This window comes from Lichenibacterium minor (assembly GCF_004137685.1).
GTDB lineage: Bacteria > Pseudomonadota > Alphaproteobacteria > Rhizobiales > Beijerinckiaceae > Lichenihabitans > Lichenihabitans minor.
This window is the reverse complement of the sequence record NZ_QYBB01000017.1, coordinates 1-55,349: the sequence shown is the minus strand read 5'-3', so window position 1 is coordinate 55,349 and position 55,349 is coordinate 1. Positions and strand designations below refer to the sequence as shown.

At 72.7% G+C, this 55,349-nt stretch carries 54 protein-coding genes (1 of these 54 running past the window's edge); 24 read left to right on the top strand and 30 right to left on the bottom strand.

What is annotated here, in order from left to right; translation table 11 throughout:
* The 6 genes from D3273_RS15430 to D3273_RS15405 all read right to left on the bottom strand — a co-directional run.
* Positions 1-729: the 5' portion of a CoA transferase subunit A gene (locus D3273_RS15430; RefSeq protein WP_129227781.1), read on the bottom strand. 9 nt of this gene lie to the left of the window's left edge; the window shows 729 of its 738 coding nt (coding positions 1-729); the start codon lies at positions 727-729; its stop codon lies beyond the left edge, outside the window.
* 102 nt (positions 730-831) lie between these two features.
* On the bottom strand, positions 832-1,851 hold the full coding sequence (locus D3273_RS15425) for a DMT family transporter (RefSeq protein WP_129227780.1): 1,020 nt from the start codon (positions 1,849-1,851) through the stop codon (positions 832-834).
* Positions 1,852-1,963: 112 nt separating this feature from the next.
* Positions 1,964-3,148: an acyltransferase family protein gene (locus tag D3273_RS15420; RefSeq protein ID WP_165359514.1), complete on the bottom strand. Its 1,185-nt coding sequence runs from the start codon at positions 3,146-3,148 to the stop codon at positions 1,964-1,966.
* A 117-nt stretch (positions 3,149-3,265) separates the two neighbouring features.
* Entirely contained in the window at positions 3,266-4,693 is a 1,428-nt protein-coding gene (locus D3273_RS15415) for a DUF2142 domain-containing protein (protein ID WP_165359513.1), read from the bottom strand.
* 59 nt (positions 4,694-4,752) lie between these two features.
* Positions 4,753-5,466 (bottom strand): TVP38/TMEM64 family protein, encoded by a 714-nt coding sequence (locus tag D3273_RS15410; protein ID WP_165359512.1) that lies wholly within the window; start codon positions 5,464-5,466, stop codon positions 4,753-4,755.
* Positions 5,463-6,245 carry a glycosyltransferase family 2 protein gene (locus D3273_RS15405; RefSeq protein ID WP_129227776.1) on the bottom strand — a complete coding sequence of 261 codons (783 nt, stop codon included), beginning with the start codon at positions 6,243-6,245 and terminating at the stop codon, positions 5,463-5,465. Before D3273_RS15405 ends, D3273_RS15410 begins: the two co-directional genes overlap by 4 nt.
* Before the next feature lie 232 nt (positions 6,246-6,477).
* Between D3273_RS15405 and D3273_RS15400 the strand changes: the two genes are divergently transcribed.
* The 3 genes from D3273_RS15400 (at position 6,478) to D3273_RS15390 (ending at position 10,028) form a co-directional block, all read left to right on the top strand.
* Positions 6,478-7,413: an aminotransferase class IV gene (locus D3273_RS15400; RefSeq protein ID WP_129227775.1), complete on the top strand. Its 936-nt coding sequence runs from the start codon at positions 6,478-6,480 to the stop codon at positions 7,411-7,413.
* Positions 7,410-8,150, top strand: coding sequence for a sulfotransferase-like domain-containing protein (locus tag D3273_RS15395; RefSeq protein ID WP_129227774.1), 741 nt, complete (start codon positions 7,410-7,412; stop codon positions 8,148-8,150). Before D3273_RS15400 ends, D3273_RS15395 begins: the two co-directional genes overlap by 4 nt.
* Before the next feature lie 291 nt (positions 8,151-8,441).
* The gene (locus tag D3273_RS15390; RefSeq protein ID WP_165359511.1) at positions 8,442-10,028 is read left to right on the top strand and encodes a gamma-glutamyltransferase; all 1,587 of its coding nucleotides are present in this window, start codon (positions 8,442-8,444) and stop codon (positions 10,026-10,028) included.
* 12 nt (positions 10,029-10,040) lie between these two features.
* On the opposite strand, the gene pucL is transcribed toward D3273_RS15390, so the two are convergent.
* The gene (gene pucL, locus D3273_RS15385; protein ID WP_129227772.1) at positions 10,041-10,877 is read right to left on the bottom strand and encodes a factor-independent urate hydroxylase; all 837 of its coding nucleotides are present in this window, start codon (positions 10,875-10,877) and stop codon (positions 10,041-10,043) included.
* Between the two features lie 105 nt (positions 10,878-10,982).
* On the opposite strand from pucL, the gene D3273_RS15380 reads away from it, so the two are divergent.
* Positions 10,983-11,222, top strand: coding sequence for a hypothetical protein (locus D3273_RS15380; RefSeq protein WP_129227771.1), 240 nt, complete (start codon positions 10,983-10,985; stop codon positions 11,220-11,222).
* A 1-nt stretch (position 11,223) separates the two neighbouring features.
* On the opposite strand, the gene D3273_RS15375 is transcribed toward D3273_RS15380, so the two are convergent.
* The 5 genes from D3273_RS15375 to mutT form a co-directional block, all read right to left on the bottom strand.
* Entirely contained in the window at positions 11,224-12,030 is an 807-nt protein-coding gene (locus tag D3273_RS15375; RefSeq protein ID WP_129227770.1) for an HpcH/HpaI aldolase/citrate lyase family protein, read from the bottom strand.
* Positions 12,031-12,133: 103 nt separating this feature from the next.
* Positions 12,134-13,765 carry a DEAD/DEAH box helicase gene (locus D3273_RS15370; protein WP_129227769.1) on the bottom strand — a complete coding sequence of 544 codons (1,632 nt, stop codon included), beginning with the start codon at positions 13,763-13,765 and terminating at the stop codon, positions 12,134-12,136.
* 11 nt (positions 13,766-13,776) lie between these two features.
* Positions 13,777-15,075 (bottom strand): leucine-rich repeat-containing protein kinase family protein, encoded by a 1,299-nt coding sequence (locus tag D3273_RS29195; RefSeq protein ID WP_245501190.1) that lies wholly within the window; start codon positions 15,073-15,075, stop codon positions 13,777-13,779.
* Positions 15,072-16,793 carry a hypothetical protein gene (locus D3273_RS29190; protein WP_245501189.1) on the bottom strand — a complete coding sequence of 574 codons (1,722 nt, stop codon included), beginning with the start codon at positions 16,791-16,793 and terminating at the stop codon, positions 15,072-15,074. Before D3273_RS29190 ends, D3273_RS29195 begins: the two co-directional genes overlap by 4 nt.
* A 155-nt stretch (positions 16,794-16,948) precedes the next feature.
* Positions 16,949-17,353, bottom strand: coding sequence for an 8-oxo-dGTP diphosphatase MutT (gene mutT, locus D3273_RS15360; protein WP_129227817.1), 405 nt, complete (start codon positions 17,351-17,353; stop codon positions 16,949-16,951).
* Positions 17,354-17,506: 153 nt separating this feature from the next.
* Here mutT and fabA point away from each other — a divergent pair, with 153 nt between their 5' ends.
* The 7 genes from fabA to D3273_RS15325 all read left to right on the top strand — a co-directional run bounded on the left by fabA (position 17,507) and on the right by D3273_RS15325 (position 22,794).
* On the top strand, positions 17,507-18,022 hold the full coding sequence (fabA, locus tag D3273_RS15355) for a 3-hydroxyacyl-[acyl-carrier-protein] dehydratase FabA (protein WP_129227816.1): 516 nt from the start codon (positions 17,507-17,509) through the stop codon (positions 18,020-18,022).
* Positions 18,023-18,048: 26 nt separating this feature from the next.
* On the top strand, positions 18,049-19,272 hold the full coding sequence (gene fabB, locus D3273_RS15350; RefSeq protein ID WP_129227768.1) for a beta-ketoacyl-ACP synthase I: 1,224 nt from the start codon (positions 18,049-18,051) through the stop codon (positions 19,270-19,272).
* A gap of 2 nt (positions 19,273-19,274) precedes the next feature.
* Positions 19,275-20,129 (top strand): enoyl-ACP reductase FabI, encoded by an 855-nt coding sequence (fabI, locus tag D3273_RS15345; RefSeq protein ID WP_129227767.1) that lies wholly within the window; start codon positions 19,275-19,277, stop codon positions 20,127-20,129.
* A gap of 11 nt (positions 20,130-20,140) precedes the next feature.
* Positions 20,141-20,860: an NAD-dependent deacylase gene (locus D3273_RS15340; RefSeq protein WP_129227766.1), complete on the top strand. Its 720-nt coding sequence runs from the start codon at positions 20,141-20,143 to the stop codon at positions 20,858-20,860.
* On the top strand, positions 20,860-21,408 hold the full coding sequence (locus tag D3273_RS15335; protein ID WP_129227815.1) for a GNAT family N-acetyltransferase: 549 nt from the start codon (positions 20,860-20,862) through the stop codon (positions 21,406-21,408). The genes D3273_RS15340 and D3273_RS15335 overlap by 1 nt, the downstream gene beginning before the upstream one ends.
* 129 nt (positions 21,409-21,537) lie before the next feature.
* Entirely contained in the window at positions 21,538-22,377 is an 840-nt protein-coding gene (locus D3273_RS15330) for an SDR family oxidoreductase (protein ID WP_129227765.1), read from the top strand.
* 144 nt (positions 22,378-22,521) lie between these two features.
* The gene (locus tag D3273_RS15325) at positions 22,522-22,794 is read left to right on the top strand and encodes a hypothetical protein (RefSeq protein WP_129227764.1); all 273 of its coding nucleotides are present in this window, start codon (positions 22,522-22,524) and stop codon (positions 22,792-22,794) included.
* 47 nt (positions 22,795-22,841) lie between these two features.
* Here the strand turns inward: D3273_RS15325 and D3273_RS15320 are convergent, their stop codons facing one another.
* The 4 genes from D3273_RS15320 to D3273_RS15305 are packed head-to-tail and all read right to left on the bottom strand — an operon-like array spanning position 22,842 to position 26,856.
* On the bottom strand, positions 22,842-23,903 hold the full coding sequence (locus D3273_RS15320) for a YcjF family protein (RefSeq protein WP_129227763.1): 1,062 nt from the start codon (positions 23,901-23,903) through the stop codon (positions 22,842-22,844).
* The gene (locus tag D3273_RS15315) at positions 23,900-25,342 is read right to left on the bottom strand and encodes a YcjX family GTP-binding protein (RefSeq protein WP_129227762.1); all 1,443 of its coding nucleotides are present in this window, start codon (positions 25,340-25,342) and stop codon (positions 23,900-23,902) included. The genes D3273_RS15320 and D3273_RS15315 overlap by 4 nt, the downstream gene beginning before the upstream one ends.
* Positions 25,339-26,322, bottom strand: coding sequence for a hypothetical protein (locus D3273_RS15310; RefSeq protein ID WP_129227761.1), 984 nt, complete (start codon positions 26,320-26,322; stop codon positions 25,339-25,341). The genes D3273_RS15315 and D3273_RS15310 overlap by 4 nt, the downstream gene beginning before the upstream one ends.
* A gap of 21 nt (positions 26,323-26,343) precedes the next feature.
* Complete coding sequence (locus tag D3273_RS15305) at positions 26,344-26,856, bottom strand: SixA phosphatase family protein (protein ID WP_129227760.1); 513 nt, start codon at positions 26,854-26,856, stop codon at positions 26,344-26,346.
* 220 nt (positions 26,857-27,076) lie between these two features.
* Here D3273_RS15305 and dksA point away from each other — a divergent pair, with 220 nt between their 5' ends.
* Together dksA and D3273_RS15295 are read left to right on the top strand one after the other, a co-directional pair.
* Positions 27,077-27,499 (top strand): RNA polymerase-binding protein DksA, encoded by a 423-nt coding sequence (gene dksA, locus D3273_RS15300; RefSeq protein WP_129227759.1) that lies wholly within the window; start codon positions 27,077-27,079, stop codon positions 27,497-27,499.
* Positions 27,500-27,618: 119 nt separating this feature from the next.
* Complete coding sequence (locus tag D3273_RS15295) at positions 27,619-28,764, top strand: patatin-like phospholipase family protein (protein ID WP_129227758.1); 1,146 nt, start codon at positions 27,619-27,621, stop codon at positions 28,762-28,764.
* 35 nt (positions 28,765-28,799) lie between these two features.
* Here the strand turns inward: D3273_RS15295 and D3273_RS28275 are convergent, their stop codons facing one another.
* From D3273_RS28275 to D3273_RS29185, 3 genes are all read right to left on the bottom strand, one after another.
* On the bottom strand, positions 28,800-28,973 hold the full coding sequence (locus D3273_RS28275; RefSeq protein ID WP_165359510.1) for a hypothetical protein: 174 nt from the start codon (positions 28,971-28,973) through the stop codon (positions 28,800-28,802).
* 59 nt (positions 28,974-29,032) lie between these two features.
* Positions 29,033-30,088, bottom strand: coding sequence for an aldo/keto reductase (locus D3273_RS15290; RefSeq protein WP_129227757.1), 1,056 nt, complete (start codon positions 30,086-30,088; stop codon positions 29,033-29,035).
* A 78-nt stretch (positions 30,089-30,166) separates the two neighbouring features.
* A complete protein-coding gene (locus D3273_RS29185) occupies positions 30,167-31,393 on the bottom strand; it encodes a tlde1 domain-containing protein (RefSeq protein WP_245501188.1) in 1,227 nt (408 codons plus the stop codon).
* Between the two features lie 354 nt (positions 31,394-31,747).
* Here D3273_RS29185 and yghU point away from each other — a divergent pair, with 354 nt between their 5' ends.
* Positions 31,748-32,632, top strand: a complete 885-nt coding sequence (gene yghU, locus D3273_RS15280; protein WP_129227756.1) for a glutathione-dependent disulfide-bond oxidoreductase — start codon at positions 31,748-31,750, stop codon at positions 32,630-32,632.
* Positions 32,633-32,873: 241 nt separating this feature from the next.
* On the opposite strand, the gene D3273_RS15275 is transcribed toward yghU, so the two are convergent.
* Together D3273_RS15275 and D3273_RS15270 are read right to left on the bottom strand one after the other, a co-directional pair.
* Positions 32,874-33,335, bottom strand: a complete 462-nt coding sequence (locus D3273_RS15275) for a hypothetical protein (protein WP_129227755.1) — start codon at positions 33,333-33,335, stop codon at positions 32,874-32,876.
* A 328-nt stretch (positions 33,336-33,663) separates the two neighbouring features.
* A complete protein-coding gene (locus D3273_RS15270) occupies positions 33,664-35,772 on the bottom strand; it encodes an ATP-dependent helicase (RefSeq protein ID WP_165359509.1) in 2,109 nt (702 codons plus the stop codon).
* 116 nt (positions 35,773-35,888) lie between these two features.
* Here D3273_RS15270 and D3273_RS15265 point away from each other — a divergent pair, with 116 nt between their 5' ends.
* Positions 35,889-36,452 (top strand): metallophosphoesterase, encoded by a 564-nt coding sequence (locus D3273_RS15265; protein ID WP_129227753.1) that lies wholly within the window; start codon positions 35,889-35,891, stop codon positions 36,450-36,452.
* 30 nt (positions 36,453-36,482) lie between these two features.
* On the opposite strand, the gene D3273_RS15260 is transcribed toward D3273_RS15265, so the two are convergent.
* From D3273_RS15260 to D3273_RS15230, 7 genes are all read right to left on the bottom strand, one after another.
* The gene (locus D3273_RS15260; protein WP_129227752.1) at positions 36,483-37,730 is read right to left on the bottom strand and encodes an amidase family protein; all 1,248 of its coding nucleotides are present in this window, start codon (positions 37,728-37,730) and stop codon (positions 36,483-36,485) included.
* Between the two features lie 92 nt (positions 37,731-37,822).
* Positions 37,823-38,482 carry a bifunctional 4-hydroxy-2-oxoglutarate aldolase/2-dehydro-3-deoxy-phosphogluconate aldolase gene (gene eda / locus D3273_RS15255; protein WP_129227751.1) on the bottom strand — a complete coding sequence of 220 codons (660 nt, stop codon included), beginning with the start codon at positions 38,480-38,482 and terminating at the stop codon, positions 37,823-37,825.
* Between the two features lie 872 nt (positions 38,483-39,354).
* Positions 39,355-40,788: a dihydropyrimidinase gene (gene hydA / locus D3273_RS15250; protein WP_281011298.1), complete on the bottom strand. Its 1,434-nt coding sequence runs from the start codon at positions 40,786-40,788 to the stop codon at positions 39,355-39,357.
* A gap of 8 nt (positions 40,789-40,796) precedes the next feature.
* Positions 40,797-42,011 (bottom strand): cysteine desulfurase-like protein, encoded by a 1,215-nt coding sequence (locus D3273_RS15245; RefSeq protein WP_129227749.1) that lies wholly within the window; start codon positions 42,009-42,011, stop codon positions 40,797-40,799.
* 19 nt (positions 42,012-42,030) lie between these two features.
* Positions 42,031-42,522, bottom strand: coding sequence for an ureidoglycolate lyase (locus tag D3273_RS15240; protein WP_129227748.1), 492 nt, complete (start codon positions 42,520-42,522; stop codon positions 42,031-42,033).
* Positions 42,523-42,544: 22 nt separating this feature from the next.
* Positions 42,545-43,216, bottom strand: coding sequence for an amino acid ABC transporter permease (locus D3273_RS15235; RefSeq protein ID WP_129227747.1), 672 nt, complete (start codon positions 43,214-43,216; stop codon positions 42,545-42,547).
* Positions 43,217-43,242: 26 nt separating this feature from the next.
* Complete coding sequence (locus tag D3273_RS15230; RefSeq protein ID WP_129227746.1) at positions 43,243-44,052, bottom strand: transporter substrate-binding domain-containing protein; 810 nt, start codon at positions 44,050-44,052, stop codon at positions 43,243-43,245.
* A 204-nt stretch (positions 44,053-44,256) separates the two neighbouring features.
* On the opposite strand from D3273_RS15230, the gene D3273_RS15225 reads away from it, so the two are divergent.
* From D3273_RS15225 to D3273_RS15215, 3 genes are all read left to right on the top strand, one after another.
* Positions 44,257-44,961: a FadR/GntR family transcriptional regulator gene (locus D3273_RS15225; protein ID WP_165359508.1), complete on the top strand. Its 705-nt coding sequence runs from the start codon at positions 44,257-44,259 to the stop codon at positions 44,959-44,961.
* A gap of 505 nt (positions 44,962-45,466) precedes the next feature.
* Positions 45,467-45,856: a RidA family protein gene (locus D3273_RS15220; protein ID WP_129227813.1), complete on the top strand. Its 390-nt coding sequence runs from the start codon at positions 45,467-45,469 to the stop codon at positions 45,854-45,856.
* An 8-nt stretch (positions 45,857-45,864) separates the two neighbouring features.
* A complete protein-coding gene (locus D3273_RS15215) occupies positions 45,865-46,692 on the top strand; it encodes a creatininase family protein (protein WP_129227744.1) in 828 nt (275 codons plus the stop codon).
* Here the strand turns inward: D3273_RS15215 and D3273_RS15210 are convergent.
* Positions 46,677-48,002, bottom strand: coding sequence for a cytosine deaminase (locus tag D3273_RS15210; protein ID WP_428977783.1), 1,326 nt, complete (start codon positions 48,000-48,002; stop codon positions 46,677-46,679). The two genes, D3273_RS15215 and D3273_RS15210, sit on opposite strands and share 16 nt — an antisense overlap.
* Positions 48,003-48,135: 133 nt before the next feature.
* Positions 48,136-49,038, bottom strand: a complete 903-nt coding sequence (locus D3273_RS15205; RefSeq protein ID WP_129227742.1) for a LysR family transcriptional regulator — start codon at positions 49,036-49,038, stop codon at positions 48,136-48,138.
* A gap of 163 nt (positions 49,039-49,201) precedes the next feature.
* Between D3273_RS15205 and D3273_RS15200 the strand changes: the two genes are divergently transcribed.
* From D3273_RS15200 to D3273_RS15175, 6 genes are all read left to right on the top strand, one after another.
* Entirely contained in the window at positions 49,202-50,182 is a 981-nt protein-coding gene (locus tag D3273_RS15200; RefSeq protein ID WP_129227741.1) for an ABC transporter substrate-binding protein, read from the top strand.
* Between the two features lie 2 nt (positions 50,183-50,184).
* Complete coding sequence (locus D3273_RS15195) at positions 50,185-51,030, top strand: ABC transporter ATP-binding protein (protein WP_129227740.1); 846 nt, start codon at positions 50,185-50,187, stop codon at positions 51,028-51,030.
* Complete coding sequence (locus D3273_RS15190) at positions 51,027-51,827, top strand: ABC transporter permease (RefSeq protein ID WP_129227739.1); 801 nt, start codon at positions 51,027-51,029, stop codon at positions 51,825-51,827. The genes D3273_RS15195 and D3273_RS15190 overlap by 4 nt, the downstream gene beginning before the upstream one ends.
* Before the next feature lie 77 nt (positions 51,828-51,904).
* Positions 51,905-52,987: an aromatic ring-hydroxylating dioxygenase subunit alpha gene (locus D3273_RS15185; protein WP_129227738.1), complete on the top strand. Its 1,083-nt coding sequence runs from the start codon at positions 51,905-51,907 to the stop codon at positions 52,985-52,987.
* Positions 52,984-54,345 (top strand): FAD-binding oxidoreductase, encoded by a 1,362-nt coding sequence (locus D3273_RS15180; RefSeq protein ID WP_129227737.1) that lies wholly within the window; start codon positions 52,984-52,986, stop codon positions 54,343-54,345. The genes D3273_RS15185 and D3273_RS15180 overlap by 4 nt, the downstream gene beginning before the upstream one ends.
* A complete protein-coding gene (locus D3273_RS15175; RefSeq protein ID WP_129227736.1) occupies positions 54,345-54,926 on the top strand; it encodes an NAD(P)H-dependent oxidoreductase in 582 nt (193 codons plus the stop codon). The genes D3273_RS15180 and D3273_RS15175 overlap by 1 nt, the downstream gene beginning before the upstream one ends.
* The last annotated feature ends 423 nt before the right edge of the window (positions 54,927-55,349 follow it).

Genomic DNA, 55,349 nt, shown 5'->3' with positions numbered 1-55,349 from the left:
CTCCCCCGCCGCCGCCGGCACCGCAGGGGCGGCGCGCTTGCGCGTGGTGCGCTGCTCGATCTTCTTCTCGTGGTTCGGCACGTGGACGATGCGCTTCACGTAGATGCCGGGCGTGACGATCATGTCGGGGTCGAGCTCGCCGGGCTCGACGAGGTGCTCGACCTCGGCGATGGTCATGCGAGACGCCGTCGCCATCATGGGGTTGAAGTTGCGCGCCGTCTTTCGGTACACGAGGTTGCCCTCGGTATCGCCCTTCCAGGCGTGGACCAGCGCGATGTCGCCGAAGATGCCGCGCTCCATGACGTAGTTCTCGCCGTCGAACGCGCGGATCTCCTTGCCCTCGGCGACCTGGGTACCCACGCCCGTCTTGGTGAAGAAGGCCGGGATGCCGGCACCGCCGGCCCGGCACCGCTCGGCCAGCGTGCCCTGCGGCGTGAACTCGACCGCGAGCTTGCCGGCCAGGAACTGCTGGGCGAAGAGCTTGTTCTCGCCGACGTAGGACGAGATCATCTTCGAGATCTGCTGCGTTTCGAGCAGCAGGCCCAGCCCTTCGCCGTCGATGCCGGCGTTGTTCGACACGCAGGTGAGGTCGGTCGCGCCCGTGTCGCGCAGGGCCCGGATGAGGCTCGACGGGATGCCGCAGAGCCCGAAGCCCCCCGCGAGAACCGTCATCCCGTCCTTCACCAGGCCGGCCAGGGCCGCGTGGGCGTCCTCGTAGACTTTCTTCATCGTTGTGCCCGAAGCTCGTCGATCGCTGGTGACGTCACCATGCCCCAGGGCAGCCGCATTTGGGAAGGGCCGGGGGACGGGTTTCCCGCCTCCCGCCCCGGATCAGGCCGGCCGGGCTTCCCTGGCCCGCACGGTTTCGCGCCAGGCCGTGTAGACGCCGCTCGCCGCGATGATGGCCGCCCCGCACAACATGGACGGGCCCGGGACGGTGCCGAAGGCGAGGAACCCCAGGCCCGCCGCCCACATCAACTGCGTGTAGGTGAAGGGCGCCAGCAGCGAGGCCGGCGCGTGGCGGTAGGCGAAGACCTGCATCAGGCTCGCCACGGTGGCGAAGAAGCCCGAAATGCAGCCGACCGCGACCTCGTTCCAGCTCGGCACGTGGAAGTCGAAGGCCGTCAGCGCCGTCACGACCAGGAAGCCCACGACGGCCTGGAACAGCATGGTGGTTTCGGGCCGCTCGTCCTTGGCCAAGCGGGTGCCGATCACCGCGGTGGCCGACGCGATGCTGCCGCACAGCGGCACGAGGCTCGCCAGCGTGAAGGAGCCGCCGCCCGGCTGCACGATCACCATCACGCCCGCGAGGCCGACGAGCGCCGCCGCCCACCGGCGCAGCCCCACCTTCTCGCGCAGGAACAGCGCCGCCATCGCGGTCACCACCACGGGCGCCAGGAACCCGATGGCGGTGGCCTCGGCGACCGGCATCATCCCGAAGGCCACGATGAACAGGGCCGTCGACAGCGCGCTCGCCACCGCCCGGCCGGCGAGCAACCCCGGTCGGGCGGTGCGGATCAGCGACGGATCCCGCAACAGCAGCGGCACCGTCATCACCACGAAGACGAGGTAGCGCATCCAGGCCACTTCGATGCCGGGCAGCGTCGCGGTGAGCATCTTGGACGCGACGTCCGACACCGGGAACAGGGCCGTCGAGGCGAGCAGCGCCAGGATGCCGACCGTCGTGCGCTCGGGCTTCGCCGCCCCGGCTTCCACGGCCTGCGCCGCGCCGCGCTGCACCGCTCCGCGATGGCGGGCGCGCGAGGCTTCCGGGCGCAGCGCTTCGGGGCGCGAGGGTTCGGGATACGTGCGGCGGGCGCCGGGCGACGTTTGGCGGAGGGCGAGGGCCAAGGCCGTTTCCTCTACGGGATGATAATTGTCAGACGTTGGTTAGACCATCACGGTCAACGGTTCCTTAAGGAAGCCGACCCGCAAACCTGCCTTGAAGCCAGCGCATGGCGGTTCATGGCGCCGCCAGCGTCTGGACCCCGTCGATCGGCACGATCCGCCGCCCGAGCCGTAGCAGGGGGCGTTCCACCGCAAGGTGGATGACGACGCTCAGGGCGACGACGCCCGCGGCGGCGATCAGCATCAGCGACAGGAGCCGCCCCTGAGAATGCGCGCCCTGCATCGCGTCCGGCATGAGCAGGGTGAACAGCACGAAGAGCACGATGCCGTGCAACATGTAGACGTCGTAGCTCACCTCGCCGAGGAACACGACGGCGCGCAGGCGCAACAGCCCGAAGATCGAGTTTCCGGCCGCGACGGGCACGAAGAAGGCGAACAGCACCACGTTGGCGCTGACCGAATACGCTGTCTCGAATGCCGCGAAGAGCGTGGCCGCTGCCGCCAGGGACAGGCCGGCGCCCCATGCGCTCCGGGCGAGGCGCCTCACCATGGCGAGTCGGACGACCTCGCTCGCCAAGCCGCCCAACAAGAAGGGGGCGAACAGCCCCGCGCTGAGCCCGAAATACGGAACGACCTGACCGTTCCGCTCGAAGTAGAGCGCCAACATCGCCCCGAGGGCCAACACCCAGGGACGCAGGTTCAGCTTGAGCCAAAGGAAAGCGATGGCGGGGATCGAAAAATAGAAAACCCATTCGTAGGCCAAGGTCCACACAACGCCCGCGTTGATGAGGGGCGAGAATGGATAGCCGTTGATCGGTGCCGCGGTGAAAAAGATCCAGCTGTCGAGGCTCGCGGCGAGCGGCGGGTCGAGGTGGGCGCCGGTGACGACGAGTGTCGACAGGTAGACGAGGGCGACCGACACCGCGTAGACCGGCACGATGCGGAAAACGCGCCCAATAAAGAAGCGATCGAGGTCGAGTGCCCCGCGGACGGCCTTGATCTTGCCGAAGAACAAAAAGCCGGTGATCATGAAAAACGTCGTGACACCGGCGGTGCCGAAGATGTTGTAGATCGGCGATCGCGGCCCCACCCACTGTCCCGTCAGCTTGTAATGGTGGGTGATGGAAAAGTGATGGAAGAAGACCGCGATCGCCAGCAGGCCGCGCAGACCGTCGATCGAGGCGAGCCGGCCGCTCCCGGTCGCCGCCAGCGCCGGCAACCTTGAAAGCTGGACGAAGGCGAGGCAGGCCAGGACCGTGATCACGGCGAGCCAAGGTGAGGGCGAGTCGATCATCGGCATGTCCGGTCCGTCCCAGATGCTGGATGCGCAGGCCGGCCACGGCAGGCCCATGCGGTCCCGTTGGGTCCGGAGAACGCCGCCGCGGTTCGGGTGAACCCGCGAGCGCCGCGCTCCGGCTCAATGCATGTAGAAATAGCGGATGACGACGCCCGGTACGGCGAAGAGGTCGGCGGCACAGGCCAGAAGTGGCATGGCCGTCAAGGCGGCGCCCAGCGCCGTCGGCCGCCACAGGCTCGGCAAGGCGAAGGCCACGGCGGGGAACAAGGGCAGCCAGTAGCGTCCCTGCGGCCCGACGATGTGCCGGTCGCCGACCGTGGTCCACGACAGGTACTGGGCGAGGTAGATGGCGATGAGGGCGGTCAGGGCGCAGAGGAGCGGTATCGGCGCCTGCCAGACCGGCAGCACTTCGGCATCGTCCCGGCGTTCGACCGTGTCCGCCGCTGCGGCCGACACAAGCGCGACCTTCCAAACGGCGTACAGCCAGGCCGGGAGGAACAGGCTGAGGTAGGCGAGCACGCCGATGGCTTCCTCGAGCATGAAATCGTCGTGCCGGATCGACTCCCAGGGCAGCGTCAGGAAGCGGACGGGCTTGGCCATCAGCACGCTCATCTGTGCCGCCATGTCGGTGCCTGGAAATTCGGCGGGGCGCGGCCCCGGCCATAGAGGACCGGCCATCTCCGGCGGACGTACGACCGGCGTCGCGACGAAATGGACCGTAACCCAGGTCCACCCCACGGCCGCCACCGCGACGAGCGCCACGAGGGCAATTCGGCCCGCCCAGCTCGATCCATCAGCAAGGCGGGGCAGCGGCAACAGCAGCAGGCCTGCCAGCGGGAGGTAGGGCGGCTTTGCCAGGGCCACGGCGACGAGGAGCAGGGCAGCCCCGATCCGCGCGCCCTCACGCCGGACGAATGACGGCCCTGACGCTCGTGGCCGCGTGAGCAGCGCGATCCCGAGGGCGCTGGCGGCGATCACCAGACCGTCCTGGTTGACCGACGCGCCGAGAGACAAAGCCATCGGCATGCTCAAGCTGCAGAACAGCAGAGCCCGAGCGCGCCGCGCCATCGCCAGAGCCGCCGTCGCCATCGCGAGATAGACGACGAGGTTCGCCACGCGGGCGCTGAGAAAGGCGTAAAGCGGCGACGCGCCGGCGGCCTTGGCCAGCCCGAGCGCCAGGGCCGCCGGGACGTAGAAACCCGGCCAATAGCCGGCGATGGTTCCGATGGCCAGGAACGCCCTCTTCCCCCACGGGATCGCGCCGAGGGCGTTCCAATGCTCCGTCGTCACGAGCGCCGGCGAAGGCTCGCTGGCGACGACCATCACGCCGGGCTCGGCGTCGACGCCCTGCTGGAGGCGTTTGCCGGCGCTCGTATCGATCGTTTCGCGGCGGCCGAGCCACTGGCCATCGAGGACGCTCTGGGCCTTGGCGATGTGTCCGATCTCGTCGGCGATTTGACCGGGGGAGGTTTCGACGGCGAGGAAGATGCCGAGCGGTGCGCAGAGCGCGAGGAAGGCGAAAGGCAGGACCCACTGCGCCGTCCACAAGCGCGCGAGTCCATCGAATCCGCGCCTCGCCTGCGCCGTGGGCGGATGTCTTGCGTCCGTCACGCTTCCGCGCCGGTGGGCTCGTCGAGCGCCAGTTTGATGAGCCGGCCCACGCGGGCCGTGAGGAGCGCCGTGGCGGCGAAGCCGACCGCGAGCAGCGTCCAGCGGAACGGGCCCGCCCCGGCTTGGCCGGCCTGGAGGCCGGCCTGGGCGATGCTGCCCAGCACGACGTAGCCCAGGAGCGCTGGCATGGCGGCCAGCGACCCCGCCATGTAGGCGCCGGGCGACACCGACGATAGGCCGAGCGTGTAGCTCGTCACGGCGAAGGGCATCACCGGCGACACGCGCAACAGGCACACCAGCCGCCACGTTTCCCGGCCGAGCCGGGCATCGAGGTTCCGCAGCCTCGGCCTGTCCGCCAGCAGCCGCTCGACCCGTCCACGGAACAGCGACCGCGCCAGGTGGAAGGCGATCCAGGCGCCCGCCAGGGTGCCGGTCGCCGACAGGGCGAAGCCGCCGCCGACGCCGTAGACGGCCCCGGCCGCCATGCCGAGCAGCGACGCCGGCAGGATTCCGCTGACCGCGATGCCGACCTGCAGGAGGACGAACAGCGCCGTGCCCCAGGGACCCATCGCGCCCGCGACAGCCACGCTCCGGTCGATGAGGCCCGTGGCGGCGCCCGGCGCCATCGCGTTCAGCGCCGCCGCCGACGCCAGGACGACGGCCAGCCCCAGGGCGGCGATGGCGAGGCGCGACGGCGCGCGCACGCTCACGGGCGCGGCCCCGCCGCCGGCATCAGCACGCCGGTCCCGTCGCCGGGAAACAGCGGCGACGGCCGGATGCCCCATCGGTGCAGCCTGAAGTCGACGGCGGTCTTCAACACGCCGAGGCCGTAGACGACGCTGCGCCGGAAGTTGATCGAGGACGCTTCCTCGAAATATTTCGTCGGGCAGGAGATCTCGCCGATTCGGAAATTCTGTTGCACGGCCTGCGCCAGCATCTGGTTGTCGAACACGAAGTCGTCCGAGCACAGCCGCAGGGGGAGCTTCTGCAGCACGGTCCGGCTCCAGGCCCGGTAGCCGGAGTGATACTCGCTCAGCTTCTGGCCGAGGAGCAGGTTCTCGACGGCCGTGAGGCCCCGGTTGGCCACGTACTTGTAGAGCGGCATCCCGCCCTCGAGCGCGCCGTTGCCGAGGATCCGCGACGCCATCACGGCGTCGTAGTGCCCGGACGCGATCATCCCCGCCATCGCGGGGATCAGCCGGGGCGTGTACTGGTAGTCCGGGTGGAGCATCACCACGATGTCGGCCCCGCGCGCGAGGGCGGCGGCGTAGCAGGTCTTCTGGTTTCCGCCGTAGCCGCGGTTCCGGTCGTGCTGGATCGTGTGGAGGCCCATCGCGCGGGCGAGGTCCGCGGTGCCGTCCCGGCTGGCGTCGTCCGTCAGGATCACGTCGTCGACGATGTCGCGCGGGATCTCCTCCACCGTCCGCTTCAGCGTCAGCGCCGCATTGTAGGCGGGCAGCACGATGGCGACGCGATTTCCGGCCAGCATTGGGAGCATCTCTGTGGGTCGACGACTGCCGGTCGCAATTAGGCGACCCCGGTCGTCAGCGGCAACCCCGACCCGACCTGCTGGCCGCAATCGTCGGGTGCTGTGTCGGGGCGGCCACACCGGGGTGGGGGGTGCCGGTCGCGGGTGGGCTTGGCGGCCGACCCGTCGCGGGCATCGACAGCTTCGACCGGATGGCCCACCCTGCCGCGGAACATCGAGGGGAGCCGACCGCATGAGCACGGGAACGCAGGACTACGTGGGCGACGCCCGCAACGACGACGTCCTGGTGTCGGTCGACGGCGAACTGGTGCACCGCGACCGCGCGACCGTGTCGGTGTTCGATTCCGGCTTCGTGCTCGGGGACGGCGTGTGGGAGGGCCTGCGGCTGATCGAGAACAGGATCGCCTTCCTCGACGCCCATCTCGACCGCCTCTACGACGGCGCCCGCATGCTGATGATCGACATCGGCATGAGCCGCGACGCGCTGGCGGCGCGCCTCTTCGACTGCCTCGACGCCAACGGCATGGCGGACGGCGTGCACATCCGCCTGATGGTGACGCGGGGCCGGAAGCGCTCGCCCTACCAGGACCCGCGCCTGACGATCGGGCCCGCCACGGTCGTCATCGTGCCGGAATGGAAACAGCCGAAGCCCGACGTGTACCGCCGCGGCATCACGCTGTTCACCGCGCACGTCCGCCGCACCGGCCCGGCCGACCAGGACCCGAAGCTCAACTCGCATTCCAAAATCAACGACATCCTGGCCTGCATCCAGGCCACGGCGGCCGGCGCCGACGAGGCGTTGATGCTCGACGACCGCGGCTTCGTGGCGACCTGCAACTCGACCCATTTCTTCATCGTGCGGAAGGGCGAACTGTGGACCTCGGGGGGCGGCTTCTGCCTGAGCGGCATCACGCGCGACGCCGTGATCCGCGCCGCCCGCGCCGCCGGCGTGCCGGTCTTCGAGCGCGACTTCTCGCTCTTCGACGTCTACTCGGCCGACGAGGCCTTCGTCACCGGCACTTTCGCGGGGCTGACCCCGGTGTCGACGGTCGACGGCCGCGGCTTGCCGGCGCTGGGCGGCGCCGACGACCTGTCGGGGCCTGTCACGCGCCGCCTCCGCGAGCATTACTTCGCGCTGCGCGACGCCGAAGCGCGGGGGCGTGCATGACCGGGGCCCCCCTCCGCATCGCCATGTGGTCCGGCCCGCGCAACATCTCGACCGCGATGATGCGCGCTTTCGAGGCCCGCCCCGACTGCGCCGTGTCGGACGAGCCCTTCTACGCCGCCTACCTGGCCGCGACGGGCCTGATCCACCCGCAGAACGACGAGATCCTCGCGTCCCAGTCGAACGACCCCGGCGCGGTCGCGGCCGAGGTCGCCGGGCCGGTGCCGGGCGGGCGGGCGCTCTGGTACCAGAAGCACATGACCCACCACATGCTGCCCGGCTTCGACCGCGGCTGGATCGACGGCATGGCCAACGCCTTCCTGATCCGGGCGCCCGAAGCGGTGCTGCTGTCCTACGTCGAGAAGCGCGCCGACGTGACGCTGGACGAGATCGGCCTGCCCCAGCAGGTCGAGCTCTTCGATCGGGCGGCGGACCGGCTCGGCCGCGCCCCGCCGGTGATCGAGTCGCGCGACGTGCTGGTGGACCCGCGCGGGACGCTGTCGGCCCTGTGCCGCGGGCTCGGCATCGGCTTCGACGAGGCCATGCTGTCCTGGGCGCCCGGCCGGCGCGCCACGGACGGCGTGTGGGCGCCGTCCTGGTACGACGGCGTCGAGCGCTCGACGGGCTTCGCGCCGCCGAAGCCGGAGCGCGCCTTCGACGACCTCCCGGACGGCTTGAAGCCGCTGGCGGAGGCGGGGCGGCCCCTCTACGAAAGGTTGGCGCGGCACAAATTGGCGTGATCGAAGGGTTCGAGCCCTGATCCCGCGGCCGGACAGGCTTTCCAGCCAGCTCCCGGCCTCGCCGATCTTTCTCGTCCCGAAAGCGAAGGGAGGCGATGCCTGCCTGAGCGCCGCTCGGTGCAGCGGCTCATCGTCGGTGAGCAGCACCGCACCTTCCGTACACGGCGCGGGTCGCGCCGCGTCGGTGAGACCGGGAGCGGCGTGGTCCGATCGCGAACCGAGCTCGTTGCAAGCTTGCGGCCCGCTGCGGCGCGAAACGCCGTAGAAGCGTGGGTCATGGGGGACCGCCGGATGGACGACCACGACACCTTTTCCGCCGCCGCGCTCGCGGCGCCGCACCCGCTCGCCGCCGCGGCGGGGCGCGACGTGCTGGTGGAAGGCGGCACCGTCGTCGAGGCGGCGCTCGCCGCCGCCATGGTGTCGGCCGTCGTGGTGCCGGACCGCGCGGGCCTGGGCGGCGACGCGCTGTGGATGATCCGGGAGCCCGGTCCCCGCGGCCGCGTGCGGGTGCTCGACGCGCGGGGCACGGTCGCCGCGGCGGCGCGCCTGTCGTTCTTCCGCGGAAGAGACCGTGACTCCATCCCGGTCCACGGGCCCGAAGCGGTGCTGGTCGTCCCCGGGGCCGTGGCGGGCTGGATCGAGGTCCATGCCCTGTCGGCCGCGAGCGGCGGCCGCATGCCGGTGGCGCGGCTGCTCGCGCCCGCGATCGCGGCGGCACGGGGCGGCTGGGACCTGTCCGTGCCGGGCGCCGAAGCCCTCGCCCGGGCGGCGCCCGCGCTGTCCGCCGTGCCGGGCTTCGCGGCGGCCTTCCTGGACGGGGGCGAGCCGCCGCGGGCCGGCGACCGCCGCCGGGCCGCCGCCCTGGCGGCCACGCTCGACCACCTCGCCGACGCGGGCCTCGACGACGCCTACCGCGGCGACGTCGCCCGCGAACTCGCCGCCGACCTCGACGCGCTCGCCTGCCCGCTGGGGCGCACCGACCTGCGGCGCGCGGAAGCGCGCTGGCGCGAGCCGCACGCGCTCGACCTCGGCCGCCACGCGCTGGCGGTGCCGCCGACCCGCTCCGGCCTGCGCGCCGCCGCCGCGCTGGGCCTCGTCGACGGGCTCGCGGCGGCGGGCTTCGACATGGGCGGGGCAGACGGCTTCGCGCGGTGGCACGGGCTGATCGAGGCCTGCCGCGCCGCCGACGCGATCGTCGCCGATGCCGATGCGGCCGGGCGCGACCCCGCCGACATCGTCGACCCCGCGCGCCTGGCCCGGTTCAGCCTGACGCTCGACCGCGGGCGGGCGCGCCCCGCCGCGGCGCCGCCCGCGCCCCTGCTGGCGGAAGCGGCGGCCTGGATCGGGGCCGTCGACCGCGACGGGGCCGCAGTGTCGGTCGTGCTGACGGCGGGGGGCCCGTTCGGGTCCGGCGTGGTGTCGGGGCGCACGGGGATCCTCATGGGCAACCGCGGCGCCGCCCTGGCGGTCGACCCCGACTTCGGGCCCGTGCTGCGCCCCGGCCGCCGGGTGCCGCTCGCGAGCCTGCCCGTTCTGCTGGGCAACGCCCGCGACGGCCGCGTGGCGGCGCTCGGCTCCGTCGGGGACCACGCGCCCGCCGTCGCGGCGCAGCTGGCGGACCGCGTCATGCGCGGCCGGCCGGCGGGCGACGCATCGGCGGCGGCCCGCTTCGCCCTGGGAGCGACGCCCGACGGGCGCGAAGGCGCGGTGCTGGTCGAGCGGGACCGGGAACCCGGCCCGGTGGCGCCGCTGCGCTCGGCGGGGCACCAGGTCGTCGAAGCGGGAGGCTCGCCGGTCGGGCTCGCGGGTGTGGCGCTGCGCGACGGCGCCGGACGGATCGCGGCCGCGGCGGACGGCGGCACGGTGTCGGGCCTTTGAGGCCTTCGCCCGTCAGCGCCCGATCGTGCACTCGATCTGGCCGTGCGGCTCGTCGGTGGCGACGAAGACGCGGTTGGGGTTGTCCATCCCGAACGGCGCGAGGTTGACCGGCAGGTAGTGCTTGTTGGGGCAGGCGAGGCTGATCGTGTCGATCTCCGGCACGGCCGCCAGCGCCGCCTCGCCCATGCGGTACAGGCTGTCCTGCACGCTGTGGGAATAGGTGGTGGCGAAGACGCGCAGCATGGCGTCGAGCACGCGGGCGTTGGCCTGCGCGAAGTCGGCGGGATCGCGCTCCCAGCCCCAGCTCGCCTCCATGGCGGTCGCGGCGATGCGGTCGTGCGTTTCGGGGATCGTCGTGTAGGGATCCTTGACGTAGCCGGCCCAGCCCGACGCGGTCGCTTTCAGGAAGGTGAAGCCCGACAGGCCCGACGACATCCGCCCGCCCGAGCGGTCCGTCACGGCTTCCGCGGTGCCGACGCCGTTGCCGTCGCGCGTGAAGGCGTGGGGGTGGGGGGCGCCGTCGATCCCCATGCGGTTCCAGCGCGTTTCGCGGGCCGACACGGTGGCGGAGCGCATGCCGGGATAGCGGTCGAGCAGGCGCGCCGCGACGGCGCGGCAGAACACCTCGGCGCCGGCGTCCAGCTCCTCGCGGGCGACGATGTTGACCACGTTCTTGATCGTGTCGGTCGACACCGTCGTGGAATTGTCGGCCTCGGTGAAGGCGCGGTCGATGTCGCCGGTCAGCATGGCGCGGACCTCGAGTTCGCGCACGTCCCGGTGCTCGCCGTCGCCCGCCAGCCGCATGACGCGGACGCGGCCCTTGCCGTAGGTGCTGCTCAGAAGCGTCATGGCGGGGCTCTCGCGACGTGAAGGGGCGACGCGGAAGATACAGGACGCGGGCCGCGCTGTGAAACCGCCCGTGCGGGACGGGGCCGGGACCTGTAGGGTGGCGGGATGGATGTCGAGAAGTGGGGTGCCGTGAAGGGGATCCTGTTCGCCGGGCTGGCGGTGATCGCCGCGCTGGTGGGCGGCACGGTCTGTTTCGTCTTCGACCAGGCGCGCCGGACCCACGAGGCCGCGGTCGACCGCTGCCACGACGCCGGAGGCGCCTGGGTGGCGTCGGGGGAGCGCAGCTATTCCGGCACGTGCCTCCGCACGCCGGAAACGCCGCCCTGGCCGCCGGCGAAACCGTGATCTAGCCCGCCCTCGCCACGATGCGCTCGGCGCGCAGCCGCACCGGCGCGTCCACCATGGCGCCGTCGACCGCGACGGCGCGCCCGTCCGCCGCCGCCGCGAGGACGCGCTTCGCCCAGGCGACCTCGGCGTCGGACGGCGCGAAGCCGGCGCGCGCCGGGGCGATCTGGGCCGGGTGGATGAGGAGCTTGCCGCCGAAGCCGAGCCGCGCCGCGTAGCGCGCGTCGTCCTCCACCGGCGCGCCGTCCCGGTAGCCCGGTGTCACGCCGTCGAGCGGGGCCGGGCGTCCGGCGAGGCGGCTCGCCAGCACGATCTCGGCGCGGGCGAAGAGCAGCGCGTCGCGCTCCTCCGCGCAGCCGAGGTCGGCGGCGAGGTCGATCGCGCCGAAGAGCAGCCGCTCCGCCGCGTCCGCGACCTCGCGCGCGCCGGCCACGCCCCGCGCGCTTTCGATCAAGGCCAGCACCGGCGCGCCCGCGCCGCGCCGCGCCGCCGCCACGGCGCTCGCCGCCTCGGCCTTGGGCAGCACGAGGGCCGCCAGCGGCAGCGATGCCGCGGCGGCGAGGTCCTCCTCGTGCCAGGGCGTGCCGGGCGCGTTGACGCGCACCAGCACCGGGCAGCCCGCCGCCGCGATTGCGTCCCGCGCCGCGAGCAGCGCCGCCCGCGCGTCCGCCTTCCGCCCCGGCGCGACCGCGTCCTCGAGGTCGAGGATGACGGCGTCGGCCCCGGCCGCGAAGGCCTTGGCGAAGCGCTCCGGCCTGTCGGCCGGGACGAACAAGGGCAGCGTGACGGCGTCGAGGGTCGAGGTCATGGGGGATCCGGGCGGAAACGCCCGGTCTCGATGCCACCGGGCCGGGCCGGCCGCCAATCACATTCGGCTCTGGCGGCGATGCCGGAGCCGCCGCGGCGCGGCTTCATCCCGGCCGCCGCACGTCGGAAAAGACCCGCCCGTCCGGCATCCGGCACTCGACCTGCTCGGACAGGCCCGCGGCGCGCACCCGCACGGCGCTCGGCCGCACGAGCTCGTCCCGGCGCTCGACGAGCTCCGCCGCCGTCATCGGCGCGTCGGGGCCGCCGCCGAGGCCGCGCCACCAGCCCACCGCCTTCTGGCGCAGGTAGCCGCTTTCTTCCGGGTGGAGCCGCACCCGCACGGAGCCGCCGTCGCAGGCGAGGACGAGGTCCAGCCCGCGCGGCCCGGCCCCCGGCGGCGCGAACTCGAAGCGCCAGTCCGGCACCGGGTGCCAGGTGGGGCGCCGGTCGGGCGGAAGCTGGTCCGACAGGATCGGCAGCGCGTCCTCGGCTTCCGGGTCGTGGGGCGGGTCGCCGGGCTCCGGCTCGACCCAGCAGCGCTCGCAGGTCGAAGCGTTGAGCGGGATCAGCACGCCGCAGTCCGGGCAGGGCTTGGCCCTGACCTCGTCCTCGCGGCCCCGCACCGCCGCGGCCGTGCGCGCCGTGACGATGTCGACGGGGCCGTGCATGCGGACCAGCCCCGCATAGTCGAGCACCAGCGCGTCCGCTTTGCCGGGCGCGCGGCGCAGCGCGCGGCCGACCTGCTGCACGTAGAGGCCCGTGCTCTGCGTGGGGCGCAGGAGCGCGATGAGGTCGACCTCCGGCACGTTGAAGCCGGTCGCCAGCACGCCCACCGAGGTCAGGCAGCGGGTCTTCCCGGCGCGGAACGCCGCCACGATCCGGGTCCGCTCGCGCTTGGGCGTGTCGCCCGACACGGTTTCGCAGGTGAAACCCTGGGCCCGCACGGCGTCGCGCACCGCGTCCGCATGGGCCACGCCGGCGCAGAAGGCCAGCCAGGCGCGGCGCTCGCGCCCGTAGGCGACGAGCTCGGCCACGGCGGCCTGCGTGATGCCGTCCCGGTTCACCGCGGCTTCGAGCAGGGCCGGCACGTAGTCGCCGCCGCGCTTCGGCACGTCGGCCACGTCCAGCGCCGTCAGGGTCGCCTTGCACACGAGCGGCGACAGCCATCCGCGGTGGATGAGGTCGCCGACGTTGGCTTCGTAGACGATGCGGGTGAAGAGGCGTCCCGGCCCCTCGTCGAGCCGCCCGCTGTCGAGCCTGTAGGGCGTCGCCGTGAAGCCCGCGACGCGCATCTCCGGGCGCAGGGCCCGCAACCCGGCGAGGAGGCGGCCGTAGCGCGTTTCGGACGAGCGGGGGATGAGGTGGGCCTCGTCGACCACCACGAGGTCGCGCGGCCCCACGGCATCGAGCTTGTCCCACACCGACTGCACGCCGCACACCAGCACCTGCGCGTCGGCGTCGCGCCGCCCGAGGCCGGCCGAATAGACACCGGCCGGCGCTTCGGGCCAAAGGCGGGTCAGCTCGGCGTGGTTCTGGGCGATCAGCTCGCGGCTGTGCGTCACCACGGCGACGCGGGCGTCCGGCGCCCGCGCCAGCGTTTCGGCCGCCAGCGCGGCGATGACCAGGGATTTCCCCGCCCCCGTCGGCAGCACGACGAGGCTGCCGTCCTCGCCGGCCCGCCACGCGTCGGCGAGCGCGTCGAGGCTCCTGCGCTGGTAGTCCCGGAGTTCGAGCATGCGGGCCGCCGTCAGGCTCCGGCCGCCGCGAGGGCGCGCGACACGTCGGCCAGGGCGGGCCGCGCCCGCGGGTCTGGCGCCGTGCAGGCGCGCTCCAGGTCGCGCAGCGCCGCGAGCCCGTCGCAGCGGTCGAGCACTTCGCCGAGCAGGATGCCGAAGGCGCGGACCTCGATGCGGGCCCAGCCGGCGCCCGCGTCCCCGGGGGGCAGCGCCGAGGCGGCGCCGAAGTCGCTCAGGACCGCTTCGCCCGCCGCGCCGTCCCACAGCACGTTGTGGGCGTAAAGGTCGCCGTGGCTGAGCCCCCGCGCGTGGAGGTGCGCGGCCGCCGATGCGATGCCGCGCGCGATGCGCAGGGCGACCTCCGGCGCGAAGCGCAGGCCGGGGTCGTAGACGTCGCGGCTGCAGGACGCGAGGCTCGGCGGACCCGCGAGGGGGCGCCAGCCCGGCGGCAGCAGCGGCATCACGAGCGCGTCGGCGCCGCCCGGGTGGCCGACGACACGGCCGAGCGCGCCGGCCAGGTGCGGGTGCGCGCCGGCGGCGAGGCAGGCCGCCATCTCGCGCTCGGGCAGCCCGTCGCTGGTCACCGCGCCCTTGAACAGCTTCACCGCCACGGGCCGGTTCTCGCCCCCGTCCCGCCACACGGCGGCGTGGATGCGGCCCGACGCGCCTTCGCCGAGCGGCGCGCCGATCTCCAGCCCCGCCCAGGGCACCGCGGCGGCGGCGGGCGGGGCCGCGCCGGCCTCGCACGGGTTGCCGCCCCAGGCCGCCCAGGCCAGGCACGGCAGCTCCGGCAGCCAGGGCGGCAGGGCGTCGAAGCGGTTGGCGGCGAGGCGGATCAGTTCCAGCCTCGGCGCGCCCGCGAGCGTGGGGGGCAGGGCTGCGAGGCGGTTGCCCGCCAGCATCAGCTTCTGCAGCGCGGGCCGTTCCCCCAGGGCTGCCGGCAGGGCCGCGATGGCATTGTCGGTGAGGGTGAGCCATCGCAGCCGCGGCGGCAGGGCTTCGGCCGGCACCTCGGCCATGCCGCAGCCGCGGAACCCGACCTGTTCGAGGCCCGCGCAGCCGCCGAGCGCGGGCGGCAGCCGCGCGAACGGGTTGCCGGAACAGAACAGGGCGCGGAGCCGGCTCAGCCGGCCCATGTCGTCGGGCAGGGCGGACAGGCCCGTGCCGCCGAGGTCCAGCAGTTCCAGCGTGTCGGCGAGGGCGAAGACGTCGCGCGGGAAGGCGTCGAGCGGCTCGTCGATCCGCAGTTCGCGCGCCCCGGCGAGGTCGCCGCGGCGCAGCGCGGCGAGCGTGGAACCCCGTCCCGTCACGGGGCGCCGACGACCAGATGCGCGACGGCGTAGCCGGGCAGCGTCATGGGGCCCTGCACGGCGGCATGCGCCACCGCCACGGGCTGGGCCGAGGCCGTGTTGACCTGGCCCGGGTCGCCGTTCGTCGGCGCCAGCACGTCCACCTGCAGCGGCGCCGACACGGCCTGCCCGTCGACCACGAGCCGGACGAGCTTGGCATCCGCACCCTTGTTGGTGACGATGACGTGGGTGCTTCCGTCGCGGCCCCGGTATCCCTGCGCGAACACCGCGGGCAGGGTGGCGCTGCGGGTCGGCACCGAGCCGGTCGCTCCCGTGACGGTCGTGCCGAGGACGCGGTCGCTGGCATTGACGGCCGCGTCGGCGAGGCTCAGGCCCAGGATCTGGGCGGTGTAGAACAGCCCGCGGATGCGCCCGGTGGTGTCGAGCACCTGCCCGGCCTGGCCGGCTGCCGCGAGCTCGGCTTTCCAGTCCCCCGCGCCGTCGATGGCGGTGGACGGCACGCCGACGCCGTCCCTGGACGAGAACAGCTCGTGCAGCATCACGTCGGCGGTTTCGGGGAAGCGCGACATGCGGGCCACGTATTCGGCGCTGAACACGCCCGCGTAGACGCTGCCCTCGATGGTGCGGTCGTTCAGCGTGACGTTGAACTCCGTGAGGAGCAGCGGCTTGCCGGCGCTCCAGTTCATCGCGCGATAGCTCGCGACGAAGGGGTCGGTGCCGGTCGCCAGGCCGTCGTTGGCGTAGGTCATCTTGGTCGCGAAGTCGTCGGCCTTGGATTCCGGCGGGTAGAAGTGGAACGCCACCGCGTCCCACCAGGCGCCGTGCGCGCTCGTGTAGGCGGCGAGGTCGGCCATCCATGTCCGGTTGCGGCTGGACGTGTCGCCCGCGTAGCCGCCGCCGATCGCCACGAGGGCGCGGCCGGGGTCGACCCCGGCCGACACGAAGGCGCGCTTGATGGCGTCGCGGTAGGGCTTCATCTTCGCGAGGTAGTCGCCGCCGTCCGCGAAGGCGCCGCTCACGCGGAGGGCGCCCGGCGGCAGGGCGATGGGACCGTCCGAAGCCGGGACCTGGAGGAAGTACGGCTCGTTGACGAGCTCGAACCCCACCACGGGCAGCCCGCGCCGGGCCACGGCGAAAGCCAGGCGCTCCGCCGCTTCCGCGGTGTCGGTCGTGGCGTTGACCACCACGACGAAGCGCGCCCCGAGCGCGGTGGCGAAGCCGGCGAACCCGTGCTCGCGGTCGCCGAGCGGGTTGCCGCCCTTGCCGTCGAGGATCGGCTGCAGCTCGTCGGTCGCCCGCGCCACCTCCCTGTTGAAGCCGATCGCGGGGTAGGGCGAGAAGACCGCCCTGGCGATGTCGATCGGGGTCGGCACGCCCGGCCGCGTCCTCGACGTCGCCGAGCCCGCCGGCGCCGGGATGCGGCCGGTGTTCCACACGAAGAAGTCGTTCACCGTGCCGCCGGGCCAGCGCAGCACCCCGGGCTGGAGCGGCTTGACGAAGGCGCGCACGGCGGGGTCGCCGAACGCCACGGGGGTGTCGGGCGAGGAAATGTTGGCCCCGCCGAAGTTCGACGCCAGCGCGGTGAAGCTCGTCCGGTCGACCGAAACCGTCACCGACTGCGCGCGGGCCGCGCCGGCGCAGAGCAGGGATGCCGCGACCGCGGCGGCGAAGGCCAGGCGCCGGGGGGTGCCGGGTCCGGCGCCGATGCGTCGTGTCATGGTGGCGGCTCGTCCCTCGTGGCGGGGCGCGGCTCCCCCCGGCGTCCGACCCTGGCCGGCGGGCGTGGCGCGCGTGTCGGGACGGCGCACTTCTGCCACGAGGCGCCGCGCGGCCGCAATGCGGCAGGAGCGGCCTCCGGCCACCGCGCCTGCCGTCAAACCCCGAGCAGGTCGATCAGCGGCGGGATCAGCGGTTCGTCGGCGGGGGGCATCGGGTAGTCCCGCAGCTTGCCGGCCCGCACCCACTTCAGCGCCTGCCCTTCGCGCGGCGCCACGGTGCCCTCCCAGCGGCGGCACACCCAAAGCGGCATCAGCAGGTGGAAATCCGGGTAGGCATGGCTGGCGAAGGTCAGGGGCGCCAGGCAGGCCTCCTTCACGGCGATGCCGAGCTCCTCGTCGAGCTCCCGGATCAGCGCGGCTTCGGGCCGCTCGCCCGGGTCGAGCTTGCCGCCGGGGAACTCCCAAAGCCCGGCCAGGGCCTTGCCTGCCGGCCGCTGGGCGATCAGCACCCGCCCGTCGGCGTCCACCAGGGCGACCGCCACGACGGTCAGGATCTTCAGGGTCACGGGCGGTCTCGCTGGCCGGAGGCACGGATCCGCCCGGTCGGTGCTCCGGCCCGACGAGGCTTCCGGCCCGCCTTATGCCGTGATACGGGACGCGGTCAAAGACCCGTGCCGATCCCCGTTGCGCGGCTGAAGAAGGTTCTCGTCTTCATGGGCGACAAGCGCTCGAGCTTCGATCACGGCGATCTCCTGGCCTGCGGGCGGGGCGAACTCTTCGGACCCGGCAACGCGCAGCTTCCCCTGCCGCCCATGCTGATGTTCGACCGCATCGCCGAGATCGCCGAAGAAGGCGGCGCCAACGGCAAGGGCGTCATCCGCGCCGAGCTCGACGTGAACCCGGACCTGTGGTTCTTCGGCTGCCACTTCCAGGGCGACCCCGTCATGCCGGGGTGCCTGGGGCTCGACGCCCTGTGGCAGCTCGTCGGCTTCTACCTCGGCTGGCTCGGCCTGCCGGGCAAGGGCCGCGCGCTCGGCGTGGGCGAGGTGAAGTTCACCGATCAGGTGCTGCCGGGCGTGAAGCGCGTGGTCTACGGCATCGACATCAAGCGCGTGTTCAAGGGCCGGCTCGTGCTCGGCATCGCGGATGGCTGGCTCGAAGCCGACGGTCGCCGCATCTACGACGCCAAGGACCTGCGCGTCGGCCTGTTCAAGCCCGAAGCCGCCTGAACCGCGCCGCCCTGGAGAGATCAAGCATGCGTCGCGTCGTCGTCACCGGGATGGGCATCGTCTCGTCCATCGGCAACACCTCCGCCGAAGTCCTGGATTCGCTGCGGAACGCCCGCTCGGGCATCGTGCGCGCGGAGCGCTACGCCGAGCTCGGCTTCCGCTCCCAGGTCCAGGGCGCCCCGACCCTCGACCCCGAAACCGTGCTCGACCGGCGCGCCCTGCGGTTCCACGGCGGCGGCAGCGCCTGGGCGCAGGTCGCCATGGAACAGGCGATCGCCCAGTCGGGGCTGCAGCCCGAGGAGGTGTCGAACCCGCGCACCGGCATCATCGTCGGCTCGGGCGGCCCGTCCACCCGCACGGTGGTGGAATCGGCCGACATCGCCCGCACCAAGGGGCCGAAGAAGGTCGGGCCCTTCGCGGTGCCGAAGGCCATGTCGTCGACGGGCTCCGCCACCCTCGCCACCTGGTTCAAGATCAAGGGCATCAACTATTCGATCGCGTCGGCCTGCGCGACCTCGAACCATTGCATCGGCAACGCCTACGAGGCCATCAAGTACGGCAAGCAGGACGTGATGTTCGCGGGCGGCTGCGAGGAACTCGACTGGACGCTGTCGGTGCTGTTCGACGCGATGGGCGCCATGTCGTCGAACTTCAACGACCGCCCCGCCGTGGCGTCCCGCGCCTTCGATCGGGACCGCGACGGCTTCGTCATCTCGGGCGGCGCCGGCATCCTGACCCTGGAAGACCGCGACCACGCGGTGGCGCGGGGCGCCAAGATCCTCGGCGAGATCGTCGGCTACGGCCTGGCCAGCGACGGGCACGACATGGTGGCGCCGTCGGGCGAGGGCGCGCGGCGCTGCATGCGCATGGCGCTGGAGGGCGTGAAGGCGCCGGTCGACTACATCAACCCCCACGCCACATCGACCCCCAAGGGCGACGAGGCGGAGATCGACGCGCTGCGCGACGTGTTCGGCAGCGGCGACAAGTGCCCCCCCATCGCCGCCACCAAGAGCCTGTCGGGCCACGCCCAGGGCGCCACCGGCGCCATCGAGGCGGTCTTCTCGCTGCTGATGATGAACCACGGCTTCATCTGCGAAAGCGCCAACATCGACACCATCGACCCGCTCTTCGCCGACATGCCCATCGTCCGCGAGCGGCGGGACGGGGTGCGGCTCGGCACCGTCCTGTCCAACGGCTTCGGCTTCGGCGGCACCAACGCGTCCCTCGTCTTCCAGCATCCGGACCTTTGATCATGGCGCAGGCAACCACGACGGCCGCCTCCGCCACCGGTGGCCTGATGCGCGGCAAGCGCGGGCTGATCATGGGCGTGGCCAACGACCACTCCATCGCCTGGGGCATCGCCAAGGCGCTCGCCGCCGAAGGGGCGGAGCTGGCCTTCACCTACCAGGGCGAAGCGCTGGGCAAGCGTGTGAAGCCGCTGGCGCTGTCGCTGGGGTCCGACCTCGTCGTGCCCTGCGACGTCGAGAAGCTCGACACGGTGGACGCCGCCTTCGACGCCGTGCGCGACCGGTTCGGCGGGCTCGACTTCCTGGTCCACGGCATCGCCTATTCGGACAAGAACGAGCTGAAGGGCCGCTACGCCGACACCACGCGCGACAACTTCGTCCGCACCATGGTGATCTCGGCCTTCTCCTTCACGGAGATCGCCAAGCGGGCCGCGCCCCTGATGGCGCCGGGCGGGTCGCTCGTCACCCTGACGTTCGGGGGCGCCACCCGCGTCACCCCGAACTACAACGTCATGGGCGTCGCCAAGGCGGCGCTGGAAGCCTCGGTGCGCTACCTCGCGGCCGACTACGGCGCCGTGGGCCTGCGCGTCAACGCCATCTCGGCCGGCCCGGTGCGGACCCTGGCGGGCGCCGGCATCACCGATGCGCGCTTCATGTACAACTACCACCGCGCCCACGCGCCGCTGCGCCGCCCCGTCACCATCGAGGACGTCGGCGGCTCGGCCCTCTACCTCCTGTCCGACCTGTCGCGCGGCGTCACCGGCGAGGTCCACTTCGTCGACGGCGGCTTCAACATCGTCGGCATGCCGCGTTCGGAGAACCTGCGCTCGGGCGCCGAAGAATCGGAAGCCGCCCAGTAGGTCGCTCCGGCATGCTGGTCTTCGCGCTGACGGGGGCCGGCGTGTCGGCCGAAAGCGGGCTCGGCACCTTCCGCGACCCCGACGGGCTGTGGGAGCGGCACGACCCCCGCCGGCTCGCCACGCCCGAAGCCTTCGCGGCGGACCCGGTCCTGGTTCACCGCTTCTACGATTGGCGCCGCCGCACCGCGCTTTCGGCCGAGTCCAACGCCGCCCATGCGGCGCTGGCCCGGCTGGAGCGGGGCCTCGCGGCCCGGGGCGGCGCGCTCTTTCTGTGCACCCAGAACGTCGACGACCTGCACGAGCGCGGCGGCTCGGCCCGTGTCCACCACCTCCACGGCGAGCTGTTCCGGGCCCGCTGCCTCGGCTGCGGCACGGCCTCGGACTGGCGCGGCGACATGGGTCCGGCCGATCTGGGGGTCGAGGCCCGCTGTCCCGCCTGCGCGGCGGCCCGGCTCCGTCCCGACATCGTGTGGTTCGGCGAGATGCCGCGCGGGCTCGACGCGGTCGCGCGCGAGCTCCGCGCCGCCGACCTCTTCGTCGCCATCGGCACGTCGGGCGCCGTGTACCCGGCGGCCGGCTTCGTCGCCGAAGCGCGGTTGCGCGGCGTGCCGACGCTGGAGATCAACCTGGGGGCGGCCGACAACGCCGGCCTGTTCGACCGCGCCGCCTACGGGCGGGCGACCGAGGCGGTGCCGGCCTGGGTCGACGAGGTGCTGGGGAGGGCCGCGTGATGGGATCCGTCATCGTCGAAGCGTCGCGGGCCGACCTGTCCGCCGTCGCCGACCTGGTCAACGCCGCCTATCGCGGCGACGCGGCGCGGCGGGGGTGGACCCACGAGTCGGACCTGCTCGCCGGCCAGCGCACCGACGCCGCGACGCTGCGGGACGAGCTCGACGCCCCGGACCCGAGCGCGATCCTGGTCCTGCGCGAGGCGCCGGGCGGCCCACCCGTCGCCTGCGTGATGACGCAGCGCTTCCGCGACGACGGCGACCGGCTCCTCTGCCACTTGGCCATGCTGACGGTCGACCCCGCCCGTCAGGGGCGGGGGCTCGGGGCGGCGCTGATCGGCGAGGTCGAGCGGCGCGCCAGGGAGGCCGGCTGCGCCGCGGTCGAGATGACGGTGATCCACTCCCGCGCCGAGCTCATCGCCTTCTACGGGCGCCGCGGCTATGCGCCGACGGGCCGCACGAAGCCATTCCCCTACGGCGACGAGCGCTTCGGGCGGCCGCTGCGCGACGACCTGCATTTCGTGGTGATCGAGAAGCCTCTGTCGGCGTGACGCCCAGCGCGGCGCCCGCGCCACGGTGCCCCGGGCGACGGGGTGCCGGGGCGGCCCCGCTCGCGCGCGGCGCCATGCGGCCGACCCGCCCCCCGCCGCGTTGACGCCGGAGAATCGGAGGACGGGCACATGAAGACCATCGTGGTGACGGGCGGCACGTCGGGCATCGGGCTCGCCGGTGCGCTGGAGCTGGCGCGCGGCGGCGCCCGCATCGTGCTGGTGGCGCGCGACCCGGACCGCGCCGAAGCGGCGTTGCGGCAGCTCCGCCGCGCCAACCCGGGCGCCGACCACGCCCTGCACCTGGCCGACCTGTCGCGCCTGAGCGAGATGAAGCGCGTCGGCGCCGCCATCGCGGCCGCGGAGCCGCGGATCGACGTGCTGGTCAACAACGCCGGTGCCCTGTTCGATCGGCGGGACGAGGTCGAGGGCGGCTTCGAGAAGACCTTCGCGCTCGACCACCTCAGCTATTTCGTGATCACCGACGCCCTGCTGCCGTCGTTGAAGGCCGCGGCGCCGTCGCGCGTGGTGTCGACCTCGTCGGAAGGGCACCGCTTCGCCACGCTCGACTTCGACGACCTCCAGGCTCGCGGCGGCTACAAGGGCTGGGTGGCCTATTGCCGGGCGAAGCTGTGCAACGTCCTGTTCACCCGCGAACTGGCGCGGCGCCTGGCCGGCACGGGCGTGACGGCGACCTGCTTCCATCCCGGCTTCGTGGCGTCGCGCTTCGGCGACGAGACCGGCGGCCCGCTCCGCCCGGTCTTCGGGCTCGCGAAATCGCTCTTCGCCGTCACGCCCGAGAAGGGAGCCGAAACGCTGGTCCACCTCGCGACGTCGCCGGAGGTGGAGGGGCGTTCGGGCGGGTACTACAGCAAGCGGAAGCCCGCCAGGACCAGCCGCGCCGGTCAGGACGACGCCGCCGCCCGGCGCCTGTGGGAGATGTCCTCCGAAATGACGGGCGTCGGGGGCTGATCCCGCCACATTAAATCTGGCGGCCGTGTGGACCCTTCGTTCCACGCCCGCGCTTCACCTGCCGGATGCGGGGCCGCGCAACGCGGGTCTTCCCCCATCGACGGGCGCCGCCACCGGGGCGACGCCGTCCCCACGGAGACCAGCATGCGTGAAACCTCGCTCCTCCGCCGCGTCGCCCTCGCCGGCGCCCTGGCCCTGTCGCTCACCGGCCTGACCGCCGGGGTGGAGAGCGCCGAGGCCATGCCGATCGCTCCCGCCATGGGGCAGTCTTCCGATGCCGGCGCCGTAACGGCCGTCCAGTACATGCGCTACCCGCACTACCGCTATCGCCGCTTCAACCGAAACCGCCGCGCCGGCCTTTATCGCTGCGGCCCGGGCGGCTTGAACACCCACCTGGAGCGCAAGGCCTGCCGCTGAGGCTCCCGGGTCGGGATGGGACAGGGGGCGGCGCGCCGTCCCGGCCCTCATCCCTCCGCTTTGAACAGGAAGGGCGCCACGTCCTTCACGCCCGGCGCCTTCTCGACCGCGAAGGGCATGGGCCGGCACACCGCCATGGCGGACAGCCCGACGCGGGTCGTCAGCATGCCGTTGAGCACCCCTTCGCCGAGCCGCGCCGACAGCTTCGCCGCGATGCCGTGCCCGACCACCTGCTGGACCAGGCTGTCGCCCACCGCCATGCCGCCCGTGACGGCCAGATGCGCGCCCACCGACCTCGCGAGCTTGAGAAAGCCGAGCAGGCCCGGCCGACCGCTGTAGCGTTCGGCGATGCGGCGGATCAGCCACACGATCTGCCCCGCCACGAAAACGAGGTCGATCACCGCGCGGGGGCTGATGGCGGTGACGAGCGACACCCGCTTCGCCGCCGCCGCGATGTCGGCCGCCACCGCCCGGTCGATGGGCCGGAGCAGGGCGCTTTCGGCGATGTCGATGAGGTCGCGCCCGTCGACGATCTCGCCCGAAGCCTGCCGCAGTTCGGCCCGGCCCCGCGCGGTTTCGGGTCGCGCGGCGTAGAGCGCCGCCACCTCGGCCACGAGCCGCCGCGCGGCGTCCCGGTCGTCGGCGAGGCGCGCCGCCGCCAAGGCGCCGTGCAGGCGCGCCACCCTGGCCTGCCGCAGCACGCCCACGGTTTCCTTGACGAGCAGCGCCGCGGCGGCGACGCCGGCCAGCGCCAGCAGGCCGAGGCCGAACCAGCCCAGGGCTGGCGTGCGGGCGAACAGGTCCTCGACGAGGCGGTCGACCCAGAGCCACAGCCCGAGCGACGCGAGGGCGCCCAGCGCGGACACGAACAGCGTGCCCCAGCCGCGCCGGCCGCGGCGCTGCATGCCGAGCGCCTGCGCGTCCTCCACCGCGGTTTCGTCGGGCCCCAGGGCGGCGCGCGCCGCTTCCCGCGCGAAGGGGTCGTCCTGCGGCTCGATCACGGCCGGCGCCCGCGGCGGGAGCGCGACGGCGGCCGGGTCCGGCGGTTCGGCGGGCGCGAGGCGGAACGCGCGCGGGCGCGTGCGGGGACGGTCGTCGGGAATCGTCACGCGAGCTTGTCCCCGAGCAGGAACTGCAGGGCCCGGTCGAGCCGGATGTGGGGCAGGGCGGCGTCCGGCTCCGCCGACACGGCCGGGGGGCGGAAGCGCACGAAGCGGTAGTCGTTGTCGCCCTCGGCCAGGGCCAGCCCGTCGCCGCGCAACGCCAGCTTCGGGTCGGGCGGAAGCTCGCCCGGGAACACCGCCGCTTCGGCGAGCCCGTCGAAGGTTTCGCCGTCGATCACCTCGCCGGCGAGGGGCGTGCCCACGATGGCGTCGAGCGCGTCGCGGCCCTGCTTCACCGAAGCTTCGCGCGTCGCCCGCACGGCGGCCAGCGCGATGACGTCGATGTCGGCCCCCACGGCCTCGCCCCGCGCGATGGCGCGGGCGACGAGCAGCCGCAGGATGGCTTCGAGCCGGTCGTGGCTGGTGTGGTGGAGGTGGTCGGCCTTGGTGGCGCAGAACAGGATGCGGTCGATGCGCGGGCGGAACAGCGTCGCGAGCAGGCTCGACCGGCCCGCCCGGTAGGCGCCGAGCACGTCGCCGAGCGCGTTCTGCAGGTCGCGCACCGCGGCGGGGCCGGAGTTCAGCGCCGACAGCGCGTCGACCAGCACGATCTGCCGGTCGAGCCGGCTGAAGTGGTCGCGGAAGAAGGGCTTCACCACGTGGGCCTTGTAGCTCTCGTAGCGCCGCTCCATCGTGGCGGCGAGCGAGCCCGGCCGGGGCGGCCCGGACACCGGCAGGGGCGCGAAGGTGAGCATCGGCGAGCCTTCGAGGTCGCCGGGCATCAGGAAGCGCCCCGGCGGCAGCGTCGACAGGGCGTAAAGGTCGGTGCGGCTGGCCCGGAGATAGCTGGTGAACAGCTCGGCGCAGCGGCGGGCCTCCTCCTCGGAGGCGGGCGGGTCCTCGCCCAGCAGGGCGGTGTGGCCGCGCCAGGCCGCCGCCAGCGGCGCCCGGGCCGCCGCCGCGCTGGCGTCCAGCGTTTCGGCGGACCATTGCGCGTAGGACTTGCCGAGCAGCGGCAGGTCGAGCAGCCATTCGCCGGGGTAGTCGACGATGTCGAGCGTCAGCGAGGCCGGCCCGGCCCGCCAGCCGGCGCGACGCTCGTAGTCGATCGTGACGCGCAGCTCCGAGATGCGCCGCGTCGAGTCCGGCCAGCGGCGCTCGACCGTCAGCGCGGCGAGGTGGTCCTCGACGGCGAAGCGCGGCACCGCGTCGTCGGGCTGCGGTTGCAGGTAGCCGCGCACGATCCGCCCTTCGGCCGCGGCCCTGAACACGGGGAAGCGCCCGCCCCGCGCCGTCAAGGCCTGCACGAGCGCGGTGATGAACACGGTCTTGCCGGCGCGCGACAGGCCGGTGACGCCGATCCTGAGCCCGTTGCCCGACACGTAGTCGGCGACGCTCCGGGCCGTGTTGCGGGCCTCGAAGGCGAGATCGGACAGCAGGCTCAAGGACGCGGCTCCGGACGGCGGGCCTCATCTAGGCGGCCGGCGGGCGGCGCGCCAGGGGCGGGCGGGCGGCGCGCCGCCACCATCTCCGCCGCGCGGGCCACGGCGGCGTCGACGAGGCCCGGCCCGGCGCCGAGCGGCCCGATCTCGACCGCCGCCATGTTGCGCATCAGCCGCGCCAGATGCGGGGTCGGCCGGCCGTCACCGTCGAAGAGTCCGAGGTCCGCCTCGGGCGAAGCCGCGATGCCGGCCGCCGCGCGGGCGGCGTAGTTGGCGATGCGGACCGCGTCGCCGCCGCAGGCCGGGCCGGGCGACGGGAGCGCGCGGGGCGCGGCCAGCAGGACCTCGGGCAGCGACGCCGCCGCGCCCACCGGCGCCGCCCCGAGGCCCAGGGCGATGGCGGGTGCGGGCAGGGCGGCGCCGATGAGGGTGTCCGGCACCGAGGACGCGCGGCCGCGCGGCCGCCCGAAGCCGGCGACGCGCCGGCCGTGCGCGGCGAGCCACCGCGCCCGCAGCGTGCCGCCGATGCCGCGCCGCGCCGGCCCGCCCGGCCCCCGGCTCCGGGCGGGGCGGGGCGCGGGGGCGCCGCAGGACGCCGGCGCCCAGCGCGACACGATGGCGGTGGCGGAGTGGCGCCCGTAGTCGACGTAGTAGCGGCGCAGCAGCAGCGCCGCGACGGTCGCCCCTTCGGTGGCCGACGCGAAGGCGACGTGCCCGTCCGCGTCGGCGGCGATCTCGCCCGCCCAGCCGCCCCGCTTGATGCACCAATAGTTGTTGAGGCGGACGCAGCGCTTCACCGCCGCCGGGTCGCGGCCGAGCAGGATGGCGGCGCGCATGCCCGGCGGCGCGTCGAGGCCGGCCGCCGCCTGCCAGCGCCAGTTTCCGACCGCCCGCTCGCGCGGGTGGAACGCCGGGTCGGGGGCCAGCGCGCCCGGCATCCCGAGGAGGAGGGCGAGCGTCAGCCCGATCGCGTCGAGCGGCACGTCAGGGCCGGCGACGGCGCGTCATTCGCCCGAGCGCTCGTCCGCGGGCAGCAGGAACCGCAGCCGGCCCGGGGCGCCGACATCGGTCCATCGGTCCGCGTCGAGGTCGATCACGGCGAAGCAGGAGGTGGGGAAGCGCTCGGCCAGCGCGGCGAGCGCTTTCGCGTCGCCCGTGCCGGCGAGCCGCCGCGCGAGGTCGCCGATGCCGGGGTTGTGGCCGACGACCAGCACGGCGGCGGCGTCGTCCGGCGCGGACCGCACCTCGCCCAGGATCGTTTCGGCGCTGGCGGCGTAGACGGCGCGGGTTGAGCGCCGGGGCAGGGCGGGCGCGAAGGCCGGCGCGAGCGCGTCCAAGGTTTCCCGCGTCCGGGCGCTGTCCGACACGAGTGCCAGGGCGGGCGTCGCCACGGCGGCGAGGCGGCGGCCGGCTTCGGCGGCCTCGGCCCGGCCCCGGGGCGACAGGGGGCGGGCGTGGTCGCCCCCGCCCGACGCCGGTTCGGCCTTGCCGTGGCGCATGAGGATGAGCTGGCGCATGGGTCACCGATCCTGCCGGGGGCGGCCGACGGCGGCACGCCGGCCCTCTTTAACGGGTCGCATCCCCGCCCGATGTGTCTTCGCGGCCCGGGTCGAAAAGAATCTGCCGGGGGATGCAACCCAGCACGGCAAACCGGCGCGTTGGCCACTTGCGTCCGACAGGCCGCCGTGGCAACCACTCGCCACATGGGTGCAGTTATGCGCTGGGAGTTTGGCACGCATGACATCGTTTGATGCCATCGAGGCCTCGTACAGGCCTACGGACGACGAAGTCTTCATGAGCGAGCGCCACCGGAACTATTTCCGGCGCAAGCTCATCGGCTGGCGGGACGAGCTCTTGCGGGAAAGCCGCGAGACCCTGACCACCCTCCAGAGCGAGAACGAGAACCATCCCGACATCGCCGACCGCGCCTCGTCCGAAACGGACCGCGCGATCGAGCTCCGCGCCAGGGACCGGCAGCGCAAGCTGATCTCCAAGATCAATGCGGCATTGTCCCGGCTGGACGACGGGTCCTACGGCTTTTGCGAGGAGACCGGCGATCCGATCGGGCTGCGCCGCCTCGACGCCCGGCCGATCGCGACCCTGTCGGTCGAGGCCCAGGAGCGGCACGAGCGCCGGGAGCGCGTCTACCGCGACGAGTGACGCCGCTTCCGGCCGGAACGGCGCGCCCCGCATCCGAACAGTCCGGCGCAACCCCGGCTCGCCACCCTGTGGGCCCGGCGTCCTGGCAAAGGCCGCGCCGACGTCCGAAACGGTCCCGCATGCCCATCCAGCGCAAGCTGCTCGCCGCCCTCGCCCTGTCGTCCTTCCTCGGCGCCTGCGCGCTGACGCCGCGCGAGCCCTTCACCGCCGCCGAGCAAGCCGCCGCCGCCGTTCCGGGCTTCGGCCCCGTGCGCGCCTGGGGCGACGCGCCGGCGCGCGACCTCGCCCGAGCGGTGCTGGGCCCGATCCCCTCGCACGACGTCAACGTCCTCGCCCTGTCGGGCGGCGGCGCGGGCGGCGCCTTCGCGGCCGGCCTGCTCGACGGCTGGACGCGGCGCGGCACGCGGCCGAGCTTCGACGTCGTCACGGGCGTGTCGACCGGGGCCCTCATCGCGCCCTTCGCCTTTCTGGGGTCCGCCTACGACGCCACGCTGGCCCGGCTCTACACGGGGGACGGCGCGGGCGGCGTGGCGGAGCCCGCCAACCTCATCGCCATCGCGACGGGCGACGGCCTGCTCGACTCCGGCCCGCTCCGCCGCATGGTGGACAGCTACGTCACGCCGGAGTTCCTGGCCCGGGTGGCGGCCGAGCACCGGCGCGGACGGCGCTTGCTCGTCGTGTCGACCAACCTCGACGCCCAGCGCCCCGTGGTGTGGGACATGGGCGCCATCGCGGCGAGCCCGAATCCTGAGGCGGCGGCGCTGTTCAGGGACGTCCTCGTGGCCTCGGCCAGCGTGCCGGCGGTGTTCCCGCCCGTGATGATCGCCGCGGCGGCGGGGGGCCGCGCCATCCGGGAAATGCATGTCGACGGCGTCGCCACGGCGCAGATCTTCATCCGGCCCGACATGATCGCCGCGGCCGCGCCGCGCCGGCGCGTCCACGTCTGGGCGGTGGTCAACAACACGCTGCCGCCGGAGTTCGCCGTCACCGCCAAGGGCACGCTGCCCATCGCCTACCGGTCGCTGTCGACGGTGTTCAAGGCGCAGGCGGCGGCCGAGGTGACGGCGGCCTCCGAAACGGCGCGCCGCCTGGGGCAGGATTTCGAGCTCGCCTACATCGACCGCGCCGTGCCGTTCGACCCCGCGGCCCCCTTCGGGGCGAGCTACATGGACAAGGCGTTCGCCATCGGGACGGGTGAAGCCGCGGACGGCAGCGTGTGGCACCGGGACCTCGCGGGGCTGGGCGAGCCGGCGAAGCCGTCCTGAGCGGGCATCCGCGGGTCGACCCACGGACGTCTGCTTCACCCGTCGTCGTCGCCCATAAGCTCGTCGAGTTCCCGGGCCACCCCGCGGGCGTCCTCCTCGGAATGGCCGAGCTGGGGCATGTCGTTGACCACGGCCGGAAGGTCGGTCGCGGTGTCGACCACCGTCCAGCTGCCGTCGTCCTCCCGGCGAACCTCGTAGCGCGGCGTCATGCATCCTTCCTCCGTGGGCCCGGCGGGGATCCTGCCCCGCCGGGCCGAAGCCATCAAGCTCAGGGTGCCGGGTTCTGGTGCACCTGGTGGATCGCGTCGATGCGGTCCTCGAGCTCGGGCGAGATCGCGACCTTCGCCGAGTCGAGCGCGGTTTCGAGCTGCGGGAGCGTGGTCGCGCCGATGATGTTGGAACACACGAACCGGCGCGACGTCACGAAGGCCAGCGCCATCTGCGTCGGGTCGAGCCCGAACTCGGCGGCGAGCTTCAGGTAGGCCCCGATGGCCTCGGCGACGCCGGGCTTCTCGTAGCGCTGCCCGCGGTTGAACAGGGTCGTGCGGGCGCCGGCCGGGCGGGCGCCGCCCTGGTACTTGCCGGTGAGGTAGCCCTGGCCGAGCGGCGAATAGGCGAGCAGCCCCACGTCCTCGCGCAGGCCGATCTCGGCCAGGCCGAGCTCGTAGTTGCGGTTGACCAGGTTGTAGCTGTTCTGGATCGAGGCGATGCGCGGCCCGCGGCCGGCATCGGCTTCGGCGAGGAAGCGCATCGTGCCCCAGGGCGTCTCGTTGCTGAGGCCCACGTGGCGGATCTTGCCCTCCTCGACGAGGCGCGCGAGCGCCCCCAGCGTGTCGGCGATCGGCACGGAATCGTCGGGGCGGGGCAGGTCGCGGAACACGTTGCCGCCGGCGCCGAAGAGGCTCACGGCGCGGTCAGGCCAATGGAGCTGGTAAAGGTCGATGTAGTCCGTCCCCAGGCGCTCCAGGCTCCGCTCCACCGCGTAGCGGATGTTCGCTTCGTCGAGACGGGCGGGCTTGCCGCCGGGGCGCAGCCACTCGTTGGACGAGCGGCCCGACACCTTCGACGCGATGACGATGCGCTCGCGCCCCCCGCGGGACTTCAGCCACGTCCCGATGATCCGCTCGGTGGATCCCTGGGTTTCGGCCTTGGGCGGGATGGAATACATCTCGGCCGTGTCGATGAAGTTGATGCCGCGGCCGATCGCCAGGTCGAGCTGGGCGTGGCCCTCGGCTTCGGTGTTCTGCTGGCCCCAGGTCATGGTGCCGAGGCAGATCGACGTGACGTCGAGCCCGGTGCGGCCGAGCTTTCGCATTTCGAACATGGGTGGATGTCTCCGCCGGATCGTGGTGCCCGGCCTGGGGCGGCTCTTAAGCCCGGCGGAGGAGGGTGTCGAGCGCGGTCAGCCGAGGCCGCCCGCCACCACGACGAGGCGCTTCACCTGTCCGTTCTGGTAGGCGCGCAGGAACGCCTGGTAGTCGCGGAACGACACGCAGCCGTTCGACTGGCCGTTGGCGCCCAGCATGTATGTGTGGGCCAGCAGCCCGTCGCGGCCGTAGACGCCGCCGCCGCCGACGGGGCTCAACCGCAGCGCCTGCACGCCGTGGAACAGGGATTCCCGCAGCGTCAGGTCGTAAAGGTGCGGCGGCGTCGGGCCGGTGTTGCGCGCGGTGACGTGGCGCGGGTCGTCCATCATGCCGCCCAGGCCCGAATGGGCTTCGAGCTTGGTGCCGTCCGGCATGTAAACGGTGTGGGCCGAGATGTCGTAGACGGCGGTGTAGCGGTCGTGGGGGGTCGCGGGGCCGCCCGGCAGGCCGGACCGGCCGAACAGCCCGTCCTCGGCCGACGCGTAGCCCAGCGCCTGGCCCGACGGCCGGAAGGCGCCGAAGAACTTCTCCAGGAAACCGCGGTTGTCGGACGGCGCCGCCGACGCGACCGGGCCGGGCGCCGCGGGGGTCGGGGCCCTGTCGGTGTTGCGCGCGACGGCGCGGCGGGTCTGCCGGTCCTGTTCGGGCGCCGCCCAGGGGAGGGCCGGGCGCGGCGTCGGCAGCGGGACGGCTTCGAGCTGGGGTTTCTGTTCGGCCGAGGCCGTGAGCTCGGCCGGGGGCAGGGGCGGCGTCGGCGCCTCGTCGTGCAGGCCGGGCAGGGGCACGATCATGGCGAAGCTCGGGCCCGCCGCCGGGACCACCGCCACGACGGGGCCGGGCTGGGGCTTCTCGACCGCGCCGGCCGGTTCGGCGGCGGCGAAGCGCGCCGCCAAGGGCGCGCCGCCCGACAGCGCCACGGGGGCGGGGCCGCGGGCGAAGCCGGGGTCGAGCAGCGACGCGCCCCCGGCGGAAGGGAGCGCCGCGACGGCGTCCGGCGTCGCCGGCTTGGCGGGCTGGGCGCGCGGAAGGGCGGGCAGGGCGGGGGCGGGCGGCGTGTGGAAGGCGGCGGCGAGGCGCGCGGTGCCGGGGTCCATGTCGACGGGATGGGCTGTGCCGGCGCGGTAATCCAGCAGCCAGGAGCCCACCAGCACGCCGAGCGTCACGGCGCCGGCCCCCGCGATGGTCAGGGTGGAGTGCCGCTGGGACAGGCGGCCGTGGTCGAACGGGGCGACATCGTCGGGGGTGAACGTCGCGTCGGTCATTCGCCTCGCTTTCGGGATGGGCTCCCGCGCCCGCCGCCGCGGACGTTTCGAAGGGAACCACGCCAGTCCTGTGACGTCACATTGGGGCCGAGTTTGGTTAATCGGCGCTTAAAACCGGTGCAAAGATGCCGCGCTTCCGGGGCGCGACGGCCCCGCGGCGGCGCCCGCGGGGCCCGCCGGCGCCATCGTGTCGCCACCGTGGCGGCGCGGCGGCGCGGCCGGGCCGATCGTGGCCGAAACCGCGGCGAACGAACCTGCCGGACCCCGCGCACCCGAACGGCCCCTCCGATCGTTGGAGGCAGGACGCGCGGCCGACCCCGCTGCGGGCCAGCCGCCGAGCCCGGAGTTTCCGACATGACCGACGAGACCGACTACGTTCCCCCGCAGGTGTGGACCCCGAAGCAGGGCAACGGGGGCCGCTTCGCCAACATCAACCGGCCCGTGTCGGGCGCGACGCACGACAAGGAACTGCCCGTCGGGCGCCATCCGCTGCAGCTCTACTCGCTGGCGACGCCCAACGGCGTGAAGGTGACGGTGATGCTGGAGGAGCTGCTGGCGGCCGGCCACGCCGGCGCCGAATACGATGCCTGGCTGATCCGCATCAACGAGGGCGACCAGTTCGGCAGCGGCTTCGTGGGCGTCAACCCGAACTCCAAGATCCCGGCCCTGATGGACCGGAGCGGGCCGGAGCCGGTGCGCGTCTTCGAGTCGGGCGCGATCCTGCTCTACCTGGCGGAGAAGTTCGGCGCCTTCCTGCCGAAGGACGCCAAGGCGCGGACCGAGGCCCTGTGCTGGCTGTTCTGGCAGATGGGCAGCGGCCCCTACCTGGGCGGCGGCTTCGGCCACTTCTACGCCTACGCGCCGACCAAGATCGAATATGCGATCGACCGCTTCGCCATGGAAGCCAAGCGCCAGCTCGACGTGCTCGACAAGCGCCTGGCCGAGGTCGAATATCTCGGCGGCGCCGAATATTCCATCGCCGACATGGCGGTGTGGCCCTGGTACGGCGCGTTGATGCAGGGCGCCATGTACGGCGACAGCGCCACCTTCCTGCAGGTGGAGGAGTACCGCAACCTGAAGCGCTGGACGGACGCGATCGCGGCGCGGCCCGCGGTGAAGCGCGGCCGCATGGTCAACCGCGTGATGGGCGAGCCGTCGAGCCAGCTTCACGAGCGCCACGACGCCGGGGACTTCGACACGAAGACGCAGGACAAGGTGGGAGCGGAGAGCGCGACTTAGGAACGCTCCGGAGCGGCAGGATCGTCAAACACCCCGCTCCCTGCGGGAAGGTCGCCGAGCCGGTTGGACGTTTTCAGCCCAAGCTCACGAGGCCGATCCGAGGCTGAAATATGAACCCCGTCGAGATGTGCGGAATTTTCTACGGCCGCGTCTCGGCAGGGTTTGCTCGTGTGAGAGTCTACCGAGGTGGTGGATGGGGTCGGCGTGCGCGCGTCGTTATCGCTGGTACGGCGCCTTCGCACTACGCCGGCCCAAGCTGCGACGAGGCGCTCGGCCGCCTCGACATCCACCAGACGAAGATCAGCAGAGTGACCTGCGGCACGATCGAGATGACCCGAACCGTCGAGACATTGAAGACGGTGCCGGTCGCCTTGAACCCGAAGAGAAGCAGGAACCCGACCCCGTAGAATGCGGCGATACCGCCCAGGAACCCGTAGAGGCCGCGCGTACCCGCATCCCTCGCTCGGCACATCGCGAGGACGGCGACAGCCAGGCACAACATGTCGGCGTCCAGGGACAGTCGCGTGTAGGTGGGCGTGCCGATCAAGACGACTGTCTGCGTCACCACATACAGGACGAACTTCAGCGCGCAGGCGGCGAAGGCGAACCTTGAAAACGGTCCGCTCCCAATCCTGGCCGTCGTGAACAGGCACATAATAAGCCGGCCCATGTCCTTCAGCGATGTCTTGCCGCCAGCGCCCATCCCACATGCTCCGACTACCTCGAATTTCATCCGAGATGCTGAGATCGACCTATGCGCTGGGTGCATTTCGACCGCAAGTGGCGCGTGACCGAGACTGCGCTGATAGCAACAGGCTCAGGCCATGGCGGGCTCGGCCGTCGACGCTGATGGATGATGGGCGCACCCGAAACGAACCCGTTCAGGCGGGCAGCGCCGGCCTAACCGAGGAACCTCCGGTGAGCCCGTGGGTGCCGTAGGTGGGTCGAGCACCGCTACTTCCGACATCGTGAGCCGCCCCAGCGAGACACGCCGTCTGGCCGCTCCACCCCTTCCGAGGCCGCTCGCGCCCTCACCCCCACAGCCCCCGCGCCGCCGCCTTCGACGCCACGAGCTTCAGCCGCACGAGCCGGGTCAGCACCGCTTCGGGGGCCTTGCCGGTGGCGGCGCAGATCTCGTCGAGGTCGCCCGCCATCGCGAAGCTCGCCTGGAGCTTCGCGTCGTCGCGTGCCGTCCACTGCGCCGCCGCCGCGTCGGGGTCGGGCGCATAGGGGGCGACGTCGGCGGGATCGACGGCATAGTCGCGCTTCGCGCTCCCCTTCGCCCCGTCCCGCGCCCGGCTCGCCGCCGGGCCGGCCGGCACCGTTTCGGCCGCCGCCGCGCGCTCGGGCCGCGGCGCCATCGGGCGGGGCTCCTTCTGCCAGGGCAGCCCCAAGGGCATCAGGGCGTCGGCGTCGGGGTGCTCGGGGTCGGTGCCGACATGGGCGTCGCCGGCGAATTCCGCGACGAAGCGCGAGCGCTTGGACTTGGCTCCGCCCCGCTCCGCCGAATAGGACAGGCCGAGGATGCGCTTGGCGCGCGTCACCGCCACGTAGGCGACGCGCCGCTCCTCCTCGATCTCGGCGCCCGCCACCGGCATCACGCCCTCTTCCAGCCCGACCACGAAGACCGCTTCCCATTCCAGCCCCTTGGCGGAATGCACGGTGGACAGCACCACGGCGTCCTCGGACGGGCGGCGCAGGGCGCGGCTTTGTTCGGCGATGCGCTCCATCAGCGTGTCGAGCCCGTCGCAGTCGGCGGCGAGGGACGCCAGGGCGTCGCACAGGTTGGTCCAGTCGCGCTGCTCGCGCTCGGCCGACTTCTTCGGCAGCGCGTCCCCCACCACGCGCCGGGCATGGCGGCAGGCGTCCGCGAAGGACCGCGCGGGCGGCACCTTGTCGAGCCGCCGCCGCACGCTTTCGCCCCGCTTGCCCGTGCCCATCTTCTCGATGGCGCGGCGGTCGTCGGCGTCGATGAGGTAGAACAGCGCCCCCAGGAACAGCTTGGCCGCCGCGCTCTGCCACAGGTCGCCGGCGCCGCGCACGTCGAAGGGGATGTGAAGCGCTTCGAGGGCGCCCTGGAAGGCCAGGCCCGTCGACCCCGCGCGGTACAGGACGGCGATCTCGCCGTAGGGCATGCCGCCCTGCAGCAGGGTTTGGATCGCCCGCACCACCTGGCGCACCTCGGCGTCGGGGGTGGAATAGCCGCGGATCGCCACCGAGCCTTCCGCGTCCAGCGCCGGCCCGTAGTCCTTGGTGAAGCGGTCCCGGTTCTTGGCGATGAGGCGCTTCGCGCCGGCCACGATGGCGGGCGTCGAGCGGTAGTTCCGGTCGAGCAGGTGCAGCACGGCGTCGCCGTGGCGGCGCTTGAAGTCCAGCGTGTAGCGGATGTCGGCGGCGCGGAAGGTGAACAGCGTCTGGTCGTCGTCGCCCACCGCCCACAGGTGCACGCCGCCGCCGCGGAAATGCTCGATCAGCCGGTGCTGCCCGAGGTTGATGTCCTGGTACTCGTCGACGAGCAGGTGGTCGACGGCGCCCGCCACGGCGCGGCCGTAGGCGGGGTTGTCGCCCATGGCGCGCAGCAGCAGCGGCACCATGTCGGCGAAGTCGATGGCGCCGGCTTCGCGCAGCGCGTCCTCGTAGACGGCGAAGAACTCGGCCGCCCGGTGGCCCGCCTCGTCGTCCCGCGCCAGCGCCCGGCGGTAGGATTGCGCGTCGAGCAGCTGCTCCTTGGCGCCCGCGATGATGTCGAGGATATCGCCCTCGTCGTTCCAGTACATGCGCCGCGCGCCGAACACGGCGCGGCCCTGGTGGGCGCCCCACACGTCGATGCGCTCGGGCAGGCCGGCGAGGTGGGGTTTGCGCTGCAGGCAGCGCAGCGCCAGGCTGTGGAACGTGTAGACGCGCAGCTCGGCGGGGTTGTCGAGGTCGAGGTCGCGCGCGATGCGGACGCGCATCTCCTCGGCGGCCTTCTTGGTGAAGGTCAGCGCCATGATGCGGTTCGGGTCCGTGCCGGCGTCGCGCAGGTGGCGGAAGCGCCCCACCAGCGTCGACGTCTTGCCCGAGCCGGGCCCCGCCAGCACGAGCTGGATCGGGTGGTCGGCGCTGGCGGCGCGGCGCTGGGACGGGTCGAGGTCGGACATCCCCGGTGTCATGCCACAGGCCGCACCATGGGGGAATGCGGCGACTGCGGCGCTTCCCCGCGGCGCGGGCGCTTCGCGCGGCGATGCCCTATATCGGCTCGGACGATCGAGACGCCATGACGACCTTCTTCACCGCCGACACACATATCGCCGACGCCCACATCCTGCGCATGCGGCCCTTCGCCGACATCGACGCGCACGATGCCGCGGTGATCGCCCGCTGGAACGCCCGCATCGGCCCCGACGACGAGGTGTGGCACGTCGGCGACGTGTTCGGCGGGGTGGGGCGCGAGCGCTGCGCGGCGCTGTTCGCGCGGCTCAACGGGCGCAAGCGCCTCGTGATCGGCAACCACGATTCCAACCGCGTGCTCGAGCTGCCCTGGGCGGCGCCCCCGGTGGAGCACGCGCGGGTGACGATGAAGTCGGCCTCGGGGGCCGAGGTGCGGCTCTACCTCGCCCATTACCCGATGCGCTCCTGGCCCGGGCTGTGGCGGGGCACGCGCCACCTCCACGGCCACACCCATTCCATGCTGCCGGGCACGAGCCAGTCCTGCGACGTCGGCGCCGATGCCTGGGACTACACGCCCGCCACCATCGACGAGATCATCGCCCGGCAGGACGCCACGCCGGTGCTCCCCGAGGAGCTGGCGGTGTGGGCGGCGCGGCGGGCGGGGGAATAGCGAGCCCGCGTCCCGCCGGCGCGCCGGCCTTCACCGCCCGAAGCCGCGCCGCAGCACCGCCTCGATCGCTTCCGCCGCGGCCAGCACCGCCCAGTCGTCGCCGTTGCGGCCCATCACCATCAGCCCGGCGGCGAGGCCCTCCGGCCCGCTCATCGGCACGGTGGCGGCGCAGCCGTCGACGAGGTTGACGCGGGACGGGTTGCGCAGCACCAGCGCGTTCAGCCGGTCGAAGTCGCGCTCGACGGCCGCGATCGTCGGCGCCACCACCGGCACGGTCGGGCCGACCAGCACGTCGAAGCCGCGGGCGACCGCATCGTAATCCGCCACGGCCTCCGCCCGGCGCGCCTTCGCGTCGGCCAGGGCTTCGGGCGTGACGGCGGCGCCGGCGCGGATGCGGCGCAGCACGCGCGGATCGCCGACCGCGTCGAGCCGGTCTAGGTGCCCGCGGTGGATCGCATGGGCTTCGGCGGCCACGATCGTGGCGTTGACGTCCGACGCATGGGCGAAGCACGGCACCGCCACGTCGCGCACCTCGGCCCCGGCGCGGGACAGTTCGGCCAGCGCGCGGGCGTAGTGGTTCCCCACCGCGTCGTCGAGGCCGTCGGCGAGCACGGTCGACACCGCGCCGATCCGCAGGCCCGCCACGCCCCGGCGCCGCGCCGCGGGCCGGTCCTCGCCCGACAGGGCGGCGTGGACGGCGGCGCAGATGGCGATGTCGGGGGCGATCGGCCCGAAGCTGTCGTAGGTGCCGCTGAGCGGGAAGCCGCCGGCGAGAGGCACGGCGTTCTGGCTCGGCTTCCAGCCCGCGAGGCCGTTCAAGGCCGCCGGGATGCGGATCGAGCCGCCGGTGTCGGAGCCCAGCGCCGCGTCGCAGAGCCCGAGGCCCACCGACACGCCGCCGCCCGACGACGATCCGCCGGGGATGCGGGACGGGTCGCGCGCGTTGCCGGGCGTGCCGTGGTGCGGGTTGAGCCCCACGCCCGAATAAGCGAACTCGCTCATCGCCGTGCGGCCGAACGGCACCGCGCCGGCGGCGAGCAGGCGCGCCACCGCGGGCGCGTCCGCGACCGCCGGGGCGCCGTCGCGCAGCAGGGCCGAGCCGGCCGCCGTGACGGCGCCGGCCTCGTCGAACAGGTCCTTGATCGACACCCGCAGCCCGTAAAGCGGCAGGTGATCGCCCGCGCGGCGCCGCGCTTCCAGCCCGCGCGCGACCGCGTAGGCGCGGTCGGCGTCGAAACGGGTGAAGATCTTGGAAGCTTCGGCGAGGCCCAGCGCCATGACGCGGTCGATGCCGGCGCGGGTGGAATCGGCGGCGCGGAAGCGGAAGCGCTCCGGGTCGGCGCCGAAGAAGGAAGTTTGCGGCGAAACGGTCAGGGCCGCACCCGCTTCACGGCCTCCACGGCCGCCTTGGCGTTGCGGGTGATGTCGGCCCAGCGGCCCTCGCGGATGTCGTCCGTCTTGGCGATCCAGGTGCCGCCCACGGCCGCGATGACGTCCATCTTCAGCCATTCGCCGAGGTTGTCCACGGTGACGCCGCCCGTCGGGATGAAGCGCATGCCGAGGTGGGCGAAGGGGGCCGAGATGCCGGCGAGCGCCTTCGGGCCGCCCGCCGTGCCGGCGGGGAAGAACTTGCACAGCTTGACGCCGCGCCGCACCGCGGCACTCAGCTCCGAGGGCGTCATGATGCCGGGCGCGAAGGCCCAGCCCGACGCCATGGCGCCGTCGACGATCGCGGGGTCGAAGCCCGGCGCCAGGCCGAACCTGGCCCCGCTCTGCCGCGCCGCCGCGAGCGAATCGAGATCGAGCACCGTGCCGGCGCCGACGAGGAAGTCCGGGCGCTCGGCCGCCATCTTCGCCATGGCGTCGGCCGCCGCCCTGGTGCGGAACGTCACCTCGGCGACCGGGATGCCGCCCTCGGCCAGCGCGTCGGCGAGCGGGATGGCGTGGGCCGCGTCCTCGATGGCGATGACGGGCATGACGCCGTAGCGACAGGCCCTGGCGAAGACGTCGTCGGTCACCGTTTCGGTCATGGTGCGGGCCCCCTCGTTGGCGGGCCCGAGTCGTAGAGGCTCGCACGAAGGGCGGCAAGCCGTAGCGTCGCGGCCCCCGCCGGAGGGCCGCACCCGCCGCCGGCGGGGGCGAGCCTGGAGGACGCGCGCCGGAAGCGTGACGCGCTGCCGCGACCAGCGCCGCGCCCGCGTGCCGGCGTGCGGGACGGCGTCCCGCAGGCTCGCCGTAGGTCCTGTACGGGCGGCGGCCTTTCGGCCCGCCAGCCGCGATCAGCGAGATGCAAGCGGCTCACACGTCCATCGTCGAGGACCATGTCGCTCTGATGCCGGGCGGCGGAGATGCAGACGCATCTCCACCGTGCTGCGCCGCGCGACGGCGGTGCTGTCGTTCGAACCCAGCAACACTTCCCGTGTCGCGGCGAAGTGCGGTCCTGCCCCGCCCGAGGTCATGATCCATGACGTTTCTGCCGGCCCCCGAGCCGTCGATGGCGCTTTCCAGGCAGGCGAGCGCGGCGGCGAACGGGGACAGGCGCTTCCGATCCCGCCGGGTCGAGGTCGCTGGAACCGTCGGATGCGGGCACGACGACAGCCTTCGCCAGCGAAAGCCCGGCCTCGAAGCGGTTCTTCGAATCATTCTCCCGTCGGAGCAGCAGGCACGGGCCGGGGACACATCGTCGTGCGGATGGAGACGGCCGCCTCCCTGCCGGCCGCATCGCCGGCGTCGGCGCCGCGATCCATTCCCCCGGCCTGCCGGGACCTGCAGACCCCGGGAACGCGCTGGATCGTCCGATGACATCCCGCAGCGTCCTGAGAGCGGGCATTCTGCTCCCCCTCCGTCGAACGCTCGCGTCGACGTCACGCGGGCAGGTCAGAGGTGACGTTGAAGACGGCTATCAGCCAGCTTCCGGCGAGGCGCGCCGGCCCGAAGTTTCGCGCGGCAGAAACGCACCGTAGCCGGCCTCGGCCACGACGCGGCCGCCGTCGAACACCACGCGCCCGCGCACCATCGTGGTGACAGGCCAGCCCGTCACCTCCAGGCCCTCGTAGGGCGTGTAGTCGCTGCCGTGGTGCATCAGGTCTTGCGTGATCGTCACGCGCCGTTCGGGGTCCCACAGCGCGATGTCGGCATCGGCCCCGATCGCGATCGAGCCCTTGCGCGGGTAGAGGCCGTAGAGCTTGGCGTGGTTGGTCGCCGTCAGGGCCACGAAGTCCTGCAGCGTGATGCGGCCCTTGACGACCCCCTCCGAGAACAGGATCGGCAGCCGCGCCGCGACGCCCGGGATGCCGTTCGGCACGGCGCGGAACGAGGCCCGCGCCTTGGGGCCCGTCTTGCCGGCGGCGTCGTCGTAGCGGAACGGGCAGTGGTCGGAGGAGAAGGTTTGGAACGTCCCCCCGGCGAGGCCGCGCCAAACGGCGGCCTGGGATTCCGCGTCGCGCGGCGGCGGCGAGCAGACGAACTTCGCGCCTTCCGTCCCCGGCCGGTCGAGGTCCGCGGCGGTGAGGACGAGGTATTGCGGGCAGGTTTCGGCGTGGACCGTGAGGCCGCGCCGCCGCGCCCATTCGATCTGCTCGATGGCTTCCCGCCCCGACACGTGCACCACCATGATGGGGATGCCGGCGAGCTCCGCCAGCGCGATGGCGCGGTGCGTCGCTTCGCGCTCCACCACCTCCGGCCGCGATGCCGCATGGGAGGCGGGTTCGGTGCGGCCCTCCGCTTCCAGCCGGTCGGCCATGAACCTGATGGAATCGAAGCCCTCGGCGTGGACCATGACGAGGGCGTTCTCCCGCCGCGCCACGTCGAAGACGTCGAGGAGCTGGCGATCGGTCAGCACCATGTCGTCGTAGGTCATGAAGACCTTGAAGGACGGGTACCCGTCCTTGACGAGCGCCGGCAGCTCCTGGCCGAGCACGCCGGGGGTCGGGTCGGTGACGATCAGGTGGAAACCGTAGTCGACGAGCGCTTCCCCGCGCGCCTTCGCGTGATAATCCGCCACGGCCGCTCGCAGGCTTTCTCCGCGCCGCTGCAACGCGAAAGCGATCACGGTCGTGTTGCCGCCTGCCGCCGCGCTGACGGTGCCGGAGCGGAACCCGTCCGCCATCGCGATGCCCTCGCCCTGGAACTGGTCGAGATGGACGTGGCTGTCGATGCCGCCCGGCAGCACGAGCAGGCCCGCGGCGTCGATGGTCCGCGCGGCCGGCCCCACGTCGTCGCCGAGCGCCACGATGCGGCCGTCCCGCACGCCGACGTCGCAGCGCATCGTGTCGGCCGCGGTGGCGACGGTGCCGCCGCGGATCGCGAGGTCGAGCGGCGCCGACGATCCGGTCACGGCGGGCCTCATCGGCGCAGCGCTTCGTCGAGGGCGGCGACGAGCCGGTCGACTTCGCCAAGCGTGTTGTAGTGGACCATGGACACCCGCACGACGCCCCCATCCCCCGCGAAGCCCAGCCGCTCGACGAGGCGGCGGGAATGGAAGTCGCCGAACCGGATGCCGAGCTCGTGCCGGTCCACGGAGGCCACCACCGCGGCGCTGTCGCGCCCCTCCACCTTGAAGGAAACCGTCGGCACGCGCTCCGGCCCGGCGCGCCGCCCCCCGATCACCCGGACGTCGTTGCGCGAGCCGAGGTAATCGAGCAGCCTCGCCCCGATGGCGGTCTCCTGTTCGGCGATGTCGTCGTAGGCCCGTTCGATCGCGGCGCGGTCGCCCGTGCCGCCGCCGAGCTCGTCGAGGTAGTCGACGAGGCCCGCCGATCCCCAGGCCAGCTCGTAGTTGGTGTTGCCGGGCTCCAGCTTCGCCGGGACTTTTTCGCGCCCGTAGAAGTAATGGTAGAGGCCGTCGAGCTCCAGCAGCTTGTCGTGCTTGCCGTAGAGCACGGCGAAGTGCGGCCCATAGGTCTTGTAGAAACTGAACACGTAATAGTCGACGTCGAGCGCCCGCACGTCGACGGCGCGGTGGGGCGCGTAGGCGACGGCGTCGACGGCGATCTCGGCGCCGCGGGCGTGGACGCGGCGGGCGATCTCGGCGATCGGGTTCACGGTGCCGAGGATGTTGGAGCAATGCGTCACCGCCACGAGGCGGGTGCGCTCGGTCATCAGGGCGTCGAGTTCGTCGAGCGACACCTCGAACGTGTCGGGATCGAGCCCCCAGGTCCGGATGACGATGCCGCGCTTCTCGAGCGCCCGCCACGGCCCGATGTTGGATTCGTGGTCGAAGTCCGTCACCACGATCTCGTCGCCGGGGCGCAGCCGGCCCTCCATGGCGCGGGCGAGGAACTGGAACATCACGGTGGTGGACGGCCCGAGCACGATCTCCTCGAGGCGCCCGGCGTTGAGTAGGAGAGCGATGCGGGCGCGCGCCTCGGCCAGGCGCTCGACGGCGCGGCGCGACTGCGGGTAGGAGGCGCCGGTCTGCACGCTGGTGGTGAGCAGGTAGTCGCGCACGCGGTCGGCGACGCGCTCCAGCACAAGCGAGCCGCCCGCGTTGTCGAGGTAGCCGAAGCCGTCGGCGAGGGCCGGGAACTGACGGCGGACGTGGTCGATGTCGAGGGGCATGGGGTGGTCTCGTTCGGGATCAGGCGACGACGAGGAAGGGCGAAGCGAGGCGGTGTTCGACGGTGTCGCTTCGGCCGCGTTCGAAGGCGATCATCAACATGTCGCCGCCCGCGTCGAGCGCCACCATGGGGGCGTGCCACTGGCCGCGCGCGTAGCGCAGCGCGGTGCCCCGCTCCCCGACGAAGGCGCGGGCACCCGCCGGGTCGGGCGAGCCGTCCGGGCCGGAGGGCGCCACCACGACGAGGAAGCGCGTGACCGTGAGGGCGGCGAAGACCTGCGGCGACCCGGGATGGCGTTCGAACAGGCCGATCGGGAGCGGCAAGCATTGCGGCGCCAGGCGGTAGACCGCGAAGGCAGGCGCCGTGCCGGCGGCGCGGTCGGCGAAGCCGTCGAGATCGGTGCGCCAGGCCGTGCCGGCGTTGACGGTGCGGGCCACCGCCCCGTCGTGAGCCAGCACGGCGCCAAAGGGCGCGAAGGCGGAAGCCGTGAGCGGCATCGGTCGCAGGAGCAAGCGGGAGGGTTCTCCTCGTCGGTCATCGGGCTCGCCGCCGGAGCCGGCCCTCGTAGAGGCCGACGAAGCGGACGCAGGGCAGCAGCAGCGCGATGTAGATGACGGCTGCGCCGATCAGCGGCGTGGGATTGGCGGCCAGCGCCTGGGCTTGGGTGGCCTGTTTCAGCAGGTCCGGCATGGCGACGACCGAGGCGAGGGCCGTGTCCTTGAAGACGTTGATGGCGTTGGACGTCAGCGGCGGCACCACGAGGCGGACCGCCTGCGGCAGGACGATGCGCCTCATCCACAGCGGCGGCGGCATGCCGAGCGCGCGCGCTGCCTCCACTTGCCCCGACGGCACGGCTTCGATGCCGGCGCGCAGGATCTCGGCCGAATAGGCGGCCGACACCAGGCTCAGGGCGGCCGTCGCGGAGGTGAAGGGTGACAAACGCAGCCCCAGGAAGGGCAGCGCATAATAGATCACGATCAGCAGCACCAGCACGGGGATGGCGCGGAACACGTCGATGTAGGCGATCGCGACAAGCCTCGCGACCCGCCCGCCGTAGAGGCGCAGCAGCACCAGAGGCAGGCCGCCGGCGAGGCCGAGCGCGACAGCGGCAGCGCCGAGCCCCAGTGTCACCCAGAGGCCGGTGAGCAGCAGCGGCAGCGCGTCCCGGAACACGCCCCAGTTCAGGAAGGTGTCGAGGAGCGACACGGGGAAGCGAAGCCTTCACGCCCGCGTCAGGGCTTCGGGATCTCGGCCTTGGCCACGGTGCTGGTGGAAGCTTCCGGCGCGACGCCGAACCATGTCTCGTGCAGCTTGGCGATGTACCCTTCCGACTTCAGGGTCGTCAGCACGGCGTCGACCTTGCCGACGAGCGGGCTGTCCTTGGCGAACATCACGGAATAGCGCTCGCCCGTGGGGATGCGTTCGACCACCTTGTAGACCGGCTTGTCCTTCACGTAATACTGCAGGGCCGGGATGTCGCTGACGTAGCCGTCGATGCGGCCGGCCGCGAGGTCGAGCATGGCGGGCGCCAGACCCTCGTAGCGACGGATGTCGGCGAACTTGTCGTCGGCCCCGTGCTGAGTCGCGTAGATGTCGCCGGTCGACCCCGTGTCCACGCCGACGGTCTTCCCGGCCATGCCCTTCAGGCCCGAGATGCCGGACTTCGCCATCACGGTCAGCGACTGGTCGCTGTCGTAGTAGGGCTGCGCGAAGGACACGCTGGCGAGGCGCTTCGGCGTGATGGTGATGGACGAGACGGCGGCGTCGATCTGCCCGGACTGCACGGCGGCGAACAGGCCCGTGAAGGGGATGTTGATGAAGGTGACGTCGTCGCCCAGGCGCTTCGCCACCTCCTTCATCAGGTCGACCTCGAAGCCGACGGTGTCGCCGTGCGCGTCCTGGAACTCCCAGGGAAGGTTGCCGATGTTGGCGCCGACCTTCAGGGTGTCGGCGGCCCGGGCGCCGGGCGCGCCGAACGCGGTGGCGCCGAGGGCCAGCACGAGGGCGAGGCGGCGGGTGACGGGACCGGGGGCGAAGCGCATGGACGATCTCCTGAACGGCGGGCGCTCCGCGGCGATCGCGCGAAATCGGCCTGACCGGTTTGACCGATGGAAAGGTGCATGGGATCCCCGCCCGGGGCAAGCCGCCGTGGGTCCGGGAACCGCGGAGATGATGGGCACGGACGCGGAGATTTTCGGCGTGGCGCCCGGCGCGACGGCAGGTCGTGGTTCGGCGGGTGCCCGCCGATGAACTGGACGCCGCTGTCCGAGCCCGCGCCGGGCGACCGCGTGCCGGTTTCGCGCGGCATCGCGGAGCGCCTGCAGGCCCTGATCCTACAAGGCGGCCTCGCGGCCGGAGACAGGCTGCCGTCGCAGAGGGACTTGGCGGCCAGGTTGGGCGTCAGCCGTCCGAGCCTGCGCGAGGCCATGGCGGCGCTCGAAACCATGGGGCTCGTGGTGGTGCGGGTGGGCAGCGGCGTCTACGTGGCGCCGCCCGCCCTCCGGGCGCCGCCGTGGCGCTTCGCCGACCGCTGCAGTCTTCGCGACGTGTACGAGGCGCGCCTCGGGCTCGAAGGCTACGCGGCGCGCCTCGCCGCGGGGCGGATGGACGGAGCGGGTGCACTGCGGCTCGACGAGGAGGTCAACGCCATGGCGAGTTCGCTGGAACGGGGCGACGTGGCCGCCATGGCGCTGGCGGACGCGCGCTTCCACGACCTCGTGGTGGAGTTCGCCTCCAACCCAGTGCTGATCGGGATGGTCGGTCCGATGCGCGACATGATGGTCGAGAGCCAGCGATTGCCGATGGCGCGGGCGGACCGGCTCAGCGAAACCCTGGTCGAGCACCGCGCCGTCGCGTCCCGCCTCCGAGAAGGCGACGCCGCCGGGGCCGAGCGGGCCATGGCGTCCCACATCCGGGGCGCGGCGGACCGATACGGCGTGTCCCTGGCCTGAAGCACGGGGGCGGCGGAATGCCCTGCTGGCACGGAAGCGGTCGCGGGCACGCCCCATCCGCGGTCTGTCGACGAGGACTGCCAATGTCCGCATCGCCCGGAACCTCGGGTTCTCGTCATGGCAGTCGAGCGCTCCGAACGGTCGGACGTCAACTCCGACCACGGCTCGATTCGAACCCGGCCATCCCGCCGTCGACCCGGCCTCGCCGTTTGACGGCGGCGGCCTGATCGACTCGACCGAACCCTAGTGCACCGCGTCCTAGCTAGTGGGCCGACTTGAGCAAGCGGATGCATCGTCCGTCCGGGTCGGACCACGAGGGCCGTGGTGCCATGTCGGTCGAAAACGAGCGCACCATCTGCCTCCTCGCCCTGGTTCGCCGGTCGTCGGCGATCGGATTTCGGTCCGCGGCGGATGACCGCTCGGAACGCGCCTTGCATGCGATCCGGGCGCAGGACATGCGGCGCCGATGGAGGCGCTGCCTCGCCTCCTGCCGCCCGTGGAGTCCATGCTCGACCGTCTCAACCCTCCCGCCCTGCCTCCGCCTTTCGCTCGCTACGCCCACGGTGTGGCGGTGCCGCCCGGCGCCCGGCTCGTCTTCTGCTCGGGGCAGCTCGGCATGGCGGCGGACGGCACCGTGCCGGAGGGCGCCGAGGAGCAGGCCGCGCTGTGCTTCGCCAACGTGGCGGCCATCCTGGCCGAAGCCGGGATGGCGCTTTCCGACATCGTGCGGGTCAACGCTTACGTGACGGCGCGCGAGCACATGGCCGGCTACATGCGCGCCCGCGACCGGGCGGTGGCCTCGCCCCCGCCGGCCTCGACCCTGATGATCGTCGGCGGCTTCACCCGGCCGGAGTTCCTGGTCGAGGTCGAGGCCGTCGCGGCGAAGATGGATTGAGAGGGCGAATGTCGTTCCGCACCAGATACTGGGCCGAGATGGCCTGGACGGACTTCCGCGACGCCGACATGGCGTCCGCGATCGCCGTGCTGCCGGTCGCGGCCATCGAGCAGCACGGGCCGCACCTGCCCGTGGGCGTCGACACGTTCATCATGGAGGGCTACCTGCGCGCCGCTGCAGCGCGGGTGCCGGACGACCTCCCCGTCCTGTTCCTGCCCGTGCAGGCGGTGGGCAAATCGAACGAGCACCTGGAGTTTCCCGGCACCCTGACCTTTTCGGCCGAGACGGTGATCCGCGCCTGGCGCGAGATCGGCGAAAGCGTCCACCGGGCGGGGGTGAGGAAGCTCGTCCTCGTCAACTCGCACGGGGGCAACATCCCAGCCCTCGACATCGTCGCGCGCGAGCTTCGCGTCCGCCTCGGTATGCTGGCCGTGGTGGTGAGCTGGAACCGCTTCGGCACCCCGGACGGGCTGTTCGGCGCCGGTGAGAAGGTGCATGGCATCCACGCGGGCGAGGCCGAAACGTCGCTGATGATGGCCTTCCGGCCGGAACTGGTGCGGCGCGAAGCGATCGAGGATTTCGTGCCGAACTCGGTCGCCATCGCGGAAGAGTTCGCCCACCTGCGCGTCACCCAGCCGATCGGCTTCGGCTGGATGGCGCAGGACGTCGGGCCGAAGGGCGCCATGGGCGACGCCGCGAGCGGGACGGCCGCGAAGGGCGAGGCGGCGCGCGACCATGGCGCCGAAGCCTTCATCGCGCTGCTGCGCGATGTCCAGCGCTTCGACGTGGGGCGGCTCGCAAAAGGGCCGCTCGCCGCCGGTCAAAGCTCCGCGTAGCTCGGCGCCTTCGCATCGATCCTCCGGCCGCCGCGGATCACCGTGCGGTCGCCTTGCGGCCGCGCCATCACCTGATCCATCGACCAGGCTTCCAGGACGATGAGGTCGGCCGAACCGCCGACGGCGATCCGCCCCGCATGCGGGAGCCCCATGATGGCGGCCGGCGCCGGCCCGCAAAGGGCCGCAGCCTCGCCGAACGGGTGGTCGAGGTGGGCGATCCGCACGGCCTGCCGCCACGTGTCCAGCATGTCGCCGTCGCCGTAGGCATGGAACGGGTCGCGGCAGTTGTCGCCCGCCACCGCGACGCGCACGCCCGCGGCTCGCAACTCCTCCAACGGCGCCACGCCGCGCCAGCGCGGGGTCCGGCCGGGCGCGCGGTCCTGCAGGTACATGTTCACCGTCGGCAGGCTCACCACCGCGATGCCGGCATCGCGCAGCAGAGCGGCCTGCTCGCGGAACGTGGGCTCGTCCTGGAGCGCCAGCGAGCAGCAGTGGCCGCAGGTGACACGGCCCTCGTAGCCGTGGCGGATCGCGGCCCGAGCCACCGCCGGCAGAGCCGCGGCCGTCGGGTCGCCCGACTCGTCGACGTGGAGGTCGACGTCGAGGCCCCGCTCCCGCGCGAGCCGGAACAGGCGGTCGAGCAGGTCGGTGAGGTCGGAAAGCTCCTCCTCGTGCAGGCCCGCGGTGGCGCGGGTCACGCCACCCATCAACCCGCCGCTCGCCGCCACGAGGTCGGCGAGGTCCGCGCCGAAGGGCGTGCGGTACACGTCGAGCGCCACCAGCGCCACGGCCTGGAGCGCGACCCGCCCCGCATAAGCGTCACGCAGCGCTCGGAAGGCGGCCCAGCTGTCGGGCGCCTGGCCCTCGTAGGAGTCGAGGTGGGTGCGGATTGCCGCCACCCCGTGGGCCTCGGCGCAGCGCAGGCCGAAGCCCATGCGGCGGTCGAGGTCGGGCCGGCGCCAGTTGGCTTCGCGGTCGGCCCTGGTCGCGTCGATGGCGCCGCGGAAGTCGCCAGGCCCGTTCGGGGCGCGATCGACGATGTGGCCCTTGTCGAGATGGGTGTGCACGTCGACGAGGGTCGGCCAAAGGTGGCGGCCGCGGAGATCCACTTCGCCCGGTGCCGGGGCGTCCCCCGCCGCGGCCCGAACCGCGGCGATGCGCCCGCCCACGAGGACGACATCGACCAGCGCGGCGCCGTCGCGGTCGACAGCGGCGCCGTCCGGCACCCGATCGAGGAAGGGAGACGGCACGCGGGCGCTTCTCAGCGTCGCCGTGCCGTCGAGGGCGGCGAGGTCCGGTGTGGGGATCAAGGCGTCGTACTCCGGGCGGGGCGGGTCGAGGGGCGAGCCAGCCACGGCGGTGTGCCGCCGTCGAGCGCGGAAAAGCGTGCGCGCCGTCGCCTCGGAGGCAACGGGACATAGCGGCAGCATGGGCGACGGGCGGTCAGGACTCGTCGGGGCGCGGGGCGAGCGCCGTGCCGAGATAGGCCGCCACCGCGCTGACCACGGGGTCAAGCGGCCCGGCGGCGCGGTGCACCAGCGACACCGACTGGCGCGCCGGGCTGCCCTGGATCGGCACGAAGGCGAGGCGGCCGGCGCGCAAGTCCTCCTCGACCTCGAAGGCGCACATGAAGGTCACGCAGGGGCTCGCCCGCGCCATGCGCCGCATCAGCTCCAGCGAGTTCGTTTCCAGCGCGGGGCTGAGGTCGACGTTGGGCGGCACTAATTGGTCGGTGGCTTCGCGCAGCGACATGCCGCGCTCGGCGAGCAGCAGCGGGTGAGCCAGGCAATCCGTGAAGCGCAGGCTGAGGCGGGATGCGAGCGGATGGTCGGGGGCCATCACGGCCCCGATGGCGTGCTCGAAGGAGGCGGCGCGGAACAGGCGGGGGTGTGACGGCAGGTTGAAGGCGAGGCCGAGATCGGCCTCGCCGGCCAGCAACGCCCCTACGATGCCGTCCTTGTTGAGCACCCGCACCGCCAGCCTGACCCGGGGATGGGCGGCGCGGAAGGTGCCGAGGGCGGGACCGAGCTGCGTCGCGGCGAGGCCGCCCATGGTGGCGATCACCACCTCACCCTGCTGCAGGCCCTTCAGCGCCGCCATGCGGCCGAGCGCCCGCCCGTGTTCGCGCAGGGTTTCGCGCACGTGGGCGACCAGGACCTCGCCCGAGGCGGTGAGGCGCAACCCCCCGGGCATGCGCTCGAACAGGGGGGTGTCGAGCTCCGCCTCCAGCGACAGGATCTGCCGGTTGATGGCCGATGCCGCGACGTTCAGCCGGTCGGCCGCCTTGCGGATCGAGCCTGCGCGGGCGACCTCGTCGAGATAGCGGAGCATGCGTCCGTGCAGCATGGAGGGTTCCGGGCTGCGGGAACTGCCGGTCCCGCGAGCAGGTGGTCAGATGTTCGCCAGCGTCCGCTTTTTGCGGACGGGACGCGCGTCAAACGATGCTCGCACGCAACGTGCCATCGTGGAAGTCTCGCGGCGTCCCGCACCGACGCAGACGCGAGGTCCCATGTCCGCCGCGACGCTTCTCCGCTCCGCCCTCGCCGCAGCCCTCGCGGCCCCGCTCCTCGCCGCGCCGGCCGGGGCGGCGGAGAAGTTCTCGTATCTCACGAGCTGGTTCGCCCAGGCCGAGCACGGCGGCTTCTACGAAGCCCAGGCCGAGGGCCTCTACGGCAAGGCCGGCATCGACGCCGACATCCGCCAGGGCGGCCCGCAGGTCAATGCCATGCAGCTCCTGCTGGCCGGCCAGGTCGATGCCGTCATGGGCTACGACTTCCAGGTGCTGAACGCGGTCGAAAAGGGTCTTCCCGCCGTCACGGTGGCGACGACCTTCCAGTACGATCTCCAGGGCCTGATGACCCACGCGGACGTGAAGGGTCTCGGCGATCTGAAGGACAAGACGGTCCTCATCGCCTCGTCGAGCCACACGACCTTCTGGCCCTGGCTCAAGGCGAAGTACGGTTACACGGACGCGCAGACCAAGGCGTACACGTTCAACCTCCAGCCCTTCTTCGCCGACCCGAACGCGGCCCAGCAGGCCTACCCGTCCTCCGAACCCTTCCAGGCGCAGGAGAAGGGCGTGCCGGCGAACTTCTACCTCATGGCGGCGGACGGCTACCCGCCCTACGGCTCGACCATCGTCGTGACGCGCAAAACCCTGGAGGAGCGGCCGCAGGTGGTGCGGGCCTTCATCAAAGCCTCGATGCAGGGCTGGCGCGATTACATGAAGGATCCTGCGCCCGGCAACGCCCTCATCAAGGCCGCCAACCCCAAGATGGGCGACGCGCAGATCGCCTTCGGCATCGCCAAGCTGCGCGAGCTTCACGCCCTCGACGGGAAGAACGGGGTGCCGATCGGCGCGATGACCGAGGCGCGGTGGAAGGCCACGGACGACTACATGGTCGGGGCCGGGCTCCTCAAGCCCGAGGTCGACTGGCACAAGGCCTTCACGACCGAGTTCGTGGGCGACCTCGACGCCAGGCTGAACTGAGGATGCCGGTGCGCGCCGCCCACGCCGGGCCGGCCGACCGGCCCGGCGATGCTCCTCCCGGCGCGCCGGCGGTCGAGATCCTGTCGGCCGACAAGGTCTTCGCCAACGGCGCGCGGGGCCTCGCGCCGCTCAGCCTCGCTGTCGGCGAAGGCGAGTTCGTGTCCCTCATCGGCCCCTCGGGTTGCGGCAAGAGCACGCTGTTGTCGCTGATGGCGAACCTCCAGCAGCCGACCGATGGGCGCGTGCTGTGGTGGCGCGGGGGCTTCGACGCCGTCGGGCGCGAGGGCCGCCGCTTGTCCCTGGTGTTCCAGGACGCGACTCTGATGCCCTGGGCGCGCATCGCCGCCAACGTGCGCCTGCCGCTCGACCTCGCGGGCGTGCCGACGCCGCAGGCCGACGCGCGCGTCGCCGAAGCGCTCGCCCTCGTGGGCCTTGCCGACCGCGCGCGCCACTACCCCCGCCAGCTTTCGGGTGGCATGCGCATGCGCGCCTCGATCGCCCGCGCGCTGGTGACCGAGCCGAACCTGCTGCTGATGGACGAGCCCTTCGGCGCGCTCGACGAGTTCACCCGCAACCGGCTCGACGCCGATCTCGCCGCGCTGTGGTGGCGGCGGCGTTTCGCGGCCGTCTTCGTCACACACTCGATCTACGAGGCGGTGTTCCTGTCGACCCGCATCGTGGTGATGGCCGCCAACCCCGGCCGGGTGTTTCGCGAGATCGATGTGCCCGAGCCCTTCCCGCGCGGGGATGCGTTCCGGACGAGCGCCGGGTTCGCCGACCAGTGCCGCGCGCTGTCGGTGGCCCTGATGGAGGCGTCGCTGGCGAGCGGGCAGGGAGCTGCCGCGTGACCCCGCTCGTCCAGTCCGCGCGCTTCCGCGAGGTCGGGCCGCCCGTGCTCACCGGCCTCGTCCTCCTCGGCCTGTGGGAGGGCACCTGCCGCCTGTTCGGGATACCCGAGTTCCTGCTGCCCGCGCCGAGCGCGGTGGCGCGCGTCTTCGCGACGGACGCGCCGACGCTGCTCCGCGCGCTGCTGTCCACGCTGGAGGTCACCGTGATGGCCTTCGGACTCGCGGCCGTGGTGGGCACGCTGGTGGCCTTCGTCTTCGTGCAGAGCCGTGCCGTCGAGCGGAGCCTGTTCCCCTATGCGGTGATGCTGCAGGTGACGCCGGTGGTCGCCATCGCGCCCCTGATCATCATCCTGGTCAAGGACACGCGGCTGGCCCTCGTCGCGTGCGCGGCGCTGGTGGCGCTGTTCCCCGTCATCTCCAACACGACACTGGGCCTGCGGACGGTCGACCCCGGCCTCGCGAACCTGTTCGCGCTGCACAAGGCCGGGCCGCTGCAGACGCTGGTGCGCCTGCGCATCCCGAGCGCGCTGCCGCTGTTCTTCGCCGGGCTTCGCATCTCCTCAGGCCTCGCGCTGATCGGGGCCGTGGTGGCGGAGTTCGTGGCCGGCACGGGGGGCACGGGCTCGGGCCTCGCCTACGAGATCCTGCAGTCCGGCTTCCAGCTCGACATCCCCCGCATGTTCGCGGCGCTGTTCCTCATCACGGCGGCGGGCGTCGCGCTGTTCCTCATCATGGCCGGGCTGACGCGGCTCGCCCTCGGCGACTGGCACGAGAGCGAGCGCCGCCCCGAGCGATGATGCAGATCGCTATCAGGCGATCTCGCCCGATCGCGCGACGGTGCTCGACAGATTCGCAATCCCTGAAGGGATCACCCATGCTGACCACGCGACAGCCCGTCCTGCGCCGCTTCTGGTACGCCACCGAGAAGCTCGACGCGCTGCATGACGGCCCGAAGCCCTTCACGCTGATGGGCGAGAAGCTCGTGCTCTTCCTCGACGCCGAGGGTGAGCCCGCGGCCCTGATGGACCGGTGCTGCCACCGCACCGCCAAGCTGTCCAAGGGCTGGTGCCACGAGGGGCTGATCACCTGTGGCTACCACGGCTGGACCTACGACCGCACGGGGCGGCTCGTCGACATCCCGCAGTTCTCGCCCGATCAGGTGGTGCCGCGCCTGGGCGTGCGCGCCTACCACTGCAAGGCGCGCTACGGCTACGCCTGGGTGTGCCTCGGCGAGCCGCTCGGCGACATCCCCGACATCCCAGAGGAGGCAGACCCCGCCTACCGCCGCATCATGCAATTCCACGAGGACTGGTCGACCTCGGCGATCCGGCTGATGGAGAACTCCTTCGACAACGCCCATTTCGCCTTCGTGCACCGGGCGACCTTCGGTCTCGCGGACCAGCCGGTTCCGGAGAAGTACGAGCTCGTCGAGACCGAGTTCGGCTTCACGGCCGAGACGGTGGTGACCATCGCCAACCCGCCGATGGCGCATCGCATCTCCGGCACGGACGCGCCGACCACGCGCCGCCACATGCGCAATGCTTGGTACATGCCCTTCTGCCGCCGGCTCGACATCGAATACCCGGGCGGCCTGCGCCACATCATCTTCAACTCGGCGACGCCGATCGGCGACGGCCGCATCAAGCTCGTTCAGATCCTGTACCGCAACGACACGGAAGCGGATTGCTCCACCGCCGAGCTGATCGCCTGGGACAAGGTGATCACCGACGAGGACCGCGACATCCTCGAATCCACCGACCCCGACGCCACGATGGACATGGGCCGCAAGGTCGAGTCCCACATGCCGTCGGACCGGCCAGGCATGATCATGCGGCGGCGTATCCTGGCGCTCCTCCGAGAGCACGGCGAGGAGGAAGTGTCCGAAGCCGTCCCTGCCGTCTTTGTGCCGACCCTCGTCCCCCATGAAGCTCTGCTGACCCAGGAAACCGCCCGATGAGCGCCCTGCCTCACCCCCAGATCGGCGCGCTGCTCGCCGCCATCGACGGCGTACCGGTCACGACCGAACCCTCGACGGTGCGCAAGCGCTCGCGCGACTTCTTCTGGTACAGCCCCATCCTCGACGCGCAGCTCCGCGGCAAGAGCGCCGATATTCTGGTGTCGCCGCGTGACGAGGGCGAGGTAGTTCGGGTGGCGGCTGCCTGCGCGCGGCTCGGGGTGCCGATCACCCCGCGTGGCGCCGCCACGGGCAACTACGGGCAGGCCGTGCCGCTGCACGGCGGCGTGCTGCTCGACATGGCGGGGTTGAAGGACATCGCATGGGTGCGGGACGGCTCCGTGCGCTGCGGCCCCGGCCTCGTCATGTCGGAGCTCGACGCGGCGCTGGCCCCGCACGGGCTCGAGCAGCGCATGCACCCTTCGACCAAGCGGCGCGCCACGGTGGGCGGCTTCGTCGCCGGCGGCTCGGGCGGGATCGGCTCGATCACCTACGGCGGCCTGCGCGAGCCTGGCAACATCCTGGCGGCGCGGGTCATCACCGTCGAGCCCGAGCCGCGCGCGATCGAGTTGCGCGGCGATGCGGCCCAGAAGGTCAACCGCGCCTACGGCACCACCGGCATCATCACGGCGCTGGAGTTCCCCCTCGCCCCCGCTTGGCCCTGGGTCGACCTGATCGTCGCCTTCGACAGCTTCGCGGAGGCCATGGCGTTCGGCCACCGCGCGGCGCTCGCCGATGGCATCACCAAGAAGCTGCTCAGCCCCATCGCCTGGCCGCTGCCCTCGCACTTCGCCGAGGTGCGGCCGCACTGCCCCGAGGGCAAGGCGGTGCTGATCGCCACTGTGGCGAAACACTCGGTCGACAGCTTTCTCGCGCTGCTCGGCGACGCCGGCGCGGTCACGCTGGAGCGGCCCCTCACCGACGCGCCGGGCCAGACGCCGCTCTACGAGTACACCTGGAACCACACCACGCTGCAGATGCTGAAGGCCGACCGCGGCGTGACCTACCTCCAATGCCTGTTCCCGCACGACGCCGTGCTGGAGAAGGTCGCCGAGATGTGCGCCTTGTTCCCGGACGAGCTGCTCGGCCATTGCGAGTTCATCCGCTTCGGCGGCCGCATCACGGCGAGCGCGCTGCCCGTCATCCGCTACACGACGCCCGAACGCCTCTCCACTATCATGGCGGCCCACGAAGCGGCAGGCGTGATGATCGCCGACCCGCACGTCTACACGCTGGAAGACGGCAGCCGCCACAAGCGGGCGGAGGCCGACCAGCTCGGCTTCAAGCGCGAGGTGGATCCTCGGGGACTGTTGAACCCCGGCAAGATGCGCTCCTACGTGCCGGCCGCAGCTGCGACCTGATGCGCGTCCTCTACGTCTACTGCCACCCGCTGCCGGAAAGCTTTCACGCGGGCCTGCGCGCCGAAGCTCTCGCCGGCCTCGCCGAGGCGGGGCACGACGTCGACCTTCTCGACCTCTACGCCGAGAAGTTCGATCCCGTGCTGACCGAGGACGGGCGGCGCCACTATCACGACCCCGCGGTGAACCGGCGCGGCCTCGAAACCTATGTCGAGCGGCTCCGAGCCGCCAAAGCGCTGGTGTTCCAGTTCCCCACCTGGACCTTCGGGCCGCCCGCCATGCTGAAGGGCTTCTTCGATCGCCTGCTGATGCCAGGGGTCGCCTTCGACATCACCGACCCGAAGCGCGTCCGCCGGCTGCTCACCGACGTCAGGCGCATCGCGGGCGTCGTCACCTACGGCCGGCCGTGCCACATGGTGTGGTGGATGGCGAACCCGTCGAAGAAGATCGTCACGCGCTACCTGCGCTGGTTGACCGGCGGCGCACGGGCCGACTTCCACGCGCTCTACCACATGAATGTGGCAACGGCAGCCGATAGGGATCGCTTCAAGGCGCGGGTGCGCCGTGCCATGGCGGATTTCTGAGGGGACGCGAGTGTCGCGCGAGGCCGCGTGCACATCCTGGGACGCCACCGATCTCGGTTCACCCGGCACTTGGCGGCTGTGCGGTCTGCGCGCATGGCCGGACCCACCATGCCCGTCTCGGCTTCGTCGGCCGCCTCGGCTTGCTCGACTTCATTCCGCTGGAGTTGGAGATGTTCGGATGGCAGGCCTTCGGCCCGGGGACCGAAACGTCGGCGCTGCAGAACAGGAGCCGGGTCGCAGAACGGGGCGGTGCCCAGCCGTTCGCGCCCCGCGATGGCGAGGCCGTCCATGGTCTTGCGGAGGCCTATGACGGGTGGTCGCCTTGACGCGCGAAAGCCCCGAGGTGTGGGCCTCGGGGCTTTCGGGATGGTGATGGTTGGTTGCGGGGGCAGGATTTGAACCTGCGGCCTTCAGGTTATGAGC

Excerpts from the sequence above, each read along its gene's own strand:
- D3273_RS15420 (WP_165359514.1), bottom strand. The coding sequence starts at position 3,148 with ATGCCGATGATCGACTCGCCCTCACCTTGGCTCGCCGTGATCACGGTC.
- D3273_RS15405 (WP_129227776.1), bottom strand. The coding sequence starts at position 6,245 with ATGCTGGCCGGAAATCGCGTCGCCATCGTGCTGCCCGCCTACAATGCG.
- D3273_RS15400 (WP_129227775.1), top strand. The coding sequence starts at position 6,478 with ATGAGCACGGGAACGCAGGACTACGTGGGCGACGCCCGCAACGACGAC.
- D3273_RS15395 (WP_129227774.1), top strand. The coding sequence starts at position 7,410 with ATGACCGGGGCCCCCCTCCGCATCGCCATGTGGTCCGGCCCGCGCAAC.
- D3273_RS15390 (WP_165359511.1), top strand. The coding sequence starts at position 8,442 with ATGGACGACCACGACACCTTTTCCGCCGCCGCGCTCGCGGCGCCGCAC.
- pucL (WP_129227772.1), bottom strand. The coding sequence starts at position 10,877 with ATGACGCTTCTGAGCAGCACCTACGGCAAGGGCCGCGTCCGCGTCATG.
- D3273_RS15380 (WP_129227771.1), top strand. The coding sequence starts at position 10,983 with ATGGATGTCGAGAAGTGGGGTGCCGTGAAGGGGATCCTGTTCGCCGGG.
- D3273_RS15375 (WP_129227770.1), bottom strand. The coding sequence starts at position 12,030 with ATGACCTCGACCCTCGACGCCGTCACGCTGCCCTTGTTCGTCCCGGCC.
- D3273_RS15370 (WP_129227769.1), bottom strand. The coding sequence starts at position 13,765 with ATGCTCGAACTCCGGGACTACCAGCGCAGGAGCCTCGACGCGCTCGCC.
- D3273_RS29190 (WP_245501189.1), bottom strand. The coding sequence starts at position 16,793 with ATGACACGACGCATCGGCGCCGGACCCGGCACCCCCCGGCGCCTGGCC.
- fabA (WP_129227816.1), top strand. The coding sequence starts at position 17,507 with ATGGGCGACAAGCGCTCGAGCTTCGATCACGGCGATCTCCTGGCCTGC.
- fabB (WP_129227768.1), top strand. The coding sequence starts at position 18,049 with ATGCGTCGCGTCGTCGTCACCGGGATGGGCATCGTCTCGTCCATCGGC.
- fabI (WP_129227767.1), top strand. The coding sequence starts at position 19,275 with ATGGCGCAGGCAACCACGACGGCCGCCTCCGCCACCGGTGGCCTGATG.
- D3273_RS15340 (WP_129227766.1), top strand. The coding sequence starts at position 20,141 with ATGCTGGTCTTCGCGCTGACGGGGGCCGGCGTGTCGGCCGAAAGCGGG.
- D3273_RS15335 (WP_129227815.1), top strand. The coding sequence starts at position 20,860 with ATGGGATCCGTCATCGTCGAAGCGTCGCGGGCCGACCTGTCCGCCGTC.
- D3273_RS15330 (WP_129227765.1), top strand. The coding sequence starts at position 21,538 with ATGAAGACCATCGTGGTGACGGGCGGCACGTCGGGCATCGGGCTCGCC.
- D3273_RS15325 (WP_129227764.1), top strand. The coding sequence starts at position 22,522 with ATGCGTGAAACCTCGCTCCTCCGCCGCGTCGCCCTCGCCGGCGCCCTG.
- D3273_RS15305 (WP_129227760.1), bottom strand. The coding sequence starts at position 26,856 with ATGCGCCAGCTCATCCTCATGCGCCACGGCAAGGCCGAACCGGCGTCG.
- dksA (WP_129227759.1), top strand. The coding sequence starts at position 27,077 with ATGACATCGTTTGATGCCATCGAGGCCTCGTACAGGCCTACGGACGAC.
- D3273_RS15295 (WP_129227758.1), top strand. The coding sequence starts at position 27,619 with ATGCCCATCCAGCGCAAGCTGCTCGCCGCCCTCGCCCTGTCGTCCTTC.
- D3273_RS28275 (WP_165359510.1), bottom strand. The coding sequence starts at position 28,973 with ATGACGCCGCGCTACGAGGTTCGCCGGGAGGACGACGGCAGCTGGACG.
- D3273_RS15290 (WP_129227757.1), bottom strand. The coding sequence starts at position 30,088 with ATGTTCGAAATGCGAAAGCTCGGCCGCACCGGGCTCGACGTCACGTCG.
- D3273_RS29185 (WP_245501188.1), bottom strand. The coding sequence starts at position 31,393 with ATGACCGACGCGACGTTCACCCCCGACGATGTCGCCCCGTTCGACCAC.
- yghU (WP_129227756.1), top strand. The coding sequence starts at position 31,748 with ATGACCGACGAGACCGACTACGTTCCCCCGCAGGTGTGGACCCCGAAG.
- D3273_RS15275 (WP_129227755.1), bottom strand. The coding sequence starts at position 33,335 with ATGGGCGCTGGCGGCAAGACATCGCTGAAGGACATGGGCCGGCTTATT.
- D3273_RS15270 (WP_165359509.1), bottom strand. The coding sequence starts at position 35,772 with ATGTCCGACCTCGACCCGTCCCAGCGCCGCGCCGCCAGCGCCGACCAC.
- D3273_RS15265 (WP_129227753.1), top strand. The coding sequence starts at position 35,889 with ATGACGACCTTCTTCACCGCCGACACACATATCGCCGACGCCCACATC.
- D3273_RS15260 (WP_129227752.1), bottom strand. The coding sequence starts at position 37,730 with ATGGCGCTGGGCCTCGCCGAAGCTTCCAAGATCTTCACCCGTTTCGAC.
- eda (WP_129227751.1), bottom strand. The coding sequence starts at position 38,482 with ATGACCGAAACGGTGACCGACGACGTCTTCGCCAGGGCCTGTCGCTAC.
- D3273_RS15245 (WP_129227749.1), bottom strand. The coding sequence starts at position 42,011 with ATGCCCCTCGACATCGACCACGTCCGCCGTCAGTTCCCGGCCCTCGCC.
- D3273_RS15230 (WP_129227746.1), bottom strand. The coding sequence starts at position 44,052 with ATGCGCTTCGCCCCCGGTCCCGTCACCCGCCGCCTCGCCCTCGTGCTG.
- D3273_RS15225 (WP_165359508.1), top strand. The coding sequence starts at position 44,257 with ATGAACTGGACGCCGCTGTCCGAGCCCGCGCCGGGCGACCGCGTGCCG.
- D3273_RS15220 (WP_129227813.1), top strand. The coding sequence starts at position 45,467 with ATGCTCGACCGTCTCAACCCTCCCGCCCTGCCTCCGCCTTTCGCTCGC.
- D3273_RS15215 (WP_129227744.1), top strand. The coding sequence starts at position 45,865 with ATGTCGTTCCGCACCAGATACTGGGCCGAGATGGCCTGGACGGACTTC.
- D3273_RS15205 (WP_129227742.1), bottom strand. The coding sequence starts at position 49,038 with ATGCTGCACGGACGCATGCTCCGCTATCTCGACGAGGTCGCCCGCGCA.
- D3273_RS15200 (WP_129227741.1), top strand. The coding sequence starts at position 49,202 with ATGTCCGCCGCGACGCTTCTCCGCTCCGCCCTCGCCGCAGCCCTCGCG.
- D3273_RS15195 (WP_129227740.1), top strand. The coding sequence starts at position 50,185 with ATGCCGGTGCGCGCCGCCCACGCCGGGCCGGCCGACCGGCCCGGCGAT.
- D3273_RS15185 (WP_129227738.1), top strand. The coding sequence starts at position 51,905 with ATGCTGACCACGCGACAGCCCGTCCTGCGCCGCTTCTGGTACGCCACC.
- D3273_RS15180 (WP_129227737.1), top strand. The coding sequence starts at position 52,984 with ATGAGCGCCCTGCCTCACCCCCAGATCGGCGCGCTGCTCGCCGCCATC.
- D3273_RS15175 (WP_129227736.1), top strand. The coding sequence starts at position 54,345 with ATGCGCGTCCTCTACGTCTACTGCCACCCGCTGCCGGAAAGCTTTCAC.